The following is a 57,671-nucleotide window of genomic DNA, read 5'->3' as shown; positions in this document are numbered from 1 at the left end:
CCGGGGCCTGGGCGCCGGAACGCAACGGGGATTCGTTGGTGCCGTTGAAGACATCGTAGGTGCCCAGCACGTCGGCAATGAATAGCCCGTCGAATTTGCCCTTTTCCAGCACCTTTGCCAGGTGGGTCCAGTAGCCGATGGTGTTGTAGGTCGAAGCCTTGTCCTCCGGGTGGCGCCAGAGGCCCGGCGACTGGTGCACCACGCAATTCATATCGAATGCGTTGAAGAGAATCTCGCGCTGCTGGCTCATTCTTGTTCCCCTTGCCATGGTTGGGTAATAGTGAAGTCTGTTGGGCGGCGTTCAGGCGCCGTAGCCCCGGTGGTTGCTGTCTTCGCCGGTGACCGAAAGCCGTTGCGGCTGGACAGCATTGATTTCGTAGTCACCTACGATGCGGGCCTTGTAGATGGCCGGGTTATGGGTGGCGATGGTGCGGGCGTTGCGCCAGTGCCGGTCCAAGTTGCAGACGACGCTGGTGGCTGATGCCCCAAGTCCATCGAAGAGCTTGCTCGTCGCGCCGATCACCAGTGGCTGGACGATGGTTTGCGCCCGGTTCGCGGCGAGTTCGCATACCGCATAGCGTTCCTCGTCGTTCAGCCCCGGATCCACCAGCGCCGCTTCGACTTCAAGGACCGCTCCAATCACCACCGAATCGGCGGCAAAGGATTCCGCGGAGACCTCGCCGACCAGTTGGAGCACCTGCGGTTCGCGGTGCACCGGCACGCCGGTTCCAGTGGTGAAGATTCGGGTCCGGTTCTGCACCGAGATGCGCAGGTCGTTCAGGGCTGCCCGGGCAATACCTGCCTGGACGGCCATGAGCACCAGCTGGAAGATCGCAGCCTCGGAATCGTTGGATTGCTGTGGAATGAACGAGTCCACCGGGACTTGATGGAATTCGGTGGTGCCAGTTCCAGTCAGACCTTGGCCAAACCCGTCCCAGTCATCAAGGATCTTCACGCCGCTGTGCTGGGTGGAAACCACGGCGATCTGGCGTCCGGGCAAGTCCGGATGGGCTACGGCTACCGTGGTCCAATCCGCGAAAATGGTGCCGGTGCAGTAGTATTTTTCGCCGTTGACCAGCCAGCGGTCGTCCGCGGGGCTCACCTTGGTGTTCAGGGTGCCCAGGGCATTGCCGCCGCGTTCGGTGTAAGCGTTGCCGACAATCTGCCCTGCGGCGATACGGGCAATCCACTTGCTGCGCAGTTCTTGGTCATCAAGGACCAGGACGTTTTCAACGAAGGCGATATGCGCACGCCACAACTGGCCCACATGGGAATCGGCTTCCGAGAGTTCGATGAGCAGACGGAACACGTCGACCAGACGGGCACCGTAACCGCCATCCGCCACCGGGATGCGCAACGCGCCGAAACGCTCGCGGTTCAGCAGTCCCACCTGCTCGAAAGGCAAGACCCGATTGCGGTCGCGGTCCTTTGCGGTGGCTGCGATCTGGGCGAAAACCGGGCGGAAGACTTCGGCCAGGCGGTCGTATTGCTCATCCGCGCTGGGACCGGGGGTGACTTTCAGCAGCTGCCGGGTGGGCAGCTGCTCTTGAAACTCGTCGAGCTCCAGGGCGCTGGCCTGCGAAGGGTCGCTGAGCTGGTTGAAGTCCACGCCGGAGGTGTTTGGCGACTCGCCAAATGACATCAGAAGTCCTCAATTCTTTCCATCGGTCCTGGCGGTAGCACCGTCCCGCGATCCGGGTGGTTGCTGCGGCGTCGTCGAGCCAGATCTCTTAGCCGCTCTGGATGGGTTTTCATTCATTTGTAGCCGTAACAAACCGGTGCTTCCAAGCCGCGAAGTCACATTTCGTCGCCGTGACGCACCAGATTGACAGGCAGGTCGCACGGCCAATGGCCGTTCATGCCGAAGATGACTTGATCATCAACGCCCATCATCGATCAAACAGGCATTCAATAAAATAAATAACGAAATATCCCGTGCATGTGACGCAGTTATCGAACATTTTTCATGTTACGCAAGATTTGCATTCAAATCCTTCGAAACCCTGTAATGGACGTGTAACCATCCCGAGCGGCCGAGAGATCTGGCTCAATGACGCCGCAGCAACCACCTATGGATGACCAACCATTCCATAGGCCGGTGCTACCGCCAGGACCGATGGAGATGAATATGGCACTGAGCTTTGCACAGCCCCGGGCACACGGCCCGGCCCGCACCTCGACGGCACTCGGTGTCGACTTCAGCGAGGTATCGCGCACCTTCAGCAGCAAGAAGGAAAACCGAACCGTACTATCCGGAATCAACCTGCAGATCCCTGCAGGGCAGGTGGTCGCGATCCTTGGTGCCAGCGGCTGCGGCAAGTCGACATTGCTGCGTGCAGTCTCTGGCCTGGACACCCCGACCACCGGAAGCATCCACACCGGCGATCACGAAGTGCTCGGAATCAACGAACTGTGCGCGGTGGCCTTCCAGGAACCCCGGCTCCTGCCGTGGCGTTCGGTACGCGAAAACATTGCGCTCGGACTCGCGCCCGGCACTGGCAAAGCCGACGGCGAACAACTCATTGACGAACTCATCGAACTTACCGGCCTGAGCCATGCAGCCGATTTGCGGCCGCGCGAGATTTCCGGCGGCATGGCCCAGCGGGTTTCGCTGGCTCGCGCGCTGGCCCGTCGCCCGGGCGTCCTGCTTTTGGATGAACCATTCGGCGCTTTGGACGCGCTCACCCGTCTGAAAATGCAGGACCTGCTGCTCTCCATCCATGCTTCCTTGCCCACCACAGTGCTCATGGTGACCCACGACGTGGACGAAGCATTGACCTTGGCTGACCGGGTCATCGTCCTGGGCCGCAACGGAGCAGACACCGCGGCCACCATCATCGAAGACCTGGCAATTGGCGCTACCCACCCACGCCAACATAACGATGAACAATTCATTGCCCACCGCGCAGGGCTGCTGCGCCTGCTCGGCGTGGACCCGACCAATCACTGACTTCCAACGCGCCTAGCGTGTCAAGAACCACCACATCGACGGCAGTACTGCCGCACCCCCGCACGCACCGATTAGAGGATTCCCATGCTTTCACACCGTTTCACTCGTCGCACCGCACTCTCTGCCGCAGCGCTGATGCTCGGCACAGCGGCCCTGACCGGTTGCGCCGGCGAGAACGCTGCCGCTTCCGGGTCAGATAAGACATTGTCCATTGACTACGCCACCTACAACCCGCTGAGTCTGGTCATCAAGGAAAAAGGATGGCTGGACGAGGCGGCCAAGGAGCAGGGCGTCAGCGTGGAATGGATCCAGTCCGCTGGCTCGAACAAGGCCAACGAAGCATTGCGCGCCGACGCCGTTGACGTCGGATCCACGGCAGGTTCCGCCGCGCTGCTGGCACGCTCCAATGGCTCGCCAATAAAGACCATCGACCTGTATTCTCAGCCCGAGTGGTCGGCACTAGTCGTCGGCAAGGATTCGAAGATCAGCTCCGTAAAGGACCTGAAGGGCAAGACGGTCGCTGCGACCAAGGGCACCGACCCGTACTTCTTCCTGCTCCAGGCACTGGAGGAAGCAGGATTGAGCGAGGAAGACATCACCTTGCAGAACCTGCAGCACGCCGACGGACGAACCGCTCTGGCCAATGACTCGGTCGATGCATGGAGCGGGCTGGACCCGATCATGGCCGCCGCCGAACAAGATGGTGCCAAGCTGTTGTACCGCAACCTGGACTTCAACACCTACGGTGCATTGAACGCTCGTGAGGACTTCATCGAGCAGAGCCCTGAACTGGCGCAGCTAGTAGTGGATTCCTACGAAAAAGCCCGCGAATGGGCTGTCGATCACCCGGAGGAAACCGCCGAGATCCTCGCTGACGTCGCCGGCCTGGAACCGAAGGTGGCATCCACCGTGATCGAGGAACGCTCCAATCTGGATGTTCCAGCAACCCCAGGGGCCGACTACACCAAGGTCCTGGGCGCCATCGCTCCGACCCTGGTGGCCAGCGGCGATGTGTCCAAGCAGGAATCGGTCGACAATGCCCTAGCCACGATCGTTGACGACCAGTTTGCTTCCAAGGCCGACGCGTCAAAGATTTCCGGAGAATAACCAGCCATGAGTTCCCCCACCGTCACCGAAGCAAAGAAGAAGATCAAGCCCGGAATTGCCGACACCATTCTGCGCGTTCCCCGCTGGCTGCTGTCTCTGTTCCTGCCGGTCGTAGCCTTGATCGCCTGGCAGGTCGTGACAGTCACCGGAGTGGTAGCGCCTTGGACCTTGCCTACGCCAGGTTCCGTGGTTTCGGCCGCCGTTGAGTTGCTCGGCGACGGAGATCTCGGCAAGCATATTGGCATCTCCACCCAGCGAGTACTGCTCGGCTTCTTCTTCGGTTCTCTCTTGGGCTTGCTGCTCGGTGCACTGGTGGGCCTCTCCAAGCTGGCCGATGCGCTCTTGGGGCTGAGCATCAGCGCGCTGCGCGCGGTACCGTCACTGGCATGGGTTCCCCTGCTGGTCCTGTGGATGAAGATTGGCGAGGATTCCAAGGTCACGCTGGTCATCATCGGCGCTTTCTTCCCGGTCTTCACCACCGTGGCCTTGGCGTTGCGCCACGTGGATGCCCATCTGGTTGAAGCCGCACGTTCTTTCGGGCTCAACGGCGTCAAGCTATTGCGCACGGTCCAGCTGCCCGCAGTGGTTCCCTCGATTTTCTCCGGCCTGCGCCTGGCGCTGGCCCAGTCGTGGCTCTTCCTGGTCGCAGCAGAATTGCTCGGGGCTTCCATGGGCCTGGGCTTCTTGCTCACCGATTCGCAGAACAACGGCAGGCTTGACCGGCTGATCATGACCATCATCTTGCTGGCCATCTTCGGAAAAATCACCGACGCGCTGCTCTCCATCGCCGAACGCTGGGCCATCAAGCGCTGGACCTAGATCCGGCGCCTCGCTAGAACCATCAATTTCATCAATACTCTTCAAGGAATTTTCTGTCATGACCATCGACTCGGCATCCGCATCAACTCTTGCCTCGGAGGAAGCACGCCAAGCATTCTGGGATGAAGCGGCACGCCTCCTCGATTGGGACACCTACTGGCACACCACCAGCCAGATCCTCCCAGCTGATCCAGCTGCCAAGCGCGGCCCGCAAATCTCCTGGTACCTGGGCGGCAAGCTCAACGCCGCAGTGAACTGCGCCGACCGACACGTAGCTGCCGGGCGCGGCGAGAAAGTGGCACTGTACTTCGAGGGCGAGCCCGGCGACCGGTTAGCTGTCACCTACAAGAACCTCCAAGAACGCGTCAGCCAAGCGGCTAACGCGCTGGAATCCCTAGGTGTCGTCAAGGGCGACCGCGTGGTCATCTACCTCCCGGTGCTCGTTGAAACCATCGTCATCACTCTGGCCTGCGCCCGCATCGGAGCGATCCACTCGCTGGTCTTCGGCGGCTTCTCCGCCGAAGCGCTGAAGTTCCGCGTGGAAGACACCAAGGCCAAGGTACTGGTCACCACCGATGGCCAGTTCCGCCGCGGCGCCTCGGTGCCGGTGAAGGGCAACGCCGACGAAGCGGTCTCCGGCGAAAACGAAATCGAGAAGGTCCTGGTCATTCGCCGCACCGGCGATGAAATCCCGTGGACCGAAGGCCGCGACGTGTGGTGGCACGATGTCGTCGACAACCAGCCGACCGAGCACCAGGCTCAGTTCTTCGACTCGGAAACCCCGCTGTTTATCATGTACACCTCCGGCACCACCGGACAGCCCAAAGGCCTGGTGCACACCACCGGCGGGTACCTGACCCAGGCCGCCGCCAGCTACAACATGCTCTTCGCCAACCCGGATCCTTCCCAGCGCGATCACGACGTGCACTGGTGCACCGCGGACCTGGCCTGGGTCACCGCCCACACCTACGAGATCTACGGTCCGCTGGCCAACGGCGTCACCCAGGTGATTTATGAAGGCGTTCCCAACGCCCCGCATCCAGGACGCCACTTTGAAGTCATCGAACGCTACAAGGTCACCAGCTACTACACCGCACCCACCCTGGTCCGCTCGCTGATGGGTTGGTTCCCGGAGGGCATCCCCGCGCAGTACGACCTGTCCTCCATCAACACCGGCGGCACCGTGGGCGAAGCAGTGAACCCGGAAGCGTGGAAGTGGTTCCGGGAGCAGCTCGGACGCGACACCCCGGCGGGCCTGCCCATGGTGGATACCTGGTGGCAGTCCGAATCCGGCGCGACCATCCTCTCCCCGCTGCCGACCGACGACTACTTCAAGCCGGGTTGCGCTGCCCGCGCCTTGCCGGGAGTCTCGGTGGACATTGTTGATGGCCAGGGCCAACGGGTGGAGCCGAATACCCAGGGCAATATCGTCATCACCCAGACCGGGCCGTCGATGGCGCGTACCGTGTGGGGCAACCCGGAACGCTACTACACCAGCTACTGGGAGCAGTATGTCCAGCAGGGCTGGTTCCTCGCCGGTGACGGCGCGCGTTTTGACGAGGATGGAGATATCTTCATCCTGGGCCGCACCGATGACGTGATCAACATTTCCGGCCACCGGCTGTCCACCATTGAAATCGAGTCCGCGCTGGTCACCAACCCGGGTGTCGTGGAGGCCGGGGTGTGCCCGACTGCGGATGCGAAGACTGGCCACGCCGCGACGGCTTTTGTGGTGCCTTTGGACAAGTCGCTGATTGCCGAGAATCCTGATGAGCAGCTCGCTGCGCGCCAGGCGAAGTTCATCGCTGAACTGCGCTCCACGGTCACCACGCAGATTGGCCCGATCGCCAAGCCTCGCGACGTGGTGCTCGTTCCGGATGTGCCCAAAACGCGTTCGGGCAAGATCATGCGCCGGTTGCTCACCCAGCTGTTCGAGGGGACCACGCTGGGTGATACCACCAGCTTGCAGAATGAACCGTGCATTCCCGAGATCAATGCGATCTGCCGGGCGCGCAGCTAGTCCCACCTGCTAGCCCCGATTAAATAGTTGAAGCCACGTCCCGCGAGACGTGGCTTCAACTATTTGCTGCTAGGAATCCTTGGACTCGTTGGAGTCCGATGGATCTTTCGCATCAGCTTCGGTGACGAAGATCTGCGCGGATCCCGAGTCACCAGCTTCGGGCCTGTCAGCCGGTTTGATGATTGGAATCTCGGTGGTCATCAAACTGAACTGGCTGCCTTCATGCCGGTCCACGCCCTGGGTCACCGATTGCTCCAGCACGGTACGGGCGACCTTGCCGCGCAGGATCAGCGGATCCCGGCTCAGGTCCTTCCACAGCGCAACGCACAGCAAAAGCATGACGATCACGAACGGCAGGGCCGAGACAATCGTGATGTTCTTCAACCCGTTCAGCGCAGCCGCCGGATGATCGCCGCCAGCCAGCAGCATGACCGCAGCCACGGCACCGGTGGCAACGCCCCAGAAGACCACGGACTTCTTGGTCGGCTCTTCCGCGCCTCGCTCGCTTAGCGCCCCCATCACGATGGAGGCCGAGTCGGCGCCAGTGACGAAGAAGATCGCGATCAGCACGACCGTCACCACCATCAGGACCGTAGCGATCCAGCCAGAGAGCGGCAGCTTGTCGAGCAGGCCGAAGAGGATCAAATCGAAGTTGATGTCCGGAGCCCCGTCCGCCATCTTAGCCAGCATGTCGCCGGTGTTTCCAGCACGCTCAGCGCGCTCCTGCAGGCCAATAGCACCGCCGCCGAAGATCGAGAACCAGATCAGGGTGACAGCAGAAGGAACCAGCAGCACGCCGGTGACAAACTGGCGGATGGTGCGCCCGCGCGAAATACGCGCGATGAACAAGCCTACGAATGGGCTCCACGAGATCCACCAAGCCCAGTAGAAGACGGTCCACGAGGACAGCCAGCTGGACATGGTGCTGTCGCCGGAGGCGGCGGTGCGCGAGGCCATCTCAGGCAAGTCGCCGATGAATGAGCCCACTGCGTTAGGGATGACGTTCAGGATGAACAGCGTCGGTCCGCCGATGAAGACGATCAGCGCCAAGATCACTGCCAGAACCATGTTGATATTCGACAGCCACTGGATGCCTCGCTCGATGCCTGAGACGGCCGAGGCGACAAACAGTGCGGTCAGAATCGCGATGATGACTACCAGGACACCGGAGCCGACCTTTTCCATGATGCCGGCGGATTGGATGCCCCCGCCAATCTGCAGCGCGCCGAGTCCCAGGGAACACGCGGAGCCGAAGAGCGTGGCGATAATAGCCAGGATGTTAATGGTGCGGCCACCCCAGCCGTGGACGATGCGCTCTCCGAAAATCGAGGAGAACATCGCTGAGAACAGCTGCGGTCGGCCCAGTCGGAAGCTGCCGTAGGCCATGCCCAAGCCGACGATGGCGTACATCGCCCAAGGGAACAGGGTCCAGTGGAAGAGCGTGGTGCCCATCGCGGTGCTCAAGGCGGCGTCGGTAGATCCTTCAACGGTGCCTGGTGGAGGCGACATGTAGAAGAACAGTGGTTCGCCAACGCCGTAGAACACCAGTCCGATGCCCATGCCCGTGGCAAACATCATGGAGATCCATGAGACCGTGCTGAATTGTGGTTTTTCGTCATCCTTGCCCAGCGGGATGCGCCCGAAGTTCTTCGCGGCGACCACGATGACAAATATGGCGAAGACCGAGGCGGCGATGATAAACAGCCAGCCGGTGTTGGTGATGACCCAGTCAAGGGCCACGTTGGCGGCTTTACCCAAGCCTTTTGGGGTAACGAAACCCCATACGATGAATGCCAGCGCAAGGGCGCCGGCGATACCGAATACCCAATAGTCGGTTCCTGAAGCCGCATATTTCTTTGGTCGTCGTTGCCGAGCTGAATGCAGCTCGCCGACGAGGTCTTCAAATGATTGATCCGTCTGCTTCATTGCTTTCTTCCTTCACTGGTTAGGCACCGCGGCTGAAAAGATCGCGCGGAGCCCGACGGGCAATCCTTCGTCGAGGACTCGATTGCCATGCAGTGTGCTTGATTGCGAATTGCTTATCGGTTTCGATTCACTGAATCCAAAACTAGTGCCAGCAGGCGCTGATTCGTTCAGCTGGCCTGCCAAATGTCATGAGAATTCGTTCGATGACGCGACACTATTTCATCTCGAATTGTCACAATAAATCCTAAATAGTCCTTAATAAGCATGGTCGGGCGTCAATCGTTGGTCAAACTAGAAGCCCGATTTCCCGCCGTTTCCACCCCTCCAGCACCGCTCCTTGGCGTTGATTCCTTAGGCTATTCACAGCTATGTGAGCTTCCTCGCGTCAGGTTGATTCCAACCGCATGCAGGAACAAATTCCCGGATCCCGCAAAGAATTCCGGGCCCGAATTCGGGTGCGGATTTCCCGTCGGGCGCTTTCGCCAGCGACCCGCCTTGGCCCAGGCATCTGTGGTTCCGAAAATATGCCTTATGCGGAATATTCACGGAATGGCAACCGGCGCTCGAGGATTCTGTCGATTAGCCGCGTCGTAACCCGAAATACATTTCGACTTATCTTGACTCATTCAAGATAAGCGGTCATGCTGAAGGTATGACATCCATGGACGGGATTGAGCGAGTGCTCAAGGCGGCTTCAATGCGAGTCACTCAGCCACGCGTTGCTGTGCTCGCTGCGGTTGCCGCGCACCCGCACGCGGACACCGAAACCATTATTTCGGCGGTCCACGATGAGCACCCTACGGTGTCGCACCAAGCGGTCTACGATTCGCTCAAGCTTTTCACCAGCTTGGGCGTCATCCGCCAGATCCAGCCTCAAGGCCACATAGCACGCTACGAAACCCGCGTCGGCGACAACCACCATCACGTGGTCTGCCGTCAATGCGGCAGCTTGGCAGACGTCGACTGCGCTGTCGGTGGTGCGCCTTGCCTGCATGCTTCAGATGATCACGGCTTCAAGATTGATGAGGCTGAAGTCATCTATTGGGGCACCTGCCCCGAGTGCCAGGCCAAGAATCTGGGCGGGTAGCCGCACACCGTTGTTGGAGCCACAAGGCCCCGACGCATTCCCATCCAGCGGGGCCTCCCGCGAGATGGACCTTGAACCCTATACCCCTAAAAACCGCAAAAGGAAGAGCATATGTCTGAGACGACAGCAGGACAATGCCCAGTAGTGGGAAATGCCGGACTGGTACACCCTACTCAGGGCAACGCCAACACCGCATGGTGGCCTAACAAGCTGAATCTGAAGATTCTCGCAAAGAATCAGGAAGCCACTAATCCCCTGGATGCGGACTTCGATTACATCAAGGCCTTCGAAGCCCTGGACCTGGCAGCAGTGAAAGCCGACCTTGCCGAGCTGATGACCAAGTCCTACGACTGGTGGCCAGCCGACTTCGGCCATTACGGCCCCTTCCTGATTCGCATGGCGTGGCACTCCGCCGGCACCTACCGCTCGCACGACGGCCGCGGTGGCGGCTCCGCCGGCCAGCAGCGTTTCGCGCCGTTGAACTCGTGGCCGGATAACGTCAACCTGGACAAGGCCCGTCGCCTGCTGTGGCCTGTGAAGAAGAAGTACGGCCAGTCCATCTCCTGGGCCGACCTGTTCATCCTCGCCGGCAACGTGGCTCTGGAAGACATGGGCTTCAAGACCTTCGGCTTCGCCGGCGGTCGCGAGGACGTTTGGGAGCCAGATGACGATGTCTACTGGGGCCCTGAGAAGGTCTGGCTGGATAGCGAACGCTACACCGGCGCCCGTAACCTCGAAGCACCTCTGGCAGCAGTCCAGATGGGCCTGATCTACGTGAACCCAGAAGGCCCGGACGGCGTTGCTGACCCGCTGGCCTCGGCAATCGATATCCGCGAAACCTTCCGCCGCATGGGCATGGACGACGAAGAAACCGTCGCCCTGATTGCCGGTGGCCACACCTTCGGCAAGACCCACGGCGCCAGCGCCGAGTCCCACAAGAGCGGCGACCCGGAAGCAGCTCCACTGGAAATGCAGGGCCTTGGCTGGAAGTCCGACTTCGGCACCGGCCACGGTGATGACACCATCGGCTCCGGTCTGGAAGTTACCTGGACCTACCACCCGACCCGTTGGGACAACGAGTTCTTCCATATCCTCTTCGCTTACGAGTGGGAGTTGTTCCACTCCGAAGCCGGCGCACAGCAGTGGCGTCCGAAGGACAATGGCGGAGCCGACATGGTCCCGATGGCGCACAACCCATCGGTTCGCCGCGAACCACGCATGCTCACCAGCGACCTGGCACTGCGCGTAGATCCTGCTTACGAGAAGATCTCCCGCGAGTTCAAGGACAATCAGGAGAAGTTCGCTGATGCCTTCGCTCGCGCTTGGTTCAAGCTCACCCACCGCGACATGGGCCCGAAGTCCCGCTACTTCGGTCCAGAGGTTCCGGCAGAAGATCTGCTGTGGCAGGATCCGCTGCCAGCCGCCCCGGAGACCACCCTGGGCGCTGCAGAGGTTTCCGCCCTCAAGGACCTGATCAAGAACTCCGGCCTGTCGGTACAGCAGCTGGTTTCCACCGCCTGGAAGGCTGCGGCAACTTTCCGCAGCTCGGACAAGCGCGGCGGTGCCAACGGCGGCCGCATCCGACTTGAGCCGCAGGTTTCCTGGAGCGTGAACCAGCCAGAGCAGCTGAAGCCAGTCATTGCCAAGCTTGAAGAAATCGTTGACACCTTCAACGCCACCTCTGCAGTGAAGACCTCCTTCGCTGACGTTGTGGTTCTGGCTGGCAACGTAGGTGTTGAGCTGGGCGCTGCCGCTGGCGGCCAGCAGATCGAGGTTCCTTTCACCCCAGGTCGCGTTGACGCAACCCAGGAGCAGACCGACGTTGAGCAGTTCGCATGGCTGGAGCCAGTAGCTGACGGCTTCCGCAACTACGACTCGGGCTTCTTGAACCTGCCTTCCGAGTACCTGTTGCTGGACCGCGCCAACCTATTGGGCCTGACCGCGCCAGAGACCACCGTGCTGCTCGGCGGCCTGCGCGTACTGGGCAATAACTGGGACGGTTCGAACACCGGCGTGTTCACCGAGACCCCAGGCGCACTGACCAACGACTTCTACGCCAACCTGCTGGAACTGGGCCTGGAGTGGACCCCGGATGCAGAAGAGAAGACCTACGCAACCACTGACGGCCGCTGGGTCGGCAGCCGCGTAGACCTGGTCTTCGGCTCGAACTCCGAGCTGCGCGCACTGGCCGAGGTTTACGCTTCGGACGACGCCAAGGAGAAGTTCGTCAAGGACTTCGCCGCAGCATGGGCCAAGCTCATGGATGCGGACCGCTTCGAGCTGCGCAAGTAAGTAGCCCTAAGCGCAAAACCGTGGCCGCGGCCTTCCAAATGATTTGGAAGGCCGCGGCCACGGTCGTTCTTACCCTGCTTAGCGGGACATGTTGTGCATGACGTGTTTGGTTCTCGAATAGTCATCCAAGGCATAGGCAGATAGATCTCGGCCGTACCCCGATCCCTTAAAACCACCCCATGGCATCTCGGTGGCCAGAACCAGGTGCGCGTTGACCCACACGGTCCCGGCGTCGAGGCGTGAAGCCACATAGTGGCTACGCTGAGCATCCTTGGTCCACACCGACGCGGCGAGGCCGAAAGGAACTTCATTGGCGCGAATAATGGCTTCTTCCTCGCTGCTGAAGGTTTCTACCGAAATCACCGGGCCAAAGATCTCTTGCTGAGTGCATGTTGCTCCCTGCGATGCCTTGATGACCGTGGGCTCGATGAAGTATCCCTTGGTTGGTAATGCTTGTCCGCCGGTGACAAATTCATTGCCTTCTTGCTCAGCAAGTTTCAGATGTTCCAATACGCGCGAGTAATGAGCGTGGGAAATCAGCGGACCGATTTCCACCTCGTCTCCTGCGCCCGGCTCCCCCACAACCAGGCTGGAAACCGCGTCAGCCAACTTCGAGGTGAAGACTTCGGCGATGGACTCATGCACCAGTACACGGCAAGCTGCACCGCATTCCTGGCCGGCATTCCAGAAACCGCCGTTCCGTAGCCCTGCAACCGTCGCATCAATATCCGCGTCCTCAAAGACCACAGCGGGTGCTTTGCCGCCCAATTCCAGATGGACCCTTTTCACCGAATCCGCTGCGGCAGCGGCTACCGATTGGCCGCTACCCACCGAACCCGTCAACGCGATCATCGCAACTTGTGGATGCGATGCAAGCCGGTCTCCGACAACCGCTCCACGACCCGTCAAAACGTTAAAGACACCTGCTGGTAAGAGGTCTGCAGTCAGTTCTGCGAACTTGAGCGTGGTCAGTGGCGTCGTTTCCGAGGGTTTGATGACCAAGGTGTTCCCCGCTGCAAGAATAGGCGCGATTTTCCAGACGCCCATGAGTAGTGGGTAGTTCCATGGAGTCACCGCACCGATAACTCCCAAAGGTTCGCGGATGATCACGGAGGTGTGGTCTTTTGCGTATTCGCCGGCCGCCAAGGTGGTGCCTGCGCGCAATGCTCCAGCCATAAAGCGGAAGGAGTCAATTGCCGAATCTACGTCATCCTCGGCTACTGCTTGAGGCTTACCGGTATTGAGCGATTCGAGCTCTATTAACTGTGTGCGTTCTTGCTCCATGCGCTGGGCAATATTGAGAAGTACCGTCGCGCGTTCAGCTGGAAGGGTGCGGCCCCAGCTTGCGAATGCTTGGTGTGCTGCGACAACGGCACGATCAACGTCTTGGGCACTGGCGCGAGGAACATCAATAATGTTCTCTTCGGTGCTCGGGTTGATGACCGTGAACGTCTCGGCATTCTCACCGGCGATAAATTCTCCGTTAATAAAGAGGGCCGCCTGAGGCAAAGAGGGAGTTGGACGTTCTTGCCCGCTTCGACGAACTTCCACTGTGCTTTTGGTTTCCATGTCTGGTCCTTAGTTCTTCGCCGAAACCGCACGTTCGGCCAGCTGTCCTAGCAAGTTCTTGATGCGTTCAGTCGTTTCTTCACTGGCAGGATGGATTGGCAGGCGTGGCTGGCCGAAGTCTTGCCCCTGAATCTTGAGAGCTGCCTTGATGGCTGGGATAAATGGTTCGGTGAGCAGGCCATCAATGACTGGATAGACCTGGTTCCACAAGGCGCGAGCCTTAGCCAGATCATTGTCTTTCACCGCCGCGTAAACGTCAGCAAGCTCGCGAGGCACCACGTTGGCAGCGCCAGCGACGATTCCAGCGGCACCTTCCAGCAGCCCTGCAAGGGACAAGACATCCCAGCCGATGTAGGTTTCAATTTTGTCCCCCAGATGATGAATCAGCTGCAATGCCTGTTCCATGTTTCCGCTGGAGTCCTTGATGTAGCGGACGTTTGGAATTTCAGTGACAAGTCGTTCCACCAGGGCAGGGTCGAGGTTGATGCCGGTGGCTGGTGGAATGTTGTACAGCATGACCGGCAAGGCCACTGAAGCGGCGACGGTCTTGAGGTAGTCAACTGTTTCTTCCTCGCTGATCGGCTCGTAATACGGAGTCACGATCATGACCACATCTGCGCCCACCTGTTCGGCGTGGCGAGTCAGCTCGATGGCCTCGCGAGCCGTAGTGGCTCCCGTCTGCGCGACTACCGGGACGCGCCCAGCAGCCGCTTGGACGACAACTTCGACGACACGCTTCCGTTCCTCGTGCGTCATTGCGCTGAATTCACCGGTGGAGCCACAGGTCACCAGCCCATTCACGCCACCGGCAATGCTGCGTTCCACGAGATTCTTGAGGCCTTGCTCATCCAATGTGCCGTCGCTGGCAAATGGAGCGACAAGTGCAGTGAGGATTCCATGAAGATTGACAGACATGCTGGGTACTCCTTAAGTTGATGATTTGGTTTGCGCCAGGTGCTTTTTGGTAGAGCAATTGCCACCGGCGGCTGAATTGTTTGATTCCCTCACGGCAAGAGGGGACTGCGATGGTAGGCAGGATCGTGGATGCATCCATGCGTTCCGATGTAACGGCGATCTCATTTAACAGTAATATGTGATCACAAATCACACAAGGGAATAAAGAAATGCACTCGATTCCCTGGTCCGAAGGGCGCCCGGGAGTCCCCGCCCTAGTTCTGCGTGGTTGCGGGTAGCGCCTGACGGATTCGTTCCATCGCAGCCAAAATGGACTGGTCCGTAAGCTCGGCTATCAGTTCTGCATCCTGGGCCTTGACTGCTTTAAGAAGCTTCGACTGGAACTCCCAGAGCAGTCGCGACTTGCCTTCGGCCACTGCGCGTCGGGCGCCGATCAGCTTATAGGCACGGCATTGAATCCACAGGCGTTCAATAGACTCATGCAATACCGGATTCCCGGAGGCCAGGTAAATGGTACTCAGGAACTTCTCGTCAAACGCGAGACATGCTGCCAAATCGCCTGCCGCCAGCGCGGCCTTCATTGAATCGTACTGGTCCTTCAGGACCGCCATCTCGGACTTGCCTACGTGCGCTACGCCGAGCTTGGCAGCTTCGACCTCCAGGATCCTGCGTACGGCGTACACATTGAGCAATTCGCGCGCGGTAAAGGCGCGCACCACTGCCCCGCGGTATGGAATGGTCTCAACAAGTCCACTCTCTTCCAAACGGCGAATCGCGTCGCGAACCGGCATGACACTGGTGCCAAGCTGATCGGCCAGATCCCTGATCCGGAGGCGTTGCCCCGCCGCGAGATCACCGTTGGTGATTCCCTGATGGATCGCGTCGAATACCTGATCGGCGATCAGGGCACCTGGTTCGAGTTTGCTCAAGGTCATGCCGATATTCTATCGATGGATGTGATCACGAATTCAATATCTGACAATCTTGATACTTCATGCCGGCTGGTGCTACTTCGTGAGTGATTCCTTGTTTCCGGTTTCAATCCAGAAGTCGGCGCCATCGATGCCCAGCTTGGTCGGATTGAATGTGGGATTCAATCCAAGCTTCCGTTGCCGTTCGTAGTCCGCGTGGATCTTGCGAACTGTAGGGAACAGCAGGGCCAGGCAGATCAAATTGACCCATGCGATCAGTCCCAAGCCAATATCGCCAGCGGCCCAGATTAGTTTGGCGTCGGCAATCGAGCCGATGAAGACAATGGCCAAGGTACCCACTTTGAGCACGAGCTTCCATCCGTGCCCAGGCTTGCCGTCAAGAAGGAACAGCAGATTCGAATTAGCCACGTAGAAGTACGCGAGCAAGCAGGCGAAACCGAAGAGCAGCACCGCAACCGCGACGAACCCGGCGCCCCATCCAGGCGCAACGCTGTCAATGGACTCCTGTACCCAATTCGCTCCCGCGGCAATATCAGGAACATTATTGACCAAGAAGCCGCCGGCCCCGTCGGATACGTTGTACTTGCCTGAAACGACCATCATCAGGCCCGTGGCCATGCAAATGAGCAGAACATCGATGTAGATGCTGAAGGTTTGCACCAAGCCCTGCTTGGCCGGGTGCGACGTCCGGGCCGCGGCCGCCGCGAAGGTTGCTTCCCCGAGCCCATTGGATGAGGCAAATACCGCACGGCGCACCCCCCAGGCCACGGCCGCACCGGCAACGCCGCCCAGCAATGGATGAATCCCGAGTGCCGATTGCACGATAAGCTTCAGTGCTGCAGGCACTTCAGAGATATTCAAGGCAATGACCACCAGGGCAAGAATCAGATATCCGACGGCAAGAACCGGGACGAGAAGCTGGGTGACCTTGACCAGGCGAGTCGTGCCGCCGAAGATCACCCCGGCGATCAGCACGGTCACCAGGATTGCCGGGATCCATGATGGGATATTGAAAGCAAGTTCTGCACTCGCAGCAATCGTATTGACCTGGAATCCGGGGAAGACCACACCGTATCCGACAACACCGAGCACCCCGACAAGAGCGCCAATCTTCGGCAACTTGAGGCCGTACTTGATGTAGTACGGCATGCCGCCGATGTCTTCGTTGGCCTTCTGCCGATCTTCATCCATCACCCTTCGCTTGAAGGCCTGGGATAACGTGGCCTCGGCATACCCGACGGTGCAGCCCACCAAACCGGTCACCGCCATCCATAGCAGTGCGCCCGGTCCGCCAGCAAAAATTGCGGTGGCGACACCGGCGATACTGCCTACGCCGACGCGGGAAGCCAATGCCAGGACCAAAGCCTGGAAGGACGACAGGCCGCCTTGGCTTCCGTCATTCTCGCGCAATTGGCGAAACATGTCCGGGATGCGGGTGAACTGCACCCCCTTGGTCGCTACGGAGTAGGCAATGCCCAACCCCAGTACAACGTACGCCATAGGTCCCCACAGTGCGTCGGAAACCCGTGACAAGAGCTCTGCGAAGTCAAAATTTTCCATTTTGCCCTGCTCTCTTTCCTTGTCGTGAATCGTGAAACTTGGTTCTTGAACTCCGCGATCTAAGATGCGATGTGCCGCGGTCTTTCGTGATGAGCGCTCGACTCGCTGGTGGCTATACCGCTTCCCGGACCTCTAGCCTGGGGCTTTGCCGATGGGTGGCCAGCACGCTGGCGGCATTCTGGGCTGCTGAGAAACCAGAGGTCACCGAGGATTCCGTGTACAAGGTGCCCATGAAGTCACCGGCCAGGAACACCCGATCGGTACCTCGCATCAGGGTGCTTTGCAATTTAGCGCGGCCCGGGAAGGAATACGGCGAGGCAACCTTCCAGCGTTCAGTTTTCGCTTCGATGACGGAATCGGCAAACTGTCCGCCCAGCACCTCATCCAGATCTTTCAGATGGGTTTCGATGACTTCGTTGTCGGGTTTCTCCAATAGCGCTTGGCCAAGGTCAGCCGGGGAGAAGGTCATCATGCTGCCACCGGGCTGGCGGGAGGATTCACTTCCGCGCACGATGCTGGCTTGGTTCAGCGCAATGGCAAAGGAACGCTTGGGTGCCGCAATGGCGTAGATGTCATCCCAGTGCCGTGCCGAAGTTTCATCGGTGAGGAAGGCCGTACTCACGTGCGGGCCGTACTTGATTTGCGACAACGCGTCCTGCAGTTCGTGCGGCAGGTCGACACCGATCCGATGCGAAACATCTGCTGTAGTGGCAAGGATGACGGTGCGTGCTTCGACCTCATGCATCTGCCCGGATTGCTGGTATCGCACCAGAACGGAATTGGGCTTATGGACCACTTCTTGGACTCTCGCCCCCCGCTCAATCCGGCCATCAAGCGCCGCCGCGATGCTTTCAGTCAAGGTCGAGGGGCCGCCGACGATCCCCTTGTTCAACCCCTGCCCGAAGCCGAGAACCAGACTGAAATAGCCAATGCCCGCGCCCGCAGAAATCTGGTCCATGGTTCCGGCCGAACGTGTCACCGTGGTCTTGAAGAGCGAAGCAGGATCCTGGGGCAAATCGCCGATGAAGTCCTGGAATGTACGCTCATTCTCGAAGTCGTAGATTCGCTGCTGCCGCGACGCGCCAGACTCGCCGGCACGCTTCCTGACCACCGAGGTGTATTTTGCGACCCCGGCAACCACCTTGAGTCCGCCCCTGAACGTGGCGATGCGATCGCTCAGGCTCATCGGCAGCCGCAAGGGGTAGGTGGCGATATGCCCGTTCTTGAGGAATTTCCCATTCATCGACATGGCCTGCAGCGAGCCGGGGATATTGACCGCGCTCACGCCGACTTCATTCAGCAGCGACTCGGTCGAAGAATTTTCTCCAGCGAACACATGGCCGCCCCAGTTCAGCCAGTAGGCGCCTCGCCGCTCGGACTTGATTCGACCGCCCACCCGGTCATCCGCCTCCAGCAGCAGCGTGTCCCAATGGCGCAAACGCCACCCGGCGGAAAGACCGGCAAGGCCTGCTCCAACAATTACAACGTCCTTCATGAGAACACTTCTCCTTAATTTCAGGGTCGACAAACAGCACGCGGAACGCGCGAGAAAATGTGTGGGGACGCAGGCTGAATGCCGCAACTACACTGCGGATCAGTTGTTCGCCAATGAACCGTGTGCCAACTTCGCAATCGCATTGCCAATGAATGTCGAGCACACATTCAATGTAACGCCACTCACAGTAACTGTAATTTGTGATCACATATCACGCAAGGGGTTTGCCGATAATTCTCGCCTGGATCCTGCTCCCGACCCCAGCAACAGGGGATCCATCCAGCAGCCCATTCGTTAGTCAGGTGCGTATTTTGCACGTCCTACGACTGCCGGAAACACCCGAAGCGGCGACAGCGGATCAACGCCGGAAAGCGAATATGGCTGCTGCTACCCTAAGAAATCGGATAGCAGCAGCCATAGTCCTGCTGGCATGCGCCAAGAAGGTCATGCTCTCAAGGAACAGGGTTGCCCAGTTCCCGCAGATCAGTCTTGCTGGTTTCGCGAGCCCAGGCAGCGCCAATCATCGCCAGGACCGAAGAAGCTGCCACGATCCATGCGGCAGGACCCCAATTGGCCGTCACTCCGCCCACGAGAGCAGTGGCCAGCATCGGGGTGAAGCCGGCACAGAGGATTCCGATCTGCAGTCCGATGGCCATTCCCGAATAGCGCACCTTCACATTGAACAGCTCGGAGAACCAGGCCGGGTAGACCGAGTTCGAGGCGGCGTAGGTTCCTGCGGTGATCAGCATGCTGGAAACGAAGATCATGGCCAGGCTTCCGGTGGAAATCGTCAGGAAGTACACAAAGATCATGGCCCCGGATCCGATGACACCGGCGATAAAGACCTTCTTGCGACCGAAGATGTCAGAGAGCCGCGCGAAAAATGGCTGGCTGGCTATGGCAATGATGTTGCCGGCGATACTCACCCACAGCATGGTGGCCGCCGGAACTCCTACGGACACGGCATAGGCCAAGCCGAAGGATTGCATGAACGTATTGGTCACGACCTGGAAGGACATCAGCGCGACCTGGACGAATTGCGCCGGGTGGGTGGTGATCATCTTGGTGAATGGCAGCTTGAGGGTGGCGTCGGCTTCCTGCTTCTCCTCGAAGACCTCGGGCTCTTCCAGGGAACGGCGCACCAGGTAGGCGGCAACGAGAACCAACAGCGAGAGCCAGAATGGAATTCGCCAGCCCCAGGCCAATCGCGCCGATTCTTCCATCGCCGCCACCGGGAGGAACGCGAGCGAAGCGAGGACGATGCCAAAGGAAATGCCGCTCATGGCAAAGCTGGCGAAAAAGCCCCGGCGGCCTTCGGGCGCCTCCTCGGTCGACAGCGCCGAAGCCCCGGCCGTTTCCGCGCCCGCAGACAATCCCTGCAACAAGCGCAGGATCACCAGCAGCGCCGGCGCCCAGTATCCGGCGGTCGAGAAATCAGGGAGCACGCCAATGAGAAAGGTAGCCGAGCCCATCAGGACCAGGGTCATCACGAGCGTTGCCTTGCGTCCAAGCCTGTCACCGAGATGTCCGAAGACGACTGCCCCGAAGGGGCGGGCAATGTAAGCGACGCCGAAGGTGGCGAATGAGGCCAGCAGCGCAACGGTTGCATCCCCGGCCGGGAAGAAAATCTTGGAGAAGATCAGCGACGCCGCGGTCGCGTAGATGAAGAAGTCGTAGTATTCCAACGCACCGCCAAGGAATCCTGCGAGCGCCGCTTTCTTGGCGCGCTTGAGCTTGCGTTGCTGATCCTCATCGAGGCTCACGCTCGTCCGGTTGGTGGTCATGCTCATGGGGGTGTCCTTCCACAGCAGCGGGGATGCTTCACGTCCTGCACTCATGCTTTTGTACGTAATGCGCACATCTGTGCGATATGCGACAATAGATAAGGTACAGCAAAGGTGAGGCGCATCACAAGATGCTTATTGGCCCGCGTCATCAACACTGCTCCGATTCGTCTCGGAAGGACAACTATGAGTTACGAGGACAACGCAACACGACTATTCATCATCGGGTCCCACGCCTCCCACACCATGTCGTCCGATCTCTGGAATCCGGTATTCGAAGAACTTGGCAACTGCTGGACCTACCAGCCTTGGGACGTGCCCGCGCAAGGCGAAATGCAAGATGTCCGCAATGGATTGCTCGCCGCGGATGTCATTGGCGCCAACGTGACCATGCCCCACAAGCAGTGGGCCGCGGCCATCGCGGACGAACGCTCAGAACAGGTCAGCCTCAGCGGCGCAGCAAACCTGTTGATTCGGCAGGACGATCAGCTGTCTGCCTACAACACGGATCTAATCGCCGTTGAAACCGGACTCGCCACCAAATCCCACGACCACGTTTTGCTGCTCGGCGCAGGTGGCGCCGCTCGCGCAGCGCTGGTTGCGCTCAAGGGACGCATCGGCACCATCATCATCACGGACCGACACCGGGATGTCGCCGAAGAGCTGCTGACCCTGGCAAAAGGCATGGGAATCCCGGGCAGGACCGTAGATTTTTCACAGGTTGCCGAAGCCGCCACTCAAGCCACGCTGATCATCAACGCCACACCCATCGGCAAGGATCCAAAAGACCCGGCACCTTGGGGCAAAGCCCGGCTCAGGCCTGGAACTTTTGTCTATGACTTCGTGTACTGCGAGCACGTCACGGGAACAATCCTGTCGGCCATTGATCAGGGTCTGGAATATTCCGACGGCTGGGAGCACTTGCTGCTTCAAGCCGAAGCGATGATTCCACTGCTGGGCTTGGGGGAACAGACCGCAGCCCAGCTGCGGCTATCCCTGAAGCGCATCCGCGATAGCTACTGAGCTATGGCTTAGAACAGGGTGCTCATTGCGCCACCGAACTCTGGATTCTCCAGCTTCAGCAATTGACTTTTCGTTTCCAGCCCGCCCAGGTATCCACCGAGTGACCCATCGGTGCGCAGCACCCGGTGGCATGGCAGGACAATGGGAATCGGATTGGTCGCGCAAGCTGAACCCACGGCCCGCACCGCCTTGGGGTTGCCGATATGCTCTGCCATCTGCGAATAGCTCCACGTTTGCCCGTAGCCAATTTCGCCCAGTTCTAATTGCACCTGGCGGCGGAAAGCAGTGGAGAGCTTCAGATCCAAAGGCACATCGAAGTTGTGCCGGGTTCCGGCAAAGTACTCATCGAGTTGCCGGACGACAGTATCAAGTCGCGAAGGGTCTTCGAAGATTCGCGGGCTGAGTTTCTGGCTCAGTGCCTCAAGAATCTTGTCGTGATCTTCGCTCTCGAAAGCCACCCGCACCAGACCAGCTGGAGTACTGGCCAGCAGGAGCGAGCCGATGGGGCTATCAATCACCCGGTAAGAAACATCCATCAGGTCCGCCGCCTTCGCTTTCACCCGAAGTTCTTTTCCAAGCTGTGCCAAAAGCTCAGCTTCCTCTACGGTCGCCGATGAGTTGGGTTTTGCCTGCGTCATGACTACTCCTGCCACAGTGAGTCATCGCCGAGTATTCGGCGAAGGTTTTTGATCCCGTCGCTGCCTGCACGTCGTGCGGAGGCCTCGCTGCCAGAAACTAGCTGGGCTATCTGCGTGTAGCTCAGACCGCCGAGATACCTGTAGCCAACGACCATTCGTTGCTTCTGCGGAAGTTTTGCCACTTCCTTCCACAGCTGCAGGTTGTCCGCTTCTTTACCGAGGTTCACCTGGTCATCAGCATGTTCCCACTGCAGATGGTCATCTAGAATTTCCGGCTTGTTCTTGCGCAGCTCATCGATGGCCTTGTTCCGGGCGATGCGCACAAGCCAGGCTAATACGTTTGCGTCCTCAGCAAGCTGCGGATAGGCCTTAAGCGCGGAAAGAAACGTTTCAGACCAGGCATCTTGTGCACGGTGTTCATCTAGCAGAGCACGGCAAATCCGCAATACGTTCAGCCCATAATCCTGGACTATCCGCTCAAACGGTACTTGCATGGCTCTCCTGAAGATTGGCGCCGCAACGGGCTTTCACCATGTAAACGTAGTGCACAGCAAAAGTGTGAGGTTCCAGGGAAGAAAAATTTTCAGCGCCTAGCAGCTGACCAAATCGAGTTCTTCAGCCAATTCGTTGAGGCGCTGGATATTGATCTGGATGATCTCGCCGTTCTCCACGCCTCGTGGCAGCTTGGTTCCAGCCAGTGCATCACGGATGGCGCGCATGGTTGCGCCATGGCTCACCACGGCCACCTTCTTCCCGGCATGTTCCACCGACAGGTCAATCAAAGCGGGAACCGCCCGGCGCAGGATATCGTCGATGGGTTCCAGCTGGGACTGCAACGACGCTGATTCCTCGTCGGAGACCTCGGCCATGATCCGGCCTTCCAATGGCCCGAAACCGCGCTCGATCAGTTCCGGGACCGGCTGGCCGGTTCCTGCGCTTAATTCCTCGGCAATCAATGCAGCGGTTTCCCGGGCACGGCCCAGAGGCGAAGCGAGGATCAAGGAGAACCCCTGGCCTTCCAATTCGCGGCCGACACCGCGGGCTTGCTCGCGTCCGGTGTCATTCAGTGGAATGTCGGTACGCCCTTGGAGGCGGCCGGCCAGATTCCAATCGGTCAGTCCATGTCTGATCAACACCAGCGCAGTTTCCATGAGTCCAGCGTACCGGCGAGCATGCATATCGAAGAATCTCCGATATTACGTCCAATACGCAACGTTAAGACTCATAGTTAGGTCACGAACGGTCATGTTGCGAAGATTGTTACACCATCCCGAGCGGCTGAGAGATCTGGTTCGATGAAGCCGCAGCAACCTGCCACATCCGGTGGTTACGGTGCTACCGCCAGAAACGATGCAGCCGCTTTTCCTGTTTAAGCAAAACAGGAAGCGACATTGATTCCGGGATTCCTGCCTCGATCGCGCCACCGCCTGGCGGTGAATCGCGAAAACCCAATCGACAAGGAGTCGTAAGCCATCATGGCAGATCATCAGTTTGGATTCCGCACCCGCGCATTGCACGCCGGTGGCACCCCCGATGCCGAGCACGGCGCCCGCGCAGTGCCCATCTATCAGAGCACCTCATTCGTCTTCAAAGATGCCGATGATGCAGCCAACCTTTTCGCATTGCAGAAATACGGCAACATCTACTCGCGCATCGGCAACCCGACCGTCGCCGCTTTCGAAGAGCGCATGGCTTCCCTGGAAGGCGGCATCGGCGCAGTAGCCACCGGTTCCGGCATGGCCGCCGAGTTCGTCACCTTCGCCGCCCTTGCCCAGGCCGGGGACCACATCGTGGCCTCCTCCAAGCTCTATGGCGGAACCATCACCCAGCTGGACGTTTCGCTGCGCCGCTTCGGCATCAACACGACCTTCATCGACTCCAATGATCCAGCCGACTTCGAGGCCGCCATCCAGGAGAACACCAAGGCCGTCTACACCGAAGTGGTAGCCAATCCTTCGGGCGATATCGCCGACCTCATAGGCCTGGCCGAGGTGGCGCACCGCCACCTGATCCCGCTGGTTGTCGACTCCACGCTCACTCCCCCATACATCTTGCGCCCGATTGAGCACGGTGCCGATATCGTGATCCACTCGGCAACCAAGTTCATCGGCGGCCACGGCACGACCCTGGGCGGCGTGGTGGTGGAGTCCGGCAAGTTCAATTGGGGCAATGGCAAGTTCCCTGCCATGACAGAACCGGTGGCCAGCTACGGCAATGTCTCCTGGTGGGCCAACTTCGGCGAGTACGGCTTCCTGACCAAGCTGCGCAGCGAACAGCTGCGCGACTTCGGCCCGGCGCTCCCCGCCCAGTCGGCGTTCCAGCTGCTCCAGGGTCTGGAAACCCTGCCGCAGCGCATGGACAACCATCTGGCCAATGCCAAGCAGGTTGCCGCATGGCTCGCAGCAGACCCGCGCGTCACCTATGTGAACTACGCGGGCCTGGAATCGCACCCGCAGCATGCCCACGCCCAGGAACTGCTGCCGATGGGTGTCGGCTCGGTCTTCAGCTTCGGCGTGAAGGGCGGACGCGACGCCGGCTCCAAGTTCATCGAAGCCTTGCAGCTGGCCAGCCACCTGGCGAACATCGGCGATGCCCGCACCTTGGTGCTGCACCCCGCTTCCACCACCCACCAGCAGCTGAGCGCCGGCCAGCTGGTTGCCGCCGGCGTTCCTGAAGACCTGATCCGCTTGTCGGTAGGCCTGGAAGATGTCGAGGACATTATCTGGGACCTCGACCAGGCATTGACCGCTTCGCAGGAAGCTGCGGCTGCTTCCGCCGAAGAATTTGCGGCACCCACCTATGACGGTGCCGCGTGCGCCATTCCTGCAGCATCGAAGGGAGCCAACTAATGAGCACCACCGAACGAACCTGGGAGGGTCCGGGCGCGGCCGAGCGTCTGGGCATCCTGCGCGACACCAAGACCATTGCGATCGTGGGCGCTTCCAATAAGCCCTCGCGGGCCAGCTACTTCGTGGCGACCTACCTGCTGTCCTCGTCCAAGTACAAGGTGTACTTCATCAACCCGGTACTTGATGAGATCTTGGGCCAGCCGGTCTACAAGTCCCTGGCAGATCTGCCAGAGACCCCGGACCTGGTGGAGGTCTTCCGCAAGCACGATGACCTGCCCTCGGTTTTGGACGAGGCCTTGGCAGCGGGCGCGAAGACCCTGTGGCTCCAGCTGGGTTCATGGCATGAAGACGTGGCACGCCGGGCCGAAGCGGCCGGGATGAACGTGGTGATGGATCGTTGCGTCAAGATCGAGCATGCCCGTTTCCATGGCGGGCTGCGCCTGGCCGGCTTCAATACCGGCGTGATTTCATCCAAGCGCCAGGTGCTCGCCTAGACCCGGCCCGGAACGGCAACGGCTGCGCCGCCCTCGCATGCGCGAGGGCGGCGCAGCCGTTGCTGCTATCGGATGAGGCTACTTGACCAGATAGCCGCGCAGATCGTCGAGAACCTGATTCGCGCCGGTTGGCCCCAGGCCCAGGAACCAGACGTCGTCGTTCACGCGGATGGCCTGGTTGTTCTTGACCGCCTGCAATTGGCCCCATAGCGGGCCCTCGACCGCGGCTTTCTCTCCGGTGGCTTCAGGGGTTCCGTAGGAGGTGTAGAACAGCCAGTCGGAATCGGCATCGGCCAGGTTCTCCGCGGAGATTTCGACGGCCAGATCGTCGATGTCCTGGTTATCCGGACGGGAGAACCCGGCGTCGGCCAGAATCACGCCGATCAGCGACTTGTTGGCGTACAGGCGGATCTTCTCCGGCATGAAGCGCAGCAGCGAGATCTCCGGGTCCCCTTCGACATCCTCGTTCAGCGCGGTGGCCTTGGCCTGGTAGTCATTCAGCACCGAAACGGCCTTGGTCTCCTCGCCCAGCGCCTCACCGGCCAGCAGGAAGTTCTCCTTCCAGGGGAAGCCTGGGCGGATGGAGAAGACCGTCGGGGCGATCTCGTTGAGCTGGCTGTACAGCTTGTCCGCGCGCAGCTGGGATCCGATGATCAGATCCGGGTTCAGCGCGGCAATGGCCTCGAGGTTCAGTTCCTGGATGGTGCCCACGGTCTTGGCGTCCTTGACCTCGTCGGCCAGGTAGCTCGGCACCGAGTTCGCGCCCTCGGTGGAGGGGATGCCCACCGGGGTGATGCCCAGGGAGAGCACCGCATCCAGCTCCCCGGTGTCCAGCACGACGACGCGCTGCGGCTTGGCCTGGATCTCGGTGGTGCCGTTGGCGTGGACCACGGTGCGGGGGAACTGGCCGGCTTCGGCCTCTGAGCCGAATTTGGCGGTTTCCTCATCCGCGGTGGTGAAGCTCTGGCCGCCAACGGCAACGTCCTTGTTGCCGGCGTTGGCGTCCGGAGTGCTGGTGGCTGCGCCGCAGCCGGCGGTGGCGGCCACTAGGAGGGCGGCGGTGGCGCCGAGAATCGTGCGGCCCCACGAAGTACGAGTGTTCAATAAATTCACAACGCCAATATACCGTATTAGCGGGTGTTCATTGATAGGCAAGCATCATCTATTACGGATCCGCGATAAGGTGTTCCAGTCACCGTTCAAAGCGTGAAAGTGCGATCCCCCTACCGTGAAGACCTTATTTCCCCCCGATGAGCTGCAACACAGCAAGCCGCTGGGCAAGCATGTGCTGATTCTCGGACTGCTGGCGGTGCTGCTGGCCACGCTGGCCGCCGTATCGCTGGGCATCGGGTCCAAGACCCTGACCCTTGAGCAGCTCCATGCGGCGCTGGCGGATTCCACGCAATCCGTGGATCGCAGCCTGATCCTGTCCTCGCGCCTGCCGCGCGCCCTGCTGGCGATCCTCGCCGGCGCCGGGCTCGGTGCGGCCGGCTTACTCGCCCAGTCGCTGACCCGCAATCCGCTGGCCGAACCGGGCATCCTGGGCGTGAATGCCGGCGCCTCGCTGGCCATCGTGACCGCGGTCGGATTCTTCGGGGTCTCGGGGTTCTCCGGCTATGCCGCCTTCGCCTTTCTCGGGGCGCTGTTCACAGCGGGCCTGGTCTACCTGATCGGCCGCCCCGGGGCCGGGGCATCGGACCCGGTGCGCCTGGTGCTCTCGGGGGTGGCCATCGGCGCGATCTTCACGGGGCTGGGCACCGCCCTGTCCCTGGTGCGGCCACAGGCTTTCGACCAGCTGCGCGCCTGGACCATCGGCTCGCTGCAAGGCAGGGATGCCTCCATCCTGGTGCCGCTGGCACTGCTCACCGGCGCCGGAATCCTGCTTGCGGCGCTGTGCGCGCGGTCGCTGGACGGTTTGGCGCTGGGCGACGACGCGGCCACCGCGCTGGGCATCAACGTGCGCGCCACGCGCATCCTGGGGCTGATTGCCCTGACCCTCTTGGCCGCCTCTGCCACCGCTGCGGTGGGCGCGATCGGCTTCATCGGCCTGATGGCTCCGCACGCCGCACGCCGGCTCGCTGGATCCTCAACCCCCTGGGTCCTGGCCTACACCTGCCTGCTGGCGCCGATGCTCCTGCTGGTCGCGGACGTGCTGGGCCGCGTCATGCTTCCCGGCGAACTCCAAGCCGGCGTGGTCTGCGCGTTCATTGGCGCGCCGCTGCTGATCGCGCTGGCCCGCAGCCCCAAGGCGGCGTCCCTGTGAGCATCGTTGCGCCCCCCACGACCCGCGGGCCCAAGCGCCCGACCCGTGCCCGCTCGATCGGACTGGCCTTGGCGGCCGCCGCGCTGCTGGGCACCATCCTCGCGGTGTCCGGCGGCGAGTATGCGCTCAGCCCCTGGCGGGTCGTGCAGATCCTCTGCGGCGGCGGCGAGGGGCTGGAGATCACCGTGGTGTGGCAATGGCGCATGCCGCGGGCGGTCGCCGCGCTGCTCTTCGGCGCGGCCTTGGCCGTCTCCGGCGCGGTCTTCCAGACGCTGACCCGCAACCCGCTGGGCTCTCCCGATATCATCGGCTTCTCCACCGGCGCGTACACCGGTGCACTGGTGTCGTTGACCGTGGCCGGCGGCGGCTTCCTGGCCACCAGCTTCGGTGCGCTGGCCGGCGGACTGCTCACGGCTCTCGTGGTGTACCTGCTGGCTTGGCGCAACGGCACCCACGGGTTCCGGCTGATTCTGGTGGGGATCGGCGTGTCCGCGGTGCTCGCCTCGTTCAACCACTATCTGGTGCTGCGCGCGGAACTTGATGTGGCCATGGCCGCCGCCGTGTGGGGCGCCGGAACCCTGAACGGGGTGACCTGGGCCGGAGTCGTTCCCGTGGCGCTTCTCGCGCTGCCTTCCCTGGCTGCGGTATTGCTCGGCTCGCCATCGCTGCAGATGCTGCAAATGGGCGATGACCTGGCCAGCGCCCTGGGCATGAGGGTCGAGCGCGCCAGGCTTGTGCTGGTCGTGCTGGCCGTAGCGCTGGTATCGGCGGTGACCGCGGTGGCCGGCCCCATTGCGTTCGTGGCACTGGTGGCCCCGCAGCTGGCCCGGCGCCTGGTCGGCGGGGGCGGGTTGAACCTGATTCCCACGGCCCTGACCGGGGCCTTCTTGCTGGCCTGGGGAGATCTGCTGGCCCAGCGCCTCTTCGCCCCCATCCAGCTGCCCGTCGGGATCGTCACCGTCTGCCTTGGCGGGATCTACCTGGTGTACCTGCTCAACCGGGGCACCCGGCGGGTGCGCGGGTAGCACCGGATCCTCTGATGGGCACGCAAAACCCACGCAAACACAGATAAACCCAAAAATTCTCCCGCATTTCACTTGACCCAACCACACAATCGGGCATAAAGTCATGGAAACACAGATTCATGTGGTGCACGTCATGAGGAATCCCGGAGGCAGGAAATGTTCGCCGAAGAACGACACCGGCTGATCGTCGAGCAGCTTGAGAAGGACGGGAAAGTCACCGTCGCCCAGCTCGCCGAACGCTTTGAAATCACCCGGGAAACGGTCCGCCGCGACCTCGCCCAACTCGAATCGGAAAACTTCTTGCGCCGTGTCCATGGCGGAGCGGTCACCACCACCGAAGCCAGCACCCGCGAGGAAAGCCACTTGGTGCGCACCGCCATCCACGCCGATGCCAAATCCCGCATCGCCCAGCGTGCCCTGAGCCTGCTGCCGGTTTCGGATGCCTCGGTCATCATCGATGCCGGCACCACCACCGAATTCCTCGCAGAGCGCATGCTGCGCACCAACGCCAGCGCCGGTTTGGTCGTCATCACCCACGCCCTGCCCATCGCCTCGGTCTTGGTCCAAAGCACGGCGGTGACCCTCGAACTGATCGGTGGACGCGTCCGGGGACTGACCGGAGCCACCTCCGGAGCGCAGACCGTTGAGGAATACTCCCGCCACCGCGCAGACATCGCTTTCATCGGCACCAACGGACTGCATGCAGGCTTCGGCCTGAGCACCCCCGATCCGCTGGAAGCCGCCGTGAAGCGCACGCTGGTCACCAGCGCACGCCGCGTGGTCCTGCTGGCCGACAGCTCCAAGTTCGACCAGGAAACCCTGGTCCGCTTTGCCGCCTTGGATGCCATAGACACCCTGGTGACCGATCAGCAGCCCGGTGAAGAACTTGCGGCCGCCCTGGAAGCCGCCGATGTAGAAGTGGTGATCGCATGATTGTGACCCTGACCGTCAACCCGGCACTGGATAAGACCATTGAACTGGGCGAACCGCTCTCCCACGGCGCCGTGCAGCGCGCCACCGCCAGCCATGTGCAGGCAGCTGGCAAGGGCGTGAACGTTTCCCGCGCCATTGCCGCGGCCGGCGTCCCGACCTTGGCCGTGCTGCCCGGGGCCAGCACCGACCCGCTGATCACCGCGCTGTCCAGCGACAAGCTGGCCCACCGCACCCTGTCGATCACCGAGCCGCTGCGCACCAACATCACGCTGACCGATCCTGATGGAACCACCACCAAGATCAACGAGCCCGGGCCGAGCCTGGATGCCGGCCAGCTGGCCGAGCTCAGCGCGCTGGTCGCCCAGGCGGCCGCCGAAGCCAACTGGCTGGTGCTGGCCGGGTCGCTGCCGCCCTCCGTCCCCGCCGACTTCTACGCGCAGCTGACCGCACGGCTTCGCGCCGAGCTGGGCGAGAAATGCCCGAAGATCGCGGTGGACACCTCCGGCGCTCCGCTGATCGAGCTCTTCGCGCACAGCGCGCAGCACATCCCGGACCTGATCAAGCCCAACGCCGAAGAACTGGCTGAACTGGTCGGCGGCTGCGATGAGGAAGCGCTGGAAGGCTCGGTAGAGCTGGCCACCGAATGCTCGCACAAGCTTTTGGCCAAGGGCATCGGCGCGGTCCTGGCCACCCTGGGTGCCAAGGGCGCCCTGCTGGTCACCGTCGATGGCGCCTGGCACGGATCGCACACCCCGATCACCCCGCGCAGCACGGTGGGGGCCGGCGACTCGTCGCTGGCCGGCTACCTGCTGGCAGATGTTGCAGGGGCCAGCGCCCCTGAACGGCTGAAAAACGCCGTCGCCTACGGGGCTGCCGCCACGCAGCTGCCAGGCTCCACCATCCCGACCGAATCCGATCTCACCGTTGACGCCGTCACCGTCCACGAACTTACTCCAACGCAAGGAACCGAGTCATGAGTGAACTAATCACCGCAGAGCTCGTGCTGCTCGATGCCGATCTGGGCAACAGCACGAGTGAAGTCATCGAAAAGCTGGCCTCGCTGGTAGCTGAACAGGGCCGTGCCACCGATGCCAGTGCCCTGGCCGCCGACGGCAAGGCCCGCGAAGCCAAGACCGCCACCGGCGTTCCCGGCGGCATCGCCATCCCGCATTGCCGTTCGGCCGCGGTGACCGAGCCGACCCTGGCCATGGCCCGCCTGAACCCGACGGTCGACTTCGGAGCCAAGGACGGCGAAGCTGACCTGGTCTTCTTCATCGCCGCCCCGGATGGCGCCGACCAGGCCCACCTGAAGCTGCTCTCCAAGCTCGCCCGCGCGCTGGTGAAGAAGTCCTTCACCGGCGCGCTGCGTGAAGCGCAGAGCGCAGCGCAGATCGTGGAACTGGTCCGCGAGGTTGTTGCCGACAAGCCGGCAGCCGCTGCTCCGGCTCCGGCCGCCGAGGAAACCGCAGGCGCTCCGAAGAAGAAGTCGATCGTTGCCGTCACCGCCTGCCCTACAGGCATCGCCCACACCTACATGGCCGCCGACTCCTTGGCGCAGACCGCCGAGGACATGGGCGTGGACTTCGCGGTGGAAACCCAGGGCTCCTCGGGCTCGACCCCGCTGGACCCGGCAGTCATCGATGCCGCCGACGCCGTGATCTTCGCGGTGGACGTGGATGTGCGCGACCGCGGCCGCTTCGCCGGCAAGCCGGTCATCCAGGTTCCGGTCAAGCGCGGCATCGATGAGCCGGAAAAGCTGATCAACGACGCCATCGCTGCCTCCGAGGATCCGCAGGCGCGCCGCGTTCCCGCAGGCGCCGCGGCAAGCACCGAGGAGAACAAGGACAACGAGTCCTTCGGCGCCGGGCTGAAGCGCGCGCTGCTCACCGGCGTCTCCTACATGATTCCGTTTGTGGCCGGTGGCGGCCTGCTCATCGCCCTCGGCTTCCTCTTTGGCGGCTACGACATCACCGATGCGGCCGACAAGTACCTGGCCGAGAACACCCTGTTCAACCTGCCAGATGCCGGCTTCATGGCCTATATCGGCGCGGTGGCGTTCAAGATCGGCAGCCTCTCCATGGGCTTTTTGATCCCGGCGTTGGCCGGCTACATCGCCTACGCCTACGCCGACCGTCCGGGCATCGCCCCAGGCTTCACCGCCGGTGCGGTGGCAGGCTTCATGGGCGCCGGCTTCATCGGCGGCATCGTCGGCGGTTTGATCGCAGGCTTGGCCTGCCGCTGGATCGGCTCCTGGAATGTCCCGCGCTGGATGCGCGGCCTGATGCCGGTAGTCATCACCCCGCTGCTGGGCTCGATCATCGCCTCGGGTCTGATGTTCCTCTTCCTTGGCGGACCGATCGCCAAGCTCACCGAAGCGCTGAACAGCTGGCTCTCGGGCATGTCCGGCGCCGCCGCAGCAGTGCTCGGCCTGATCCTTGGCCTGATGATGGCTGCCGACCTCGGTGGCCCGATCAACAAGGTGGCCTACTCCTTCGCCGTGGCCGGCCTGGGCACCGCCTCGCTGGCAGATAACCCGGCCCCGATGATGATCATGGCTGCCGTGATGGCCGCCGGCATGGTTCCGCCGCTGGCCCTGGCCCTGGCCACCACCGTCGCTTCCAAGCTGTTCACCGAAGCCGAACGCGAAAATGGCAAGGCCGCCTGGCTGCTGGGTGCCGCATTCATCTCCGAAGGCGCCATTCCTTTCGCCGCAGCCGACCCGCTGCGCGTGATCCCGGCTTCCATGGTGGGCGCGGGCGTGACCGGTTCGCTGATCATGAGCTTCCACGTGATCAGCCAGGCCCCGCACGGCGGCATCTTCGTCTTCTTCGCCATGAACAACACCTGGCCGCTGTTCCTGCTGGCCACCTTGATTGGTACGGTTATCTCAGCAGTGTTGGTCATCGTTTTGAAGAAGTACGTACGCAAGGCTCCAGCGGGAGCCGCTGAACCGGCAAAGGTCGCAGCATGAGCAAGAAGTTCACCGGAGTAGGCGTGAGCGCTGGACGCGTCATCGGACACGTCCGCCGCATGCCTGAACCAATCCTTCCACCGGCAGATGGCGCGCCGCTGCCGGCGGGCGTGAGCCCGGAGGAAGAAACCCAGCGTCTGGCCGAGGCTTCCAAGTCCGTGGCCACCGGGCTCAAGGAGCGCGCAGCGCTGGCCACCGGAGATGCGCAGGCCGTGCTGAAGGCCACCGCATTGATGGCCAGCGACCGCTCGCTGATCAAGTCCGCCACCAAGCTGGTCGCTGGCGGCACCTGCGCCGAATCGGCGATCTGGGAGGCCGCTGACGCGGTCGCCACCCAGCTCACCGCGCTGGGCGGCTACATGGCTGAACGCGCCGGCGACGTGCTCGACGTGCGCGCCCGCATCGTGGCCGAACTGCGCGGAGTCCCTGCTCCAGGCATCCCGGATTCGGATGAGCCATTCATCCTGGCCGCCGTGGATCTGGCACCAGCGGACACCGCCACCTTGGACCCCGCCAAGGTGCTGGCCCTGGTCACCTCCGATGGCGGACCGCAGTCGCACACCGCGATCATCGCCCGCTCGCTGGGGCTGCCGGCCATCGTTGCCGCCCCGGAAACCACCGAGCTGGCCGACGGGGACTATGTCTTTGTTGACGGCATCGACGGACAGGTCATCACCGACCCCAGCGAAGCCGAAGAGCACCTGGCCACCACCTACGCCAACCGCGAGGTCCTTCCGGACTTCTCGGGCACCGGCGAGCTGTCCGATGGCTACCGTGTTCCGTTGCTCTCCAACGTGGGCAGCGGCGACGATGCCCAGCTGGCCGCCGAAGCCGGCGCCGAGGGCGTGGGCCTGCTGCGCACCGAGTTCTGCTTCCTGGGCAAGGAAAAGGAACCAACCCATGAGGAGCAGGTTGCCGCCTACGGCGCTGTCTTTGCTGCCTTCGGCGGCAAGAAGGTGGTGGTTCGCACCCTGGATGCCGGCGCGGATAAGCCGCTGCCTTTCCTGACCGACTCCAGCGAGCCGAATCCTGCGCTGGGTGTGCGCGGCTACCGCACCGACCTGTCCAGCCCCGGTGTGCTGGAGCGCCAGCTCAAGGCCATCGCGCAGGCGGCCAGCGAGCACGAGGCGGATGTCTGGGTGATGGCCCCGATGATCTCCACCCCGGCCGAGGCTGAGGATTTCGCAAAGATGGCTCGGGCCGCTGGCCTGGCTACCGCTGGAACCATGATCGAGGTTCCTTCGGCCGCAATTCTGGCCGGCCAGATCCTGCAGCGCTGTGACTTCGTCTCCATTGGCACCAATGACCTGACCCAGTACACCATGGCCGCGGACCGCCAGCTGGGCACCTTGGCCGAGCTCAACGACCCATGGCAGCCAGCGGTGCTGCACATGGTCGCGGCCACTACCGCGGGCGCGCAGAGCGCCGATGGCAAGCCGGTGGGCGTGTGCGGCGAGGCCGCAGCCGACCCTGCGCTAGCCGTGGTCCTGGTGGGCCTGGGTGTCACCACCTTGTCGATGAACAAGCGCGCGTTGGCTCCGGTCTCCGCAGTACTGCAGACCGTGGACTTCGCCAAGGCCCAGCGCCTGGCCAAGCTGGCATTGGATGCGCCGTCTGCCGAGTTGGCCCGCAGCGCCGTGCGCGCCGAGCTGAGCGAGCTGGACCGCTTCGGCCTGTAGGCCACTAGAATTTATCCTCAACGACCGATCACAAGATCCTGAAGGAGCCATCATGGCAGAACGTAAAGCAATCATCGGCAGCCGCGTCGGCCTGCACGCCCGCCCGGCGGCCATCTTCGCCGAAGCGGCAGCAGAGCTTCCGGTAGAGGTCACCATCGCCCTGGAAGGCGAGCCAGCGGACGAGGCCATGGACGCTTCGAGCATCCTCTCGCTCATGGGCCTGGGTGCCGAGCACGGCACTACCGTGGTGCTGCGTGCCGAGGGCGAGGGCGCAGAAGCTGCCCTTGACCAGCTGGTCACCATCTTGGAGACCGACCACGACGCTGAGTAATTCTTAGCTCAAAAATCCGGGGAACAAGCTACGGCTTGTTCCCCGTTTTTGTGTCTAAAATACTGATTGACAGAACCCAATCACTTGGCGGATGATGATATTCACGCACTAACGTAGGAGTTTGCATGAGCGCGCTCAAGACCTCTGCGCTGCGCCTCATCAAGCCCTTCGCCATCCGCGATTACGCCCTGCTGGCCAGCGCCCTTGTTTTCTCGACCTTTGCCGCGGGCATGTGGAGCGTGGCCATGGTCTACCAGGTACGCCGGCTGGACGGCGGACCGGTAGAACTGTCCATGGTCGCCACCGCCAACGCCGCGGGCCTGCTGTGTTTCGTGCTGTTCGGCGGCATCATGGCAGACCGGCATTCATGCCGTCGCATTGTGCTGCTGGTGGAGACCTTTTCCTTTGCCCTGATGAGCATCACCGCGATTCTCGCAATTTCCGGCGCCCTGGAACTATGGCATCTGATGGTGGCCGGATTCTTCATGGGCGCCGGATCAGCATTCTTCTATCCGTCCTACTCTGCATTGCTGCCCAAGATGCTGCCCAGCGATCAGCTTCTGGCCGCCAACGGGCTGGAAGGGACCGTGCGACCCGTGGTGCATACCGCGCTGGGTCCCATGGCCGCCGGATTCCTCGTCGCTGCACTGTCACCGGCCCACGCCATCATCGGCGTGGCCTTGGTGCATTTGTCCGCCTTGCTGATGCTGCGCAGGATTCCCAACCGGGAAGCCTACAACGCCGTAGCGGTCGCTGATGGCGAAGCGAAACCGGGCATTGTCCGCCAATTGCGCGAGGGTGTCGGCTACACCGTGCACACCCGCTGGCTGCTATGGACCTTGTTGTTTTCGGTCATCTCCGTATTCACCTTCATCGGTCCTTTCGAAGTGCTGTTGCCCTTTATCGTCAGCGACCACCTGCACGGCGATGCGAAACTTTTCAGTTTCGCCTTGGCGTTCTTCGGCATCGGATCAGCGCTCGGTTCATTGCTGATTGCCTCGGCTAAATTTCCGCGCCGCTATCTGAGCTTGATGACCGCTTGCTGGTGCCTGGGCACCCTGCCCTTGGCCCTGGTCGGCTATGTTGATGAAGCATGGATGCTGTTCATCATCCTCTTGGCCTTCGGCATCACCGATGCGGTGGGCATGGTCATCTGGGGAACGCTCTTGCAACGCAGGGTGCCCAGCCGGTTGCTGGGCCGGATTTCCAGCCTCGACTTCTTCGTTTCGCTGGCGTTGATGCCGCTGTCCATGGCGGTCGCAGGACCCCTCACCCAGGTTCTGAGCCTGCCGTCGATATTTGTCATCGCGGGCCTCGCCTCGCCAGTCTTCGGAATTATCGCGTGGTGGGCTGGAAAGTTCGCTCGCGACGAAGTGGAACATCCGCTGGTAGACGAGCCCTTGCCCATTAGCGAGGGGTGAACCCGGGCCATTGCCGAGGTTCACTCCTCGGCTTGCTCTCGCATCCCCGCGCACCGCAGTTGAACGGTTGGGGAATTTTCGGCCCAACCGCTGTGGCGCCCTGTACCAATCTCGCCACCTCGGATAACACTAGAAAGATGAGCCGACAACTTTCCCGCTGGATCATGCTTGCCATGGCACTGCTTGGCGCCACAAGTGCCGCGTCCTGCTCTGCCCCCACCGGGGCAGAGCCGCAGGCCCAATCTCCCAGCCAGTCCGCCAGCGAACAAATTGATTGTTCCGTGCAGAGCTGCGTCGCGCTCACATTTGACGATGGCCCGGATCAGTTCACCGATGAGTTGCTGGATACGTTGAAGGCCACCGAAACCCCTGCCACGTTCTTCCTCATTGGAAGCAAGGTCCAAAAGCTCCCCGGCACGCTCCAGCGCATGGCAAATGAAGGCCACCAGATCGGCAGCCACACCTGGGACCATTCGGATATCACCAAGCTGTCAGCCCAACAGCTGAAACAACAGCTGGAACGCACCGATGCAGCCATCAAAAAGGCGACGGGACGGAGCCCCAGCGTTTTCCGGCCGCCGCTAGGGCATCACGACACGGCTCACAATCAGCTAGTCCCTTACCCACTGGTGCTTTGGGACATCCATTCCCATGATGGGCGGTTGAAGGATTCCGAAAAGATCGTGAAGGTCACGATGGATGCGGTCCGGCCGGGGTCCATTGTCCTGATGCATGATCCTCGCAAGACCACCGTCCAGGCCATTCCCGAAATGGTGTCGCAGTTGCGAGCCAAGGGCTATGCCCCGGTGACTGTGGACCAGCTCTTCGCTGGGGAAATGGAGAATTCCGTGGTGTATTCATCGGCTCCGCACGATCCGGCGCAGCAGTAGTGATCAGGGTGCTTGTTCAGCATAGAGACGCAGCTGGTCCAGCTTGTCCCCCTCGCTTTCGCGAACGTTCGCCGCGAGTTCTTCACACTGTTCCACGCTCAAATCAGGATTGATGATCGCCACTTGCAGCACCACCTCGGTGTACCCCGCGTCGTCTTTGAGATCGTATCGGTAGGACAGTCCGTCCGGATTTTCTGAGGTGTGGAGAATGAGCAATCGATTATCGATGAGTTCATGAACGCGGTAGGCCCGTTCGTGGCCTGCGACTCTATAGACCAGATTGGTGCCCACCTTCAATTCGGGGTCATCTGAATGCATGGAACCAATCCCATGGATCCACAAGGGAGCTGCTGCCCAGTCGGTGAGCAATTCCCAGACGCGGTGCACCGGAAGATGTATGAGAACGGTGCTTTCAAAAACACTGAACTGGCTCATACCGGAATCGTTGCACTCTCGCCGGTTAATGGGAATAGCTTTCAGAAGATTCGGGTAGACAAAAACCGGCACCAAGCAATTCTTTGCCTGGCGCCGGTCAATTGCGCTACTGGTGTTTACCAGTCTTCTTCGTCGTCTGCCTCGGAAATGCCCAACTCCGGTTCTTGCTCAAGGTCGAAGTTGTACCAGGCTTCAGTGAAGTCAGCCATTGAATCCAGCGCGTCCTGCGCATCTCCGTCCAAGACCTCCAGGGCCTCAGGGCTGTTAAGCACTGCAGTCACCGCAACGAATGGGTGATGCTCAAAGTAATCGGTGGGGGTGGCATCTTCGTTAAACGTCAGATTCTCGCTCTGCGCAAAAAGTTCGACGTACTGAGCCACTGCCTCGGGCAGACGGCTCAGGTTGATGCCAGTCAAGGACTCATTGTAGATTTCAGCGGTTGCGTCAGCCCACTGCTCAATGAGCTCTTCGCTCATCATTGCCATCTGATTATCCACCTCGTGGTCGGGGTTTTTGCTTCATGTAATTCGGTAGCAATTCATCTTATTTCTTCAGGGCGAGCATGCCAAGACAGAAACTTCGGTTGGATTGTGATCTTTTCGACCGCGCGATTTCCGGCGGCTGCTACTGATCCAGAGAAGGGACGTCGAGCAGATCAGGCATAGGTGAAAAGCTGAAGTCATCGAGCTTCGGTGCAGGTGATCTGGTCAGCTGGTCAAGCTGTTCGGGCGTCAGCTCGACCGGCCCGCCAGGCCCATCGTCCACGGGGCCGACTGAATCCTCTGAGGGCTGAGGGATGCCACCGAGCAGCGTGAGGGACACTGCGAAGGCGATGAGCCCGAACACCAAATGCACGGCAATGAAGTACAGTCCGCCCAGGTTGCCCCGGAGCAAGGCGAATCCCCTCGATTTTGCTGAGGAGCTCACCGCGAGCCCGTACGCGAAGGCGTTATCCGTGAATCCCAAGCGGAGTTGGCAATATGCCAGGACTGCGCCGATGACCAAGAGGCCAAGTCCTGCCGATCCCAGGGGCACTGCGGCCAGCTGGCTGGGATGCGCCATGCATACGCCAAAAAGAATCAGATGAGCCAATACCAATAGGACACGTTTCCAGAACCCAGCAGCGTATCCACCGCTCAGGCGCACCAGGTGTATCCGGCGATCCTCAGGGTCCTGGCGATCTTTCGGAGGGCCCGAAATCTCCCGGTAGATCAGCGCCGCGCCTACCCGGCCCGTCGCGGCACCAAGAATCATCATGATCGCTCCCGCCACTGGAGCAAAGCAACCTGCAACCGCTCCGATGACGGCTGCGCTCCAGCTGATCTGGTATGCGCGGGTGGCTTTGGGCAGGCTCGGAAAGCGGGCATGAATATCTTTGATATATCCAGCTGGGAGGGACTTCACGGTCTTCTTGAAGGTGCTGATATTCCACCAGGCAAAGAGCCCGGCGCAAAGTGACACCAGCGCAATAGCGATAAGGAGCACCGGCAGGCTGGCACCAACCCCGAAAGAAGAGACGGCCGCAAGAAGAGGAATGAACAGCCACCAACGGTTCGCATAAACCGCCTGCTTGGCGAGGAAGTTCACTGCGTAGTCCTCGTGCAGCTTTTCATTCATGGGGTCGCTGGCCAGCATGCCACGCAGCAGTTGGCCGTGGTCCCCCACGATCTTGTGGCCTTGCTCGATGCTTCCGGCTGAACGCAGAAGGCCCCAGTGATGCGGGTCGATGCGCAGTCCTGCCTCGAGGTGCTTCAGCGCGCTGCGCTGGTCCCCGGCCATATCGGCTGCGAGTGCGGCGCCTTGATAGAAGTCAGGGTTTTCCGGCTCCAGCATCAGCGCATGTTCGGTGGCCTGGCGTGCCAGGATCCGCTCGTCATTATTCTGCACATTTCCCAGCAGGATCATTCCCAGCAGGTGATGACCACGAGCATACTCCGGTTCCACGGCAATGACCTGCTGGATCGTCGCCAAGGCTTCATCGCGGCGGTGCAGCCTGGAGAGCGCGACCGCCAGTTGTTCTCCGGCTACTGGATGTTCAGGGTTCAGCCCTAACGCCGCCCGTGCGGTGGCCTCGGCTTCGTCCCACTGTTCCATATTCAGGTGGCAGGCAGAATAGAGCATCCAGAATCCGGCAACCTGCTGATACTCGTTGAGATTATCCTTAAGCAGGCTGATGGCTTCGGCTTCCCTGCCAGTCGCCAGGTAGTGGCTGATTCTGGTGTAGAGGACGTCAAATTCCATGCGGCGCCTTTCCTGCTTGGGCTAGAGCAGTTTCCTGGCGACCAGGTAATCAGCCAGCTCGTCATATCGGCCGTTCTCGTTGCTGAAGCGCACGACATTGCGAGCCGATTCCAGCCATGGCAGGGTCGATGGCTTCACTTCTTTCATGGCTGTGTGGATATGCGTCATATCCACGGGCAGCACTTCATTGCGCTCGATGGACTGCATCATGGCTTTCTCGGCCGCGGTGGTGCACAAATGCTCCAGGTCCGCTCCGGAGAATCCGTCAGTTTGCTCGGCAATCCATTTCAGATCAATACCGGCGATCGGGCGGCGCTCCAGGTGAAAGCGCAGGATGGATTCACGCGCTGGCAGGTCCGGCGCAGTGACCAGCACGGCACGGTCCAAGCGGCCAGGACGCAGCAAGGCCTCATCCAAATCCCAAGGATGGTTGGTCGCGGCGAGTACGTAGAGCCCATCATTATTCGAGGAGAGCGAATCCATCTCCAGGAGAAGCTGGTTGACCATCTGGCGTAGCCACGAGGCGCTGCCGGTCAAAGACCCCCGGCGCAAGCCCAGGGCATCTACCTCATCAAGGAAGAGAACGGTTGGCGAATTGCTGCGGGCCTGATCGAAGATGGCCTTGATGTTCTTTTCGGTTTCTCCGATGTGAGAATCGAGAATGTCGGTCATGGTGACAGCCATGAAGTTGGCTTGGAGCTCGCCAGCCACAGCACGGGCCACAAAGGTCTTTCCGCACCCCGGAGGACCATAGAGCAGCAGCCCGCCGCGCAGGGATTTGCCAAAGGCCTTGGCGATGGCGGCGTTGCGCATCGGCGCCAGGAACGATTCATTGAGCCGGTCCTTGACGTTCTGAAGGCCGCCTACATCGGCCAGGGTGATGCGCTGGCCCGTCGGCTCTACCGGGGCAACGGTTTCCGTGCTCTCGCCCATCCGGATTGCGGGTTCTGCAAAGGGCGCTGGCACGGACTGCTCGAATTGCTGCGCCGCCGCGTCCCAGTCAAAGCCTGGTTGCTCGGTGTTTTGCGGCGTGGCTGAAGCCGGTTCGGGAGCTGGTTCTTCCCTCGCGCCGCCCATGAGCGCTGCGCTGACTTGGCCGAGCAATTGCAAGGCGGCAGCATTTCCGGGGTCGTTTTGGACCACGATGTTGATATGCGCCAGAGCCTCAGCGGCACGGTTGGCCCGATGCAGTTGCTGGGCCAGATGAAGGCGCAATTCGTGTTCCCCCGGCGCCGCTTCCACGGCGCGCAAGAGGCTGGCGATCAGGGGATCATTCATGATGCGAGAGCTCCACTCTTGCGAGTTGTTGCTGGCGGACTTCATCTGACCACTCTGCCACTTAAAGCATCCAACGGGTACCGCATAAACGATACCCATTGGAATTACATGTTTGCTTGCAGCTTTGCCCTTAGTAGGCCTTGACGCCCTGCTCCACGATCAGGTGGATCAACGCAAAGGTCTTGTTCTCGTCGATTGCCTTCACCGCGGCATCCAGGGCTGCTGGAACATCGGCGTCCTTTTCCACCCGGACCCCGAAGCCGCCAAAGGACTGGGCCATCAAGGCGAAATCAGGATTTATCAGCTGAGTGCCGGAAACGCGTTCAGGGTACTGGCGTTCCTGGTGGGTGCGAATGGTGCCGTATTGCTGGTTGTCCATGATGACCACCAGTGGCGTGGCGCCGTATTGGGTTGCCGTGGCCAGTTCCTGGCCATTCATCAGGAATTCTCCGTCACCTGCGATGGTCACTACTCGGCGCCCTGGGTAGTTCAGCGACGCAGCCACTGCCGATGGAATGGAATAGCCCATGGAGCCATTGCGCGCCGAGAGCATCGAGGCATATCCGTTGGTCGGGAAGTAGCGGTGGGCCCAGTTGGTGTGCTCGCCAGCTCCGAAAGTGACCATGGCGTCCTCAGGCAACGCGTTGACCAGATTCGACATCAGGGTTGCCATCTTGGCTGGCCCATCGGCCGGCACCGGGGTTGGCAGCGCTGCGAATTTCTCCTGCTCGCCACGCATTCGCGAAGTCCATTCTTTCCAGGAGTCCTTCACCGGCAAGTCCATCAACAGCAAGTCGCGGACAAACACATCGGGCTTGGCCACGATCTGGTGCGATACCGGACCGGAGCGTCCGCGCAACGAAGGATCGATGGTGACCAGGAAGTTTTTCTTCTCCCAGTTCTGTCGGACATTGAATCCGTCGGTGATCACGTCGCCCGGCACAGTCCCAACGAAGATCAGCAGATCGGTTTCTTCCAGCAGGTCATAGGTCGGCTTGGGACGCCCGTAGCCGATGGGCCCAACGTAGGAAGGCGAGTTGAACGGGACGGTGCCTTCGCAACGCCATTCGGCGGCGGCCGGGAGGTCATGCTCTTCGAGCCAGCGGGTGAAATCGGCTGCGCCCTGCGGCGACCAGTCGTTGCCGCCGAATATGAACAGCGGCTTGTCCGCTTCCTGCAAGGCGGTGTTCAGCGATTTCCAGTCCGTCACGGTCATGCCGCCGGTGGCGACCGGAATTTCCGGGTGCAGTTCGGCAGAAATCTCGTTGCGGATGATATCTTCCGGGAGGCCGACTACCACGGGGCCAGGACGGCCGGACATGGCTGCGAACATCGCTTCGGCGACGACTTCGCTGGCGCGATCCGCATGGTCCAGGATCATGACGCGCTTGGCTCCAGTGCCGAACCAGGCCTTCGGGTCGAATTCCTGGAAGGCTTCCTTCTCGCGGTGCTCAAAAGGAATCAGGCCGACAAAAAGCACCAGCGGAGTGGAGTCCTGCCAAGCGGTGTGCAGCCCGACGTGCGCGTTGGCGGCGCCCGGTCCTCGGGTCACCATGGCGATGCCGGGACGCTGGTGCATCTTGCCTTCGGCTTCAGCCATGTAGGTAGCTCCGCCTTCGTGGCGGCATACGACGGTCTCAATGGATGAGTTGTGCAGTCCATCGAGGACATCCAGGTAGCTTTCGCCCGGAACAACGTAGGCTCGTTCAACGCCGTGCGCGGCAAGTGTATCGACAATGACATGTCCGGCTGACTTCTTTGTCAGGCCTTGGGCATTTTCACTCATCTGTAGGCGTCTTTCTGGTTGCGGGAAATCGTCAGACGCAACGGCAATTGATGGCACTCAAGCCAGTGATTCAACGTTGCGTTGTCGCAAAACAGTACTAAAGATGACCCAATTGCGCACCGTGAATGCCTATTACTACGCAACTATGACACCATGCACGCTGTGATGCATATTTCTAGGCAAATTGTCTATATTTTTCAGAACTGTAGAACAGTAATGTTTATCACACCCATCAGCGGGCCAGCTCACAGACATAAACCCGGGAGGCATTGATCTGTCGTAGCTCGCACAAGTAGCCTATTGAGAAATAAAAGTTTACTGATAGTAAGCATTCTCACTCGCATCGGGGAAATCCATGGAAGTCATCAATGGGACCATTGTCGCGTTATATCTCGCCGCAATGCTCGCGTTCGGATGGTGGGGCAAGTCCCGCACCAAAAACAGCAGCGACTATCTAGTCGCCGGCCGCCGCCTCGGTCCGTTCCTCTATACCGGAACCATGGCCGCAGTCGTGCTTGGCGGCGCCTCCACCGTGGGCGGCGTGGGCCTGGGATACAAATGGGGCATCTCAGGCATGTGGCTCGTGGTCGCCATCGGCGCCGGCGTCATTCTCCTTTCGGTGTTCTTCGCGCCAACCTTGCAGAAGCTCAAGGTCTTCACCGTCTCGCAGATGCTCAGCCTGCGTTACGGCAGCGCGGCGGCTACCAACACCTCCGGCATTGTCATGCTGGCCTACACGCTGATGCTCTGCGCAACCTCGACCAGCGCCTACGCCACCATCTTCGTGGTGCTCTTCGGCTGGGAAAAGTGGGTAGCCATCGCCATTGGCGGCCTGATCGTGGTGGTCTACTCGACCATCGGCGGCATGTGGTCCATTACCCTTGCCGACCAGGTCCAGTTCATCATCAAGACCATCGGCATTTTCGCCCTGATGCTTCCATTCTCCATGCACGCAGCCGGCGGCCTGGACGGCATCCGCGAACGCGTGGATGCTGAGTTCTTCAGCTTCACCGGCATCGGCTTGCAGTCGATCATCACCTACTTCGTGGTCTATACCCTCGGCCTGCTCATCGGCCAGGACATCTGGCAGCGCGTCTTCACGGCCAAGACTCCCAAGGTAGCTCGCTGGGGCGGCATGACTGCTGGCATCTACTGCATCATCTACGGCGCAGCAGGCGCGTTGATCGGCATGGCCGCAAAGGTAGCACTGCCTGAGATCGCTGGCGCCGCGGACAATAAGGACGTCGTTTACGCAGAGGTCGCAACGCAGCTGCTGCCAGTAGCTGTGGGCGGCCTGGTGATGGCCGCGGCTGTTGCCGCCATGATGTCCACGGCCTCGGGCGCCTTGATCGCCGCAGCCACCGTGGCACGCACCGACGTGACTCCATTTGTGGCTAGCTGGTTCGGAAAGCAGATCCAGGTCAACTCGAATGAGAACCCTGAGCACGACGTCCGCGCGAACCGCATCTGGGTCATGGTGCTAGGCGTCGTCACTGTCACCTTGGCCATCCTGGTGGACGACGTGGTCGCCGCACTGACCATCGCTTACGACATTCTGGTGGGCGGTTTGCTGGTGGCAATCATCGGCGGCCTGCTGTGGAAGCGCGGCAACGGTGTCGGGGCCACGGCCTCCATGGCTGCTGGCTCCCTGGTAACCCTGGGCGCGATGATCATCTTGGAGATCCAAGCCGAGAACAAGTTCGATGGCGTCTACGCCAACGAACCGATCTACTACGGCCTGATCGCTTCGGCAGCAGCGTTCATTATTGTTTCGCTGCTGACCAAGACCACGAACCGACAAGTGATTGACCACTGGAACCTGCGCGTTGCCGGCAAGGCCCAGGATGCCCCGGTGAATGCAACGGCACAAGAGCCTACGCTCTGATCCGCTAGAAATACCGAGTCGGACCCAAGAATCCGAGCCCTGTGCCCAGCGGTGCAAACCGCTGGGCACAGGGCTCGAATTGTTCCTTGTGCATTAGTTCTTGGACCCTGTGCTCGATTCGGCTGCCGGAGCCTGCCGCACGGACAGGGCATCCAAAAGCGCTTGTGGTTCACTGGCCACCACCGGCGAGTCGCGGAACTGCAGGTCTTGGACCCCCTGGCCATGCCTGCGATCCAGCATGCTCCGCAATGGCTGCCAGAATCCGTCGACGTCCAGAAAGGCTACTGGTTTCGCATGGTTTCCCGGCTGCCGCCAGGTCCCTACTCCACAGAGCTCGTCCAAGGCCCCGGCACCATCTGGCAAGCCGACACAACCATCGGCCAGTTCCGGCATGCGGCGCTTGCGTGCATGCATGTCCGGCACAACTTCGAGTCTTGTTAGCCCTGGATGCGCCAGTTCGCCATCAACCAGGACCTGCGGCATATCCCCGAAAACTTCTCCGCCGGCTGTTCTCGCCGCATCAGCGATAGTTCCCATCAAGCCCACGCGTCCACCGCCATAAACGATGGCTCGCCCCGAATCCGCAACAGCACGTGCGAAGTCTTCTGCCGCCTGCTCATAAACAGGTAAGGTGCCCGATATACCGAGCCGGTGAACACTGCCAGGCTCTGAATCTTTCGAGGGCCAGCGAATAAAGCCGGGAAGACCACGTCTTTGAGCAACGGAGCAAGCTCATTCAGTTGCGCGGCAGGGTCGGTCCACTGCAGCTCTTCGATTTCAGACAGCGGCTCACCAACCGGTACCAAAGGATGGTGAAATACGGTGGCTTCGACGTTTCGACCGACCTCATTGGCTGCCGGGGCAGTGAAGGTCCCAAAACGGCGGAGCAAAGCTGGATCCAAACTGACACCCAGCTCTTCGCTCTCTTCTCGCACCGCCGTGTCGATAGCCGACTCTCAAGCTCTGGCTTGCCACCGGGGAACATGAATAATGCTGCATCTCATTTGCGGATCGTCAGAACCTGTCCCGCTTCGTTCCTGATGATGACGGCGCTGACGGTGATCTGTTCTGGCATTCGGGGTCTTTCGCGTTCCATCTGCATGCTGATTGCTTCAGCCCGGCACAACCTGCCGGCGCCATTCATTCTTAGCGTTGTCGTCTGGGCTGGTCCGAATCTCACGACCAATGTGGCAAGGAAACCGGCGCACAAAAAGGAGCCACTGCCACCCATCAATTACTGGGTGGCAGTGGCTCCTTTTTGCCCGGGATCTAGTCCTGGATCAGATCGTGGCGCACGATGGTCTGATCGCGGTCCGGGCCCACGCCGATGGCGGAGATCCGGGTGCCGGAGATCTTCTCCAAGGCCAGGATGTAGTTCCGGGCGTTCTCCGGAAGATCTTCCATGGTCTGCGCGCCAGAGATGTCCTCGGTCCAGCCCGGGAAGTACTCGAAGATCGGCTTCGCATGGTGGAAGTCGGTCTGCGTCATTGGCATTTCATCGTGGCGGACGCCGTCTACGTCATAGGCCACGCACACTGGGATCTGCTCGATGTTGGTGAGCACATCCAGCTTGGTCACGAAGTAGTCGGTGAAGCCGTTCACGCGCGAAGCGTGGCGAGCCAGCACCGCGTCGTACCAGCCGCAACGACGTGGGCGGCCGGTGTTCACGCCGAACTCGCCACCGGTCTTCTGCAGGTAGATGCCCATCTCATCGAAGAGCTCGGTCGGGAATGGACCGGCACCCACACGGGTGGTGTACGCCTTGATGATGCCGATGGAGCGGGTGATGCGCGTCGGGCCGATGCCCGAGCCTACCGATGCGCCGCCAGCGGTTGGGTTCGAGGAAGTCACGAACGGGTAGGTGCCGTGGTCCACGTCCAGGAAGGTGGCCTGGCCGCCTTCCATCAGCACCACCTTGTCCTCGTCCAGGGCCTTGTTCAGCTCGTAGGTGGAGTCGATGACCAGCGGGCGAAGGCGCTCAGCATAGGAGAGGAAGTACTGCACGATTTCCTCGACCTCGACGCTGCGGCGGTTGTAGATCTTGACCAGCAGCTCGTTCTTCTGCAGCAGCGCGCCTTCGACCTTCTGGCGCAGGATCGACTCGTCGAAGACGTCCTGCACGCGGATGCCCAGGCGTCCGACCTTGTCCATGTAGGCCGGGCCGATGCCGCGTCCGGTGGTGCCGATGGCACGCTTGCCCAGGAAGCGCTCGGTGACCTTGTCCATGGTCTGGTGGTACGGGGCCACCAGGTGCGCGTTGGCCGAGACGCGCAGCTTCGAGGTATCGGCGCCACGGGATTCCAGGCCGTCGATCTCGTCAAAGAGGGCTTCAAGGTTCACCACGCAGCCGTTGCCGATAATCGGAGTGGCGTTGGGGGAAAGGATGCCGGCTGGAAGGAGCTTGAGCTCGTACTTCTCGCCTCCGACGACCACGGTATGCCCGGCGTTGTTGCCGCCGTTTGGCTTGACTACGTAGTCGACCTTGCCACCGAGCAGGTCGGTAGCTTTTCCTTTACCCTCATCGCCCCATTGGGCTCCGACGATCACGATTGCTGGCATGGGATCCTCCCCCTTGCTTATAAGCAGCGGTTGCGGCGTGCTTAGCGCCGTCCCGGCACGGTGCCGGGCAAAAAATATGCCCCTGTCCTGCTCGCTGAAACCCGAAGGTCCGTTGCAAGAGTTAGGGGCTCTTACGACCAAAGTTTACCGAAACGATTAGTGAATCTCGAGTTGTACGTCACGGAGTCGAGCTTAAACATGGATATCGGCGACTTTCTGACGCAGACTTGACCCTGACACAGTGTGAGGGCGGAGAACTGAAGAATGCTATCCATCGGGATGTTTGCCCAGATCGGCCAGGTCACCCTCCGCATGTTGCGGCACTGGGATACTGCCGGCCTGCTCAGACCCGCCCATGTGGACCCGTTTAGCGGTTATCGCTCCTACGACCCTTCCCAGCTTCAGCGCTTGCATCAGATTGTTGCCTTGCGGGATCTGGGATTCGGACTCGAAGAAATTTCTTTGATCCTGGATCAAGGTGCGAGAGCAGAAAAAATTGCCGGCCTGTTGCACATTCGCCAGGCTCAGGTTGAGGCCGAGCACCCGCTGGCCACGCAGCGCTTGGCTGATGTGCAGCGGCGTCTGCAACTCATTTCCAAGGAGAACCTCATGTCACGCATTGAAATCATCCACAAGCCGCTGCCCGCGGTACGCTTGGCTGCCGGCCGCTTCACGGTGGCCGAGCAGCCTGAAATCGCCGGACGCATCGGCCCGCTTTTCGACAGCATCGCGCAGTCTCTCCAAGGCGAAAGCCTTGCCGCACCCATTGCGCAATACAACGGTACCGAGGATGGAGTCGAGGTCATCGCCGGTTACGCCACGAGCGCCCAGAACCTAGCCGATGTCGAGATCATCGAGCTTTCCGCGGCGCCCGAAGCCATCTGCGGAGTGCACCTTGGCTCCATGGACACCGTCCATGAAAGCTGGCAAGCCGTGCACGAAGAAGTCCTGGCCCGCGGTTTAGTCCCGTCCGGTCCGTGCCGTGAAGTCTACGTGCGCGCCGTGTCCGATGACCAGGCGGATTGGGTGACCGAACTTCAGCAGCCGGTCGGCACTCCCTAATCCACCAGCCGGTACGGAGCCTCCAGCAGGTCCCCCACCACGCTGCGCGCAGCACCGACCAGTGCACCGGTTTGGCCCAGAGGCGAACACAGCAACTGCGCCTGTTCGGCAATGCTGGGCGCATGCACCTGGAGGCTGGCTTCCATCGCTGGACGCATCCATCGTTCAAGGGCGGCGAAGTGCCCGCCAAAGACGACGGTGGAAACGTTGTAGAGGCGCAGGGCCGAAGCCACGGCGATTCCCAAGGATTTTCCGGCCTCGGCTACCGCGTTCACCGCGGTTTCAGTTCCGGTTTCCAGTGCCTGGTAGAGCTGGCTGATTCGCTCTTGACGCGGTGCGCTGTCGGCGCCAGCACCGAGGTTGGCGGCGGCCAGAATGGCCTCCTGCCCGGCAATGGTCTCCAGGCAACCGCGTCCGCCGCAGCTGCAGATTTTGCCGTCGGGTGCGATCACCACATGGCCGAGTTCGCCGGCATGGCCTTGGGTCCCGACAAAGAGTTCAGCGCCGATGATCACTCCGCCGCCAATGCCCACTTCCCCGGAGACGAAGAGGAAGTCGTTCTCTTGCGCGTCCATCAATTGCTGTTGGGCCAGCGCTGAGGCGTTGGCTTCGTTAAAGAGCCGGAAGCGGGTTGGGGGTTCGGGCAGCAATGCTGCCACGTCGAGTTCCTGCTGGATCCAGCCCAGGTTTGGTGCCTGCAGGACGGTGAAATGTTCTTCGTTGACCAGGCCGGGAACGGCCAACCCTGCACCGAGGATCATCAGGCCCTGGGCTTGGGCGGCAGCTTGGAGCCTCTGGCTCAGCTCCCCCAGCGCAGCCAGCACCTCACCGGCTGTTGAGCTGTGATTGGCGCGGGGCAGGATCTCGTGAGCCAGCAGTTTGCCGCTGAGGTCCACCAGCCCGGCGGCAATGTAGTCAACGTTGATTTCCATGCCCATGACACAGCGTGCGGGATTCAGCACCAGGCCCACCGAGGGTCGGCCGCGTTCCCCGTCGCGGTGCACGCCAATTTCAACGACCAGGCCGGCGGCCAGAAGGTCGGCGACCAAGCTGGAGACCGAGGCCTTGGTGAGCTGGCTGAGTTGCGCAACATCGGCGCGCGACAGCCGCTGGTCTTCCCCTGCCGCTGCGATTGCCGACAGGACCCTGGCCAGGTTGGCTTTGCGCACATCGCCAACATTGCCCGGGGCCGAAGATGCTGCGGCTCGGGAGGTAGTCGCTGGCTGGCGCATGCCTTCTCCTTGGGAATTCTACGGACGAATCGTTCACTGCTCGCTATTGACTCTAGCGCATCTCCGACCATATAGTTCAGGAAATAAACTAAATGGCGTCGGCCATTCCGAACGATCCGAGGATGTATCACCATGAGCGTTGCCCCGACCCCTGAAGACCACTTCACCTTTGGCCTCTGGACCGTTGGCTGGACCGGCGCCGACCCATTCGGTGTCGCCACCCGCAAGAACCTGGACCCGGTAGAAGCCGTGCACAAGCTCGCTGAATTCGGCGCCTACGGCATCACCTTCCACGACAATGACCTGATTCCTTTTGACGCCACCGAGGCTGAACGCGAAAAGATCCTGGCTGACTTCCGCGCAGCCCTGGAAGAGACCGGCTTGAAGGTCCCGATGGTGACCACCAACCTGTTCAGCCACCCGGTCTTCAAGGACGGCGGCTTCACCTCCAACGACCGCTCGATCCGTCGCTTCGCACTGGCCAAGGTGCTGCACAATATCGATTTGGCCGCCGAGATGGGCGCCGAAACCTTCGTCATGTGGGGCGGCCGCGAAGGCAGCGAATACGATGGCTCCAAGGACTTGGCCGCAGCACTGAACCGCATGCGCGAAGGCGTGGACACGGCAGCCGGCTACATCAAGGACAAGGGCTACAACCTGCGCATCGCGCTGGAGCCAAAGCCGAACGAACCACGCGGCGACATCTTCCTGCCAACCGTCGGCCATGGCCTGGCGTTCATCGAGCAGCTGGAACACGGGGACATCGTCGGCCTGAACCCGGAAACCGGCCACGAGCAGATGGCTGGCCTGAACTTCACCCACGGCATCGCCCAGGCGCTGTGGGCCGAGAAGCTGTTCCACATCGACCTCAATGGCCAGCGCGGCATCAAGTACGACCAGGATCTGGTCTTCGGCCACGGCGATTTGACCAGCGCCTTCTTCACCGTTGACCTGCTGGAGAACGGGTTCCCCAACGGCGGGCCAAAGTACACCGGCCCACGCCACTTCGACTACAAGCCATCGCGCACCGATGGCTACGAGGGCGTGTGGGATTCGGCCAAGGCCAACATGTCCATGTACCTGCTGCTCAAGGAACGCGCCCTGGCCTTCCGCGCAGATCCAGAGGTACAGGAAGCCATGAAGACCGCGGGTGTCTTCGAACTGGGCGAAACCACCCTGGATGCCGGAGAAAGCGCAGCGGATCTGATGACTGATTCCGCGAGCTTCCATGGCTTTGATGCCGATGCTGCCGCACAGCGCAATTTCGCCTTCATCCGCCTGAACCAGCTGGCCATCGAGCACCTGCTCGGCTCGCGCTAGGCCCTGCCAGAACCCACCGTAGAAAGCAGCCACACTCTATGACGCTTGTAGCCGGCATCGACTCCTCCACCCAGTCCTGCAAGGTTGTCATCCGCGACGCCGACACCGGGGCATTGATCCGCTCCGGACGCGCCAGCCACCCGGATGGCACCGAAGTGGACCCGGAGTTCTGGTGGACCGCCCTGCAAGAAGCGATCGGCCAGGCAGGCGGCCTGGATGATGTGGCTGCGATCTCGGTGGGTGGGCAACAGCACGGCATGGTGGTGCTGGATGCCACCGGTGCGGTGATCCGCCCTGCGCTGCTGTGGAACGATACCCGCAGCGCGCAGGCGGCCCGCGACATCATCGCCGAGGCCGGCGACGGTGACAGCCAGGCCGGCGCCGCCTACTGGGCAGGTCGCACCGGCACCCTGCCAGTCTCGTCAATCACCCTGACCAAGCTTCGTTGGCTCAAGGACAATGAACCGGAGAATGCGGCCAAGGTCGCCGCGGTCTGCCTGCCCCACGACTGGCTGTCCTGGCGCCTGGCTGGCTACGGCCCGGGCAGCGGCGCAGAGGGCTTGGCCGCACTGCACACCGACCGCTCCGATGCTTCGGGTACCGGGTACTACCGGGCTGCCGGGAATTCTTATGACTTGCAGGCCCTGCAGCAGCATCTGGGGCACAACCCGGTCCTGCCCATAGTCGCGGGCCCGCTGGAAGCCATTGGCCGCACTGCCACCGGCGCGCTGATCGGTCCCGGTGCGGGCGATAACGCCGCCGCCGGATTAGGGGTCGGCGCCGCCGTGGGGGACGTGGTGATGTCCCTGGGCACTTCCGGCACGGTCTTCGCCGTCGCCGATGCCCCGTCGGCAGACACCAGCGGGCTGGTGGCCGGGTTTGCCGATGCCACCGGAAACTACCTTCCGCTGGTGTGCACGCTGAATGCCACCCGGGTCTTCGATGCCACGGCCAACCTGCTGCAGGTGAGTCTGGCAGAGCTCAACGACCTCGCCCTGTCAGCAAACCCGGGCTGCGATGGCCTGACGCTGATCCCCTATTTCGACGGCGAGCGCACCCCGAACCTGCCAGATGCCACCGGTTCGCTGCATGAAATCACCCGCGCGAATTACACCGCACCCAACGTGGCACGCAGCGCGGTGGAAGCAATCGTCTGCTCGCTGGCCGATGGGCTGCGCGCGCTTGAAGCCCAAGGGGTCCACGCCCAGCGCATCATCCTGGTAGGCGGCGGAGCCCAGTCCGCAGCGGTGCAGCAGATCGCAGCCCAGGTGCTGGGACTGCCAATCCTCGTTCCGGCCCCGGGCGAATATGTGGCAGATGGCGCCGCACGGCAAGCCGCCGGGGTGCTGGCCGGAGCATTCCCGCAGTGGACCCAGGACTCCACCGAAATCCCCGCAGCAGAGACAACACCGCACGTTCTGGAACGGTACCGTTCGCTGGTTTCCAGCCAGTGGCTAGAGAAGTAAGGATCGGCCGTGGAGCCAGAGACCAAGGAACTCAATTGGGCAGGAAACCGTGAGTACCGGACCAGCGAACTGCTGCACCCCACCAGCACCGAGCAGCTGCAGGAACAGGTGCGCGCCGCCAGCAAGGTGCGCGTGCTGGGTTCCCGCCATTCCTTTAATGACATTGCCGATACCAGCGGAACCATGATCTGCCTGGCCAAGATGCCTGCAGTCATTGACATCGATGCGCAGTCCATGAGCGTGCGCGTCAGTGGCGGGACCACCTATGGCGCGCTGGCCGATGCGCTGCACGCCGCCGGTTTTGCGCTGCAGAATCTCGCTTCGCTGCCGCATATCTCGGTGGCCGGCGCGGTATCCACTGGTACCCATGGTTCGGGCGAAGCCCACGGCAACCTGGCTACCGCCGTCAGCGCGATCGAACTCGTGCTGGCCGATGGTTCGAAGCTCTCGGTCAATCGAAACGCCCCGGAATTCAACGGTTATGTGGTGTCCCTTGGCGCGCTAGGCGTGATCACACATCTGACCTTGGATATCGTTCCGAGCTTTGATGTGCAGCAAACCGTGTATGAGCAGCTGTCCTGGGACAAAGTTCTGAACAACTTTGATGGAATCCAGGCCTCTGCCTACAGTGTCAGCCTGTTCACCGATTGGAGCGGGGACGTGGTGGGCCAAACATGGCTCAAGCGTCGTGTTGGCGATGCACTTCTCGATGATATTGATCAGGGAAAATTCGGCGGTCTGGCGGCGAGTGTTCCGATGCACCCATTGCCCGGAGCCGATGGCGCGATCTGCAGCGAACAGCTCGGGGTGGCTGGGCCTTGGTCGGATCGTCTCTCGCATTTCCGCATGGACTTCATGCCCAGTGCCGGTGCTGAGTTGCAGACTGAATATCTGGTCCCACGTAAATACGCTGTTGCGGCCATGACCGCAATGCGCGAGCTTTCCTCGGTAGTCACCCCGATGCTGCTGGTGGCAGAGGTACGGACCATCGCCGCCGATGAGTTGTGGCTCAGCGGCAATTACGGCCGCGACGGCATTGCCCTGCACTTTACGTGGAAGCCGCAGCAGCAGGCGGTCGAGGCAATTCTTCCGCAGGTTGAATCAGCTCTCGCAACTTTTGCCGCTCGTCCGCATTGGGGCAAGCTCTTTGCCGCCACGGCAACCGAACTGGAGAAGCTGTACCCGAAGTTTAGTGACTTCATTTCGCTGGCACGGCGCTTGGATCCTGCTGGCAAATTCCGCAACGAATTCCTTGAGAGCAAGATTTTTGGTGCGTAGGCACCGAACACGTCACTCGCCCACACCTCGGGCTCCACACCAATAAAATCAGTACCGCAACCGCTATCAGCGCCATACCTGACCAACCTGCGATTCCCAACCGTTCATTGAGTAGACCAACGGCCAGCGCTGCTGCGACGGCTGGTTCGCTGAGCGTGACGGTAGTAGCGGTACTCGCCGGCACCTTGGCCAGCGCCATACCAAATATGAGATAGCCCAGAAACATTGGAATGACCGCCAAATAGGTAGCGACCATCAGATTATGGGTGCTGGAAAGCAAAGGTCCTCCGGTGGCGACCAGCACCGGCATGAGTAGCAAGCCACCAACCCCGAAGACGGAGCCCACCGCACTTTGACGGGCAATTCCGGTTCTCAGCAATCGTCCGGTAGCCCATGAATAACAGGCATAACTGCCCCCGGCAACAAGCCCCAGTAGGCAGCCCGCTACCACTTCAGAGCCTCCGCTGCCACTATCCGTCGCACGGGAGAAACCTAGTAAGGTGCTGCCCAGAATACCTAGGGTCGCCGCGAAGTACCAGCGCACCGTCAACCGGGCGCCGTCGGCCAGGCGTTCTAGGATTCCGGAAAAGAGCGGCGCCGTCCCCAGGGAGATGACAGTGCCCAGCGCAACTCCGCCTAGGGACATTGAGCTGTAGAAGGCCAGAGGGTAAATCATGACGTTCACCCCACCAAAAAACACCATGCCCTTGTTTTTGGCTAGTAAGTATCGGCTCCCCCAGACTGAGCGTGCTCCCACTAGGCACTGCAACAGTCCGCCGATTCCCAGTGAGGCCGCACCAATGGCAAGTGGTGATACCTCGGGTGCCTGAGCGGCCACGGTGCCTGTAGTCCCCCAGAGGATGGAGGCGACTAGCAAGAGGCCTATCGCTGTGCCCGCGCCATGGTTGCGCACCTGGTTCACAGCGCTTCGACCATGCCGCTAATCATCGCCCGAGCTCGCAAAAGCAGGGTGCTGTTGCCCTCCAGACCGGCACGAGATATCGCGCCTTCAAGCAGGAAAGATATTTGCCCGGCCAAGGGCGCGGCCTGTTTTTTCGTCGTCAGTAGTTCCAGATGGCTGGCAAGAAGCTGCTCTACCTGGAGCTTGTGAGCCGCAACGATCGTACGCCCCGGGTCCCCCGCTGGTAATTCAGCAGCAGCATTGAGCAGTCCGCAACCCCGGAAGCCATGTTCATAGCCAGCTTCGGCGTGATCAATGTATGCATCGACCACCGCTAGTACCCCTCCAGCGCCAGCACTCGCCTTTTCCAGGCGCGCCTGATAGAGATCAAGCCATTCTTGATGACGGGCCTGCAGATAGGCCATCACCAAACCGGTTTTTGATTCGAAGTTGTTGTAGAGGCTCATTTTGGCCACGCCTGCCTTGGCAACCACCGCATCGATCCCGGTAGCCGATATCCCCTCGGCATAGAAAAGCTGGGCAGCTGCGTCCAGCAGCTTCGTGCGGACCGCGACACGAGGTGACATGACAACTCCAAACTAGACTGATCTGTCTAGCTTAAGAGGCTAGTAAATTTATACCGATCTGTCTAGTTAATTCGGGCTTGAAGCTCCGCCTCAAGTAAGCACTGCTGGAAGACCTGGGCCGCAGGATTCGGGGCACCCATCCCCGCGTAGAGTCTGGTCTTTGGCTCGCCGGCCAACGGGTGGAACGACACTTCGGGCATTTGGAAACGCGATACCGAGGAAGGCAGGATTGATACGCCCAGCCCGGCAGCAACAAGCCCAAGAATGGTCTCCTGATGAATGGCTCGTTCCACAATCCGAGGTGGCGTGCACCCGTCGAATAATGAGTGCACCAGGGAATAGAAACCACTCATGTACTTGTAGGGGAAAAGAACAAAGTCTTCATCAGCAAGATCTTCTGCCTTGATCTGCTCCTTGGCACTCAAACGATGGCCTGCCGGAAGCGCCACCACCAGTGGCTCCGAATGGATCTCTTGCAGCTCAACTCCTGGCACTCTCGTTGGGTCGCGCAGAATTCCGAGATCAAGATTATTTTCCAGCAGCTTTTCAATCTGCTCGTCGGTAGTCAGCGGGTGCAGCGCCAGCTCCACGTTTGGCCGCAGTTCGCGAAACCTGCGCAGCGCCGAGGGCATGGTGGCATAACTAGCAGAACTGACAAATCCGACGTTGAGTCGTCCGCGCAGCCCCAGCCCCGCCTCGGTGAGTTCCTGATTGGCTTTATCCAGGTCCGCCAACAATGGCTTGATCCGTTCCAAGTACATTCGCCCCGCGGGCGTGAGCATTACGCTACGGGTCGTGCGGTCAAAGAGTTGCACGCCCAGCTCTTGCTCCAGCTTTTTCACCGCGACCGTCAATGGCGGCTGCGACATGCGAAGTTCTTCAGCGGCACGTCCGAAGTGCAAATGCTCGGCAACAACGAGGAAGTAGTGGAGGTGTCGGAGTTCCATGCATTCAATCTTTGCACAGAAACTAATAATGTCTAGGTAAAAAGTATTGGACGCGCTAATAATATTCGTGGGTTACTAGAGATAGAACAACAAAGATGCCCACATCAGGAGCAAACCATGAGCACCCCGACCCTGTCACCCTCTGCAGAATACGTTGTCATCGGAGCAGGTCTCGCCGGCTCGTCTGCAGCATGGAGGTTGGCCCAGCGAGGCCATGAAGTAGCTCTGCTGGAGCGCAAGGTCCCTGCTGCTGATGATGCCAGTTCGCACGGCTCAGCACGCATCTTCCGCTACGCCTACCCCAACCAGCTCTACACGGACCTTGTTGTTCAGGCGCGCAAAGCCTGGGATGAACTCGAAGAAGCCAGTGGCAGTCAGCTGATCAACCCCTGCGGCTCGGTGGACTATGGGCCCTTGCGCAACCCACGCCAACTCGCAGGCGTTCTCGCGAACGCCGGAATAGAGCATGAGCTGCTCTCCGCCACCGAAGCTCGCAACCGCTTTAATGGAATCAACTTTGACACCGAAGTTCTCTGGCACCCCGGTGCGGGAGTGCTTGATGCTGAACGTTCAGTACAGGCAATGGTGGCTCAAGCCCAGGCTCACGGGGCCCAGGTAGAAACCCAATGGCCGGTCGCTTCCGTCGAAGCCACCGCTAACGGATATAAGCTGACGTCGGTAGACGGACGCACCTACTTCGCATCGAAAATCATCGTTGCCGCGGGCGGCTGGTTGCCGGAATTGCTGGGCAACCTGCCGCTGCCAACAGGCTTTGTGCACAGCGTTCCAAAGATGAATGTTTATCAAGAGAACGCCTACCACTTCTCCTACCGGGACCAGGATCCAGAGGCCCGCCTGGCGTGGCCCACCTATATCCACAAGGATCCTGCCTTCAAGTCCTACGGTCTGCCTGGGGGACGTGATGCCAACTTCCGCGGACAAAAGGTTGCCGAATACATGGCGGGGCGACGCATGGATACGGCCAGCCAGCAAAATGGCCAGATCGACCCGGCCAATCGCGAACGCGTGGTCGAGTACGTGAAAAAATACCTACCAGGCCTGGATCCCACCCCCTATGCCGAGACCACCTGCATTTTCAGCTCGACTCCCACCGAAGATTTCATCTTGGACGAAGCAGATGGCATCACCATCCTCTCCCCTTGCTCGGGCCATGGAGCCAAGTTCGGCCCGTTGCTCGGCGAATTGGCTGCCGATCTTGCCACTGGGGCGCGTGAAACCCCTGAGCTTTTCCGCCTCGCATCCCACGCCAAAGTCATGGCTTAACAGCCCGAGCAGAAGACCTTTCGGAGAATCCCATGTTCAATATTCCCCTAGACCTACCCACGACGACGGTCACCGAGCTCATGGCAAGTATTGCCAGCACCGGTCAAGACCAGTTGCGAGGAGGCTATTCCCGTCCGGTATATTCCAGCGCCGAAATTGATTTGCGCACCTGGTTCATTGAGCAGGCCACCAGGCGCCAACTGAGCGTTGAACAAGACGGCAACGGCGCGCTCTGGGCCTGGTGGGATCTGCCGACAGGAATCCGCACCAATGCCGTTGTCACCGGCAGCCACCTCGACTCGGTTCCCGGTGGTGGACCTTTCGACGGCCCATTGGGCGTAGCCAGCGCATTGGTTGCTATTGATTTATTGCGCTCACGGAGTTTAGTTCGCACTCGCGCCATGGCCATTGTGGTGTTCCCGGAAGAGGAAGGCTCA

50 protein-coding genes and 3 riboswitches (2 of these 53 running past the window's edge) are annotated in these 57,671 nt (G+C 61.0%); of the genes, 25 read left to right on the top strand and 25 right to left on the bottom strand.

Translation table 11 applies throughout. The features are described 5' to 3' along the window. Together OF385_RS01615 and OF385_RS01610 are read right to left on the bottom strand one after the other, a co-directional pair. Positions 1 to 250, bottom strand: the 5' end (the start) of a protein-coding gene (locus OF385_RS01615; RefSeq protein ID WP_264276679.1) for an LLM class flavin-dependent oxidoreductase. 1,151 nt of this gene lie to the left of the window's left edge; the window shows 250 of its 1,401 coding nt (coding positions 1-250); the start codon lies at positions 248 to 250; the stop codon falls past the left edge of the window. A 51-nt stretch (positions 251 to 301) separates the two neighbouring features. Beyond that, complete coding sequence (locus tag OF385_RS01610) at positions 302 to 1,642, bottom strand: acyl-CoA dehydrogenase family protein (protein WP_264276678.1); 1,341 nt, start codon at positions 1,640 to 1,642, stop codon at positions 302 to 304. 16 nt (positions 1,643 to 1,658) lie between these two features. Further along, positions 1,659 to 1,750: riboswitch (SAM riboswitch) on the bottom strand. A 267-nt stretch (positions 1,751 to 2,017) separates the two neighbouring features. Next, positions 2,018 to 2,123, top strand: a riboswitch (SAM riboswitch). A 5-nt stretch (positions 2,124 to 2,128) separates the two neighbouring features. Here OF385_RS01610 and OF385_RS01605 point away from each other — a divergent pair. From OF385_RS01605 to acs, 4 genes are all read left to right on the top strand, one after another. Continuing rightward, positions 2,129 to 2,950, top strand: coding sequence for an ABC transporter ATP-binding protein (locus OF385_RS01605; protein WP_264276677.1), 822 nt, complete (start codon positions 2,129 to 2,131; stop codon positions 2,948 to 2,950). 84 nt (positions 2,951 to 3,034) lie between these two features. Beyond that, the gene (locus OF385_RS01600; RefSeq protein ID WP_264276676.1) at positions 3,035 to 4,057 is read left to right on the top strand and encodes an aliphatic sulfonate ABC transporter substrate-binding protein; all 1,023 of its coding nucleotides are present in this window, start codon (positions 3,035 to 3,037) and stop codon (positions 4,055 to 4,057) included. A 6-nt stretch (positions 4,058 to 4,063) separates the two neighbouring features. After that, on the top strand, positions 4,064 to 4,876 hold the full coding sequence (locus OF385_RS01595) for an ABC transporter permease (RefSeq protein ID WP_264276675.1): 813 nt from the start codon (positions 4,064 to 4,066) through the stop codon (positions 4,874 to 4,876). A gap of 58 nt (positions 4,877 to 4,934) precedes the next feature. Beyond that, on the top strand, positions 4,935 to 6,896 hold the full coding sequence (gene acs, locus OF385_RS01590) for an acetate--CoA ligase (protein WP_264276674.1): 1,962 nt from the start codon (positions 4,935 to 4,937) through the stop codon (positions 6,894 to 6,896). Between the two features lie 69 nt (positions 6,897 to 6,965). Here acs and OF385_RS01585 read toward each other — a convergent pair whose 3' ends face one another. Next, complete coding sequence (locus OF385_RS01585; protein WP_264276673.1) at positions 6,966 to 8,822, bottom strand: BCCT family transporter; 1,857 nt, start codon at positions 8,820 to 8,822, stop codon at positions 6,966 to 6,968. Between the two features lie 652 nt (positions 8,823 to 9,474). Here OF385_RS01585 and OF385_RS01580 point away from each other — a divergent pair. Both OF385_RS01580 and katG read left to right on the top strand, forming a co-directional pair. Beyond that, the gene (locus OF385_RS01580) at positions 9,475 to 9,909 is read left to right on the top strand and encodes a Fur family transcriptional regulator (RefSeq protein ID WP_264276672.1); all 435 of its coding nucleotides are present in this window, start codon (positions 9,475 to 9,477) and stop codon (positions 9,907 to 9,909) included. A gap of 111 nt (positions 9,910 to 10,020) precedes the next feature. Continuing rightward, on the top strand, positions 10,021 to 12,201 hold the full coding sequence (gene katG / locus OF385_RS01575; RefSeq protein ID WP_264276671.1) for a catalase/peroxidase HPI: 2,181 nt from the start codon (positions 10,021 to 10,023) through the stop codon (positions 12,199 to 12,201). Positions 12,202 to 12,279: 78 nt separating this feature from the next. Here katG and OF385_RS01570 read toward each other — a convergent pair whose 3' ends face one another. The 6 genes from OF385_RS01570 to OF385_RS01545 all read right to left on the bottom strand — a co-directional run bounded on the left by OF385_RS01570 (position 12,280) and on the right by OF385_RS01545 (position 20,462). Beyond that, positions 12,280 to 13,770, bottom strand: coding sequence for an aminobutyraldehyde dehydrogenase (locus OF385_RS01570; RefSeq protein ID WP_264276670.1), 1,491 nt, complete (start codon positions 13,768 to 13,770; stop codon positions 12,280 to 12,282). A gap of 9 nt (positions 13,771 to 13,779) precedes the next feature. Further along, positions 13,780 to 14,685, bottom strand: a complete 906-nt coding sequence (gene dapA, locus OF385_RS01565) for a 4-hydroxy-tetrahydrodipicolinate synthase (protein WP_264276669.1) — start codon at positions 14,683 to 14,685, stop codon at positions 13,780 to 13,782. A gap of 254 nt (positions 14,686 to 14,939) precedes the next feature. After that, positions 14,940 to 15,620 (bottom strand): GntR family transcriptional regulator, encoded by a 681-nt coding sequence (locus OF385_RS01560; RefSeq protein WP_264276668.1) that lies wholly within the window; start codon positions 15,618 to 15,620, stop codon positions 14,940 to 14,942. A 72-nt stretch (positions 15,621 to 15,692) separates the two neighbouring features. Next, positions 15,693 to 17,177: an alanine/glycine:cation symporter family protein gene (locus tag OF385_RS01555; RefSeq protein WP_264276667.1), complete on the bottom strand. Its 1,485-nt coding sequence runs from the start codon at positions 17,175 to 17,177 to the stop codon at positions 15,693 to 15,695. A 112-nt stretch (positions 17,178 to 17,289) separates the two neighbouring features. Then, the gene (locus OF385_RS01550) at positions 17,290 to 18,672 is read right to left on the bottom strand and encodes a protoporphyrinogen/coproporphyrinogen oxidase (protein WP_264276666.1); all 1,383 of its coding nucleotides are present in this window, start codon (positions 18,670 to 18,672) and stop codon (positions 17,290 to 17,292) included. Positions 18,673 to 19,124: 452 nt separating this feature from the next. Then, entirely contained in the window at positions 19,125 to 20,462 is a 1,338-nt protein-coding gene (locus OF385_RS01545; RefSeq protein ID WP_264276665.1) for an MFS transporter, read from the bottom strand. Positions 20,463 to 20,642: 180 nt separating this feature from the next. Between OF385_RS01545 and OF385_RS01540 the strand changes: the two genes are divergently transcribed. Beyond that, on the top strand, positions 20,643 to 21,479 hold the full coding sequence (locus tag OF385_RS01540; protein ID WP_264276664.1) for a shikimate dehydrogenase family protein: 837 nt from the start codon (positions 20,643 to 20,645) through the stop codon (positions 21,477 to 21,479). Between the two features lie 8 nt (positions 21,480 to 21,487). Here the strand turns inward: OF385_RS01540 and OF385_RS01535 are convergent, their stop codons facing one another. The 3 genes from OF385_RS01535 to OF385_RS01525 all read right to left on the bottom strand — a co-directional run bounded on the left by OF385_RS01535 (position 21,488) and on the right by OF385_RS01525 (position 23,268). Next, on the bottom strand, positions 21,488 to 22,117 hold the full coding sequence (locus tag OF385_RS01535; protein WP_264276663.1) for a methylated-DNA--[protein]-cysteine S-methyltransferase: 630 nt from the start codon (positions 22,115 to 22,117) through the stop codon (positions 21,488 to 21,490). 2 nt (positions 22,118 to 22,119) lie between these two features. Next, on the bottom strand, positions 22,120 to 22,611 hold the full coding sequence (locus OF385_RS01530) for an RNA polymerase sigma factor (protein ID WP_264276662.1): 492 nt from the start codon (positions 22,609 to 22,611) through the stop codon (positions 22,120 to 22,122). Positions 22,612 to 22,707: 96 nt separating this feature from the next. Further along, positions 22,708 to 23,268 (bottom strand): histidine phosphatase family protein, encoded by a 561-nt coding sequence (locus OF385_RS01525; protein WP_264276661.1) that lies wholly within the window; start codon positions 23,266 to 23,268, stop codon positions 22,708 to 22,710. 111 nt (positions 23,269 to 23,379) lie between these two features. Further along, a riboswitch (SAM riboswitch) is annotated at positions 23,380 to 23,474 on the top strand. Positions 23,475 to 23,592: 118 nt separating this feature from the next. On the opposite strand from OF385_RS01525, the gene OF385_RS01520 reads away from it, so the two are divergent. Both OF385_RS01520 and OF385_RS01515 read left to right on the top strand, forming a co-directional pair. Then, positions 23,593 to 24,966, top strand: a complete 1,374-nt coding sequence (locus OF385_RS01520) for an O-acetylhomoserine aminocarboxypropyltransferase/cysteine synthase family protein (RefSeq protein WP_264276660.1) — start codon at positions 23,593 to 23,595, stop codon at positions 24,964 to 24,966. After that, complete coding sequence (locus OF385_RS01515) at positions 24,966 to 25,460, top strand: CoA-binding protein (protein WP_264276659.1); 495 nt, start codon at positions 24,966 to 24,968, stop codon at positions 25,458 to 25,460. The genes OF385_RS01520 and OF385_RS01515 overlap by 1 nt, the downstream gene beginning before the upstream one ends. A gap of 78 nt (positions 25,461 to 25,538) precedes the next feature. On the opposite strand, the gene OF385_RS01510 is transcribed toward OF385_RS01515, so the two are convergent. Further along, positions 25,539 to 26,564 (bottom strand): ABC transporter substrate-binding protein, encoded by a 1,026-nt coding sequence (locus OF385_RS01510; RefSeq protein WP_264277835.1) that lies wholly within the window; start codon positions 26,562 to 26,564, stop codon positions 25,539 to 25,541. Positions 26,565 to 26,688: 124 nt separating this feature from the next. Between OF385_RS01510 and OF385_RS01505 the strand changes: the two genes are divergently transcribed. From OF385_RS01505 to OF385_RS01465, 9 genes are all read left to right on the top strand, one after another. Beyond that, the gene (locus OF385_RS01505; protein ID WP_264276658.1) at positions 26,689 to 27,723 is read left to right on the top strand and encodes an iron chelate uptake ABC transporter family permease subunit; all 1,035 of its coding nucleotides are present in this window, start codon (positions 26,689 to 26,691) and stop codon (positions 27,721 to 27,723) included. Beyond that, a complete protein-coding gene (locus OF385_RS01500; RefSeq protein WP_264276657.1) occupies positions 27,720 to 28,748 on the top strand; it encodes a FecCD family ABC transporter permease in 1,029 nt (342 codons plus the stop codon). Before OF385_RS01505 ends, OF385_RS01500 begins: the two co-directional genes overlap by 4 nt. A gap of 156 nt (positions 28,749 to 28,904) precedes the next feature. Next, complete coding sequence (locus tag OF385_RS01495) at positions 28,905 to 29,681, top strand: DeoR/GlpR family DNA-binding transcription regulator (RefSeq protein WP_264276656.1); 777 nt, start codon at positions 28,905 to 28,907, stop codon at positions 29,679 to 29,681. Then, positions 29,678 to 30,658 (top strand): 1-phosphofructokinase family hexose kinase, encoded by a 981-nt coding sequence (locus tag OF385_RS01490; RefSeq protein WP_264276655.1) that lies wholly within the window; start codon positions 29,678 to 29,680, stop codon positions 30,656 to 30,658. The genes OF385_RS01495 and OF385_RS01490 overlap by 4 nt, the downstream gene beginning before the upstream one ends. Continuing rightward, on the top strand, positions 30,655 to 32,652 hold the full coding sequence (locus tag OF385_RS01485) for a fructose-specific PTS transporter subunit EIIC (RefSeq protein ID WP_264276654.1): 1,998 nt from the start codon (positions 30,655 to 30,657) through the stop codon (positions 32,650 to 32,652). Before OF385_RS01490 ends, OF385_RS01485 begins: the two co-directional genes overlap by 4 nt. Further along, a complete protein-coding gene (gene ptsP / locus OF385_RS01480) occupies positions 32,649 to 34,331 on the top strand; it encodes a phosphoenolpyruvate--protein phosphotransferase (protein ID WP_264276653.1) in 1,683 nt (560 codons plus the stop codon). The genes OF385_RS01485 and ptsP overlap by 4 nt, the downstream gene beginning before the upstream one ends. 52 nt (positions 34,332 to 34,383) lie before the next feature. After that, positions 34,384 to 34,662: an HPr family phosphocarrier protein gene (locus tag OF385_RS01475; RefSeq protein WP_022875374.1), complete on the top strand. Its 279-nt coding sequence runs from the start codon at positions 34,384 to 34,386 to the stop codon at positions 34,660 to 34,662. Between the two features lie 125 nt (positions 34,663 to 34,787). After that, positions 34,788 to 36,083 carry an MFS transporter gene (locus OF385_RS01470; RefSeq protein ID WP_264276652.1) on the top strand — a complete coding sequence of 432 codons (1,296 nt, stop codon included), beginning with the start codon at positions 34,788 to 34,790 and terminating at the stop codon, positions 36,081 to 36,083. Positions 36,084 to 36,220: 137 nt separating this feature from the next. After that, complete coding sequence (locus OF385_RS01465; protein ID WP_264276651.1) at positions 36,221 to 36,973, top strand: polysaccharide deacetylase family protein; 753 nt, start codon at positions 36,221 to 36,223, stop codon at positions 36,971 to 36,973. 3 nt (positions 36,974 to 36,976) lie between these two features. On the opposite strand, the gene OF385_RS01460 is transcribed toward OF385_RS01465, so the two are convergent. The 5 genes from OF385_RS01460 to OF385_RS01440 all read right to left on the bottom strand — a co-directional run bounded on the left by OF385_RS01460 (position 36,977) and on the right by OF385_RS01440 (position 42,713). Then, a complete protein-coding gene (locus OF385_RS01460) occupies positions 36,977 to 37,480 on the bottom strand; it encodes an SRPBCC family protein (RefSeq protein ID WP_264276650.1) in 504 nt (167 codons plus the stop codon). 44 nt (positions 37,481 to 37,524) lie between these two features. Then, the gene (locus tag OF385_RS01455) at positions 37,525 to 37,893 is read right to left on the bottom strand and encodes a hypothetical protein (RefSeq protein WP_146277481.1); all 369 of its coding nucleotides are present in this window, start codon (positions 37,891 to 37,893) and stop codon (positions 37,525 to 37,527) included. A 139-nt stretch (positions 37,894 to 38,032) separates the two neighbouring features. Beyond that, positions 38,033 to 39,649 (bottom strand): hypothetical protein, encoded by a 1,617-nt coding sequence (locus tag OF385_RS01450; protein WP_264276649.1) that lies wholly within the window; start codon positions 39,647 to 39,649, stop codon positions 38,033 to 38,035. 21 nt (positions 39,650 to 39,670) lie between these two features. After that, positions 39,671 to 40,972: an ATP-binding protein gene (locus OF385_RS01445; RefSeq protein ID WP_264276648.1), complete on the bottom strand. Its 1,302-nt coding sequence runs from the start codon at positions 40,970 to 40,972 to the stop codon at positions 39,671 to 39,673. 85 nt (positions 40,973 to 41,057) lie between these two features. Further along, positions 41,058 to 42,713 carry a thiamine pyrophosphate-dependent enzyme gene (locus OF385_RS01440; protein ID WP_264276647.1) on the bottom strand — a complete coding sequence of 552 codons (1,656 nt, stop codon included), beginning with the start codon at positions 42,711 to 42,713 and terminating at the stop codon, positions 41,058 to 41,060. 355 nt (positions 42,714 to 43,068) lie between these two features. On the opposite strand from OF385_RS01440, the gene OF385_RS01435 reads away from it, so the two are divergent. Beyond that, the gene (locus OF385_RS01435; RefSeq protein ID WP_264276646.1) at positions 43,069 to 44,598 is read left to right on the top strand and encodes a sodium:solute symporter; all 1,530 of its coding nucleotides are present in this window, start codon (positions 43,069 to 43,071) and stop codon (positions 44,596 to 44,598) included. A 93-nt stretch (positions 44,599 to 44,691) separates the two neighbouring features. On the opposite strand, the gene OF385_RS01430 is transcribed toward OF385_RS01435, so the two are convergent. The 3 genes from OF385_RS01430 to OF385_RS01420 form a co-directional block, all read right to left on the bottom strand. Next, positions 44,692 to 45,165, bottom strand: a complete 474-nt coding sequence (locus OF385_RS01430) for a TIGR00730 family Rossman fold protein (protein WP_264277834.1) — start codon at positions 45,163 to 45,165, stop codon at positions 44,692 to 44,694. Beyond that, entirely contained in the window at positions 45,135 to 45,533 is a 399-nt protein-coding gene (locus OF385_RS01425; protein WP_264276645.1) for a hypothetical protein, read from the bottom strand. The genes OF385_RS01430 and OF385_RS01425 overlap by 31 nt, the downstream gene beginning before the upstream one ends. 334 nt (positions 45,534 to 45,867) lie before the next feature. Further along, complete coding sequence (locus OF385_RS01420; protein ID WP_264276644.1) at positions 45,868 to 47,157, bottom strand: adenylosuccinate synthase; 1,290 nt, start codon at positions 47,155 to 47,157, stop codon at positions 45,868 to 45,870. A gap of 279 nt (positions 47,158 to 47,436) precedes the next feature. Here OF385_RS01420 and OF385_RS01415 point away from each other — a divergent pair, with 279 nt between their 5' ends. Beyond that, entirely contained in the window at positions 47,437 to 48,219 is a 783-nt protein-coding gene (locus tag OF385_RS01415; RefSeq protein ID WP_264276643.1) for a MerR family transcriptional regulator, read from the top strand. Here OF385_RS01415 and OF385_RS01410 read toward each other — a convergent pair. Beyond that, positions 48,216 to 49,451, bottom strand: coding sequence for an ROK family transcriptional regulator (locus OF385_RS01410; protein ID WP_264276642.1), 1,236 nt, complete (start codon positions 49,449 to 49,451; stop codon positions 48,216 to 48,218). The genes OF385_RS01415 and OF385_RS01410 overlap by 4 nt on opposite strands. Positions 49,452 to 49,583: 132 nt before the next feature. Between OF385_RS01410 and xylA the strand changes: the two genes are divergently transcribed. Genes xylA through OF385_RS01395 form a run of 3 tightly spaced genes read left to right on the top strand, consistent with a single transcriptional unit; the run spans position 49,584 to position 53,515 of the window. Next, positions 49,584 to 50,771: a xylose isomerase gene (xylA, locus tag OF385_RS01405; protein WP_264276641.1), complete on the top strand. Its 1,188-nt coding sequence runs from the start codon at positions 49,584 to 49,586 to the stop codon at positions 50,769 to 50,771. A gap of 38 nt (positions 50,772 to 50,809) precedes the next feature. Continuing rightward, positions 50,810 to 52,237: a xylulokinase gene (locus OF385_RS01400; RefSeq protein WP_264276640.1), complete on the top strand. Its 1,428-nt coding sequence runs from the start codon at positions 50,810 to 50,812 to the stop codon at positions 52,235 to 52,237. A 9-nt stretch (positions 52,238 to 52,246) separates the two neighbouring features. Further along, positions 52,247 to 53,515: an FAD-binding protein gene (locus tag OF385_RS01395; protein WP_264276639.1), complete on the top strand. Its 1,269-nt coding sequence runs from the start codon at positions 52,247 to 52,249 to the stop codon at positions 53,513 to 53,515. On the opposite strand, the gene OF385_RS01390 is transcribed toward OF385_RS01395, so the two are convergent. From OF385_RS01390 to OF385_RS01380, 3 genes are all read right to left on the bottom strand, one after another. Further along, positions 53,436 to 54,353, bottom strand: a complete 918-nt coding sequence (locus OF385_RS01390; RefSeq protein ID WP_264276638.1) for a DMT family transporter — start codon at positions 54,351 to 54,353, stop codon at positions 53,436 to 53,438. The two genes, OF385_RS01395 and OF385_RS01390, sit on opposite strands and share 80 nt — an antisense overlap. Positions 54,354 to 54,433: 80 nt before the next feature. Beyond that, entirely contained in the window at positions 54,434 to 55,003 is a 570-nt protein-coding gene (locus OF385_RS01385) for a TetR/AcrR family transcriptional regulator (RefSeq protein ID WP_264276637.1), read from the bottom strand. Between the two features lie 62 nt (positions 55,004 to 55,065). Further along, positions 55,066 to 55,950 (bottom strand): LysR substrate-binding domain-containing protein, encoded by an 885-nt coding sequence (locus OF385_RS01380; RefSeq protein ID WP_264276636.1) that lies wholly within the window; start codon positions 55,948 to 55,950, stop codon positions 55,066 to 55,068. A gap of 117 nt (positions 55,951 to 56,067) precedes the next feature. On the opposite strand from OF385_RS01380, the gene OF385_RS01375 reads away from it, so the two are divergent. Together OF385_RS01375 and OF385_RS01370 are read left to right on the top strand one after the other, a co-directional pair. Beyond that, entirely contained in the window at positions 56,068 to 57,234 is a 1,167-nt protein-coding gene (locus tag OF385_RS01375; protein WP_264276635.1) for an FAD-dependent oxidoreductase, read from the top strand. Positions 57,235 to 57,266: 32 nt separating this feature from the next. After that, positions 57,267 to 57,671 carry the 5' portion of an allantoate amidohydrolase gene (locus OF385_RS01370; protein ID WP_264276634.1) on the top strand. 834 nt of this gene lie beyond the right edge of the window, so 405 of the gene's 1,239 nt are visible here — the first part of the coding sequence; it begins with the start codon at positions 57,267 to 57,269; its stop codon lies off the right edge, out of view.

Origin of the sequence: Glutamicibacter sp. JL.03c, assembly GCF_025854375.1 — a bacterium.
GTDB lineage: Bacteria > Actinomycetota > Actinomycetes > Actinomycetales > Micrococcaceae > Glutamicibacter.
Note: the sequence above shows the minus strand (reverse complement) of the source record. Positions and strands in the feature narration are given on the sequence as shown.

Coding starts and splice junctions, on each gene's coding strand:
- OF385_RS01465 (WP_264276651.1), top strand. CDS start 36,221: ATGAGCCGACAACTTTCCCGCTGGATCATGCTTGCCATGGCACTGCTT.
- OF385_RS01515 (WP_264276659.1), top strand. CDS start 24,966: ATGAGCACCACCGAACGAACCTGGGAGGGTCCGGGCGCGGCCGAGCGT.
- OF385_RS01485 (WP_264276654.1), top strand. CDS start 30,655: ATGAGTGAACTAATCACCGCAGAGCTCGTGCTGCTCGATGCCGATCTG.
- ptsP (WP_264276653.1), top strand. CDS start 32,649: ATGAGCAAGAAGTTCACCGGAGTAGGCGTGAGCGCTGGACGCGTCATC.
- OF385_RS01555 (WP_264276667.1), bottom strand. CDS start 17,177: ATGGAAAATTTTGACTTCGCAGAGCTCTTGTCACGGGTTTCCGACGCA.
- OF385_RS01445 (WP_264276648.1), bottom strand. CDS start 40,972: ATGAAGTCCGCCAGCAACAACTCGCAAGAGTGGAGCTCTCGCATCATG.
- OF385_RS01605 (WP_264276677.1), top strand. CDS start 2,129: ATGGCACTGAGCTTTGCACAGCCCCGGGCACACGGCCCGGCCCGCACC.
- OF385_RS01490 (WP_264276655.1), top strand. CDS start 29,678: ATGATTGTGACCCTGACCGTCAACCCGGCACTGGATAAGACCATTGAA.
- OF385_RS01530 (WP_264276662.1), bottom strand. CDS start 22,611: ATGCAAGTACCGTTTGAGCGGATAGTCCAGGATTATGGGCTGAACGTA.
- OF385_RS01570 (WP_264276670.1), bottom strand. CDS start 13,770: ATGGAAACCAAAAGCACAGTGGAAGTTCGTCGAAGCGGGCAAGAACGT.
- OF385_RS01400 (WP_264276640.1), top strand. CDS start 50,810: ATGACGCTTGTAGCCGGCATCGACTCCTCCACCCAGTCCTGCAAGGTT.
- OF385_RS01495 (WP_264276656.1), top strand. CDS start 28,905: ATGTTCGCCGAAGAACGACACCGGCTGATCGTCGAGCAGCTTGAGAAG.
- OF385_RS01540 (WP_264276664.1), top strand. CDS start 20,643: ATGAGTTACGAGGACAACGCAACACGACTATTCATCATCGGGTCCCAC.
- OF385_RS01385 (WP_264276637.1), bottom strand. CDS start 55,003: ATGTCACCTCGTGTCGCGGTCCGCACGAAGCTGCTGGACGCAGCTGCC.
- OF385_RS01475 (WP_022875374.1), top strand. CDS start 34,384: ATGGCAGAACGTAAAGCAATCATCGGCAGCCGCGTCGGCCTGCACGCC.
- OF385_RS01380 (WP_264276636.1), bottom strand. CDS start 55,950: ATGGAACTCCGACACCTCCACTACTTCCTCGTTGTTGCCGAGCATTTG.
- OF385_RS01435 (WP_264276646.1), top strand. CDS start 43,069: ATGGAAGTCATCAATGGGACCATTGTCGCGTTATATCTCGCCGCAATG.
- OF385_RS01375 (WP_264276635.1), top strand. CDS start 56,068: ATGAGCACCCCGACCCTGTCACCCTCTGCAGAATACGTTGTCATCGGA.
- OF385_RS01545 (WP_264276665.1), bottom strand. CDS start 20,462: ATGAGCATGACCACCAACCGGACGAGCGTGAGCCTCGATGAGGATCAG.
- OF385_RS01450 (WP_264276649.1), bottom strand. CDS start 39,649: ATGGAATTTGACGTCCTCTACACCAGAATCAGCCACTACCTGGCGACT.
- OF385_RS01610 (WP_264276678.1), bottom strand. CDS start 1,642: ATGTCATTTGGCGAGTCGCCAAACACCTCCGGCGTGGACTTCAACCAG.
- OF385_RS01470 (WP_264276652.1), top strand. CDS start 34,788: ATGAGCGCGCTCAAGACCTCTGCGCTGCGCCTCATCAAGCCCTTCGCC.
- OF385_RS01455 (WP_146277481.1), bottom strand. CDS start 37,893: ATGGCAATGATGAGCGAAGAGCTCATTGAGCAGTGGGCTGACGCAACC.
- OF385_RS01585 (WP_264276673.1), bottom strand. CDS start 8,822: ATGAAGCAGACGGATCAATCATTTGAAGACCTCGTCGGCGAGCTGCAT.
- OF385_RS01440 (WP_264276647.1), bottom strand. CDS start 42,713: ATGAGTGAAAATGCCCAAGGCCTGACAAAGAAGTCAGCCGGACATGTC.
- xylA (WP_264276641.1), top strand. CDS start 49,584: ATGAGCGTTGCCCCGACCCCTGAAGACCACTTCACCTTTGGCCTCTGG.
- OF385_RS01420 (WP_264276644.1), bottom strand. CDS start 47,157: ATGCCAGCAATCGTGATCGTCGGAGCCCAATGGGGCGATGAGGGTAAA.
- OF385_RS01410 (WP_264276642.1), bottom strand. CDS start 49,451: ATGCGCCAGCCAGCGACTACCTCCCGAGCCGCAGCATCTTCGGCCCCG.
- OF385_RS01560 (WP_264276668.1), bottom strand. CDS start 15,620: ATGACCTTGAGCAAACTCGAACCAGGTGCCCTGATCGCCGATCAGGTA.
- OF385_RS01520 (WP_264276660.1), top strand. CDS start 23,593: ATGGCAGATCATCAGTTTGGATTCCGCACCCGCGCATTGCACGCCGGT.
- dapA (WP_264276669.1), bottom strand. CDS start 14,685: ATGTCTGTCAATCTTCATGGAATCCTCACTGCACTTGTCGCTCCATTT.
- katG (WP_264276671.1), top strand. CDS start 10,021: ATGTCTGAGACGACAGCAGGACAATGCCCAGTAGTGGGAAATGCCGGA.
- OF385_RS01415 (WP_264276643.1), top strand. CDS start 47,437: ATGTTTGCCCAGATCGGCCAGGTCACCCTCCGCATGTTGCGGCACTGG.
- OF385_RS01580 (WP_264276672.1), top strand. CDS start 9,475: ATGACATCCATGGACGGGATTGAGCGAGTGCTCAAGGCGGCTTCAATG.
- OF385_RS01600 (WP_264276676.1), top strand. CDS start 3,035: ATGCTTTCACACCGTTTCACTCGTCGCACCGCACTCTCTGCCGCAGCG.
- acs (WP_264276674.1), top strand. CDS start 4,935: ATGACCATCGACTCGGCATCCGCATCAACTCTTGCCTCGGAGGAAGCA.
- OF385_RS01595 (WP_264276675.1), top strand. CDS start 4,064: ATGAGTTCCCCCACCGTCACCGAAGCAAAGAAGAAGATCAAGCCCGGA.
- OF385_RS01525 (WP_264276661.1), bottom strand. CDS start 23,268: ATGGAAACTGCGCTGGTGTTGATCAGACATGGACTGACCGATTGGAAT.
- OF385_RS01550 (WP_264276666.1), bottom strand. CDS start 18,672: ATGAAGGACGTTGTAATTGTTGGAGCAGGCCTTGCCGGTCTTTCCGCC.
- OF385_RS01535 (WP_264276663.1), bottom strand. CDS start 22,117: ATGACGCAGGCAAAACCCAACTCATCGGCGACCGTAGAGGAAGCTGAG.